At 34.4% G+C, this 57,671-nt stretch carries 35 protein-coding genes (2 of these 35 cut by a window edge); 17 read left to right on the forward strand and 18 right to left on the reverse strand.

Annotation, left to right across the window (positions count from 1 at the left end; genetic code table 11):
- The 3 genes from QL232_RS12815 to QL232_RS12825 form a co-directional block, all read right to left on the reverse strand.
- Positions 1-443, reverse strand: the 5' portion of a protein-coding gene (locus QL232_RS12815) for a DUF748 domain-containing protein (RefSeq protein ID WP_281614410.1). 1,246 nt of this gene lie to the left of the window's left edge; the window shows 443 of its 1,689 coding nt (coding positions 1-443); its start codon is at positions 441-443; its stop codon lies off the left edge, out of view.
- A 163-nt stretch (positions 444-606) separates the two neighbouring features.
- On the reverse strand, positions 607-1,560 hold the full coding sequence (locus QL232_RS12820; protein WP_281614411.1) for a putative sulfate exporter family transporter: 954 nt from the start codon (positions 1,558-1,560) through the stop codon (positions 607-609).
- A gap of 81 nt (positions 1,561-1,641) precedes the next feature.
- Positions 1,642-2,541, reverse strand: coding sequence for a LysR family transcriptional regulator (locus tag QL232_RS12825; protein ID WP_168881841.1), 900 nt, complete (start codon positions 2,539-2,541; stop codon positions 1,642-1,644).
- Positions 2,542-2,765: 224 nt separating this feature from the next.
- Here QL232_RS12825 and QL232_RS12830 point away from each other — a divergent pair, with 224 nt between their 5' ends.
- Positions 2,766-3,155: a hypothetical protein gene (locus QL232_RS12830; RefSeq protein ID WP_168881840.1), complete on the forward strand. Its 390-nt coding sequence runs from the start codon at positions 2,766-2,768 to the stop codon at positions 3,153-3,155.
- Positions 3,156-3,184: 29 nt separating this feature from the next.
- A complete protein-coding gene (locus tag QL232_RS12835) occupies positions 3,185-4,300 on the forward strand; it encodes a DegT/DnrJ/EryC1/StrS family aminotransferase (protein WP_281614412.1) in 1,116 nt (371 codons plus the stop codon).
- Here QL232_RS12835 and QL232_RS12840 read toward each other — a convergent pair.
- From QL232_RS12840 to QL232_RS12850, 3 genes are all read right to left on the reverse strand, one after another.
- Positions 4,281-4,988 (reverse strand): DUF2490 domain-containing protein, encoded by a 708-nt coding sequence (locus tag QL232_RS12840; RefSeq protein WP_281614413.1) that lies wholly within the window; start codon positions 4,986-4,988, stop codon positions 4,281-4,283. The two genes, QL232_RS12835 and QL232_RS12840, sit on opposite strands and share 20 nt — an antisense overlap.
- 90 nt (positions 4,989-5,078) lie before the next feature.
- Positions 5,079-5,702: a hypothetical protein gene (locus QL232_RS12845; RefSeq protein WP_168881837.1), complete on the reverse strand. Its 624-nt coding sequence runs from the start codon at positions 5,700-5,702 to the stop codon at positions 5,079-5,081.
- Positions 5,703-5,869: 167 nt separating this feature from the next.
- On the reverse strand, positions 5,870-7,867 hold the full coding sequence (locus QL232_RS12850; RefSeq protein ID WP_281614414.1) for an alpha-amylase family glycosyl hydrolase: 1,998 nt from the start codon (positions 7,865-7,867) through the stop codon (positions 5,870-5,872).
- 362 nt (positions 7,868-8,229) lie between these two features.
- Here QL232_RS12850 and QL232_RS12855 point away from each other — a divergent pair, with 362 nt between their 5' ends.
- Positions 8,230-10,638: an ATP-binding protein gene (locus tag QL232_RS12855; protein ID WP_281614415.1), complete on the forward strand. Its 2,409-nt coding sequence runs from the start codon at positions 8,230-8,232 to the stop codon at positions 10,636-10,638.
- A gap of 120 nt (positions 10,639-10,758) precedes the next feature.
- Positions 10,759-13,689, forward strand: a complete 2,931-nt coding sequence (locus QL232_RS12860) for a two-component regulator propeller domain-containing protein (protein WP_281614416.1) — start codon at positions 10,759-10,761, stop codon at positions 13,687-13,689.
- Here the strand turns inward: QL232_RS12860 and QL232_RS12865 are convergent.
- Both QL232_RS12865 and QL232_RS12870 read right to left on the reverse strand, forming a co-directional pair.
- Positions 13,682-14,644, reverse strand: a complete 963-nt coding sequence (locus QL232_RS12865; RefSeq protein WP_281614417.1) for a glycosyltransferase family 2 protein — start codon at positions 14,642-14,644, stop codon at positions 13,682-13,684. The two genes, QL232_RS12860 and QL232_RS12865, sit on opposite strands and share 8 nt — an antisense overlap.
- A complete protein-coding gene (locus QL232_RS12870; RefSeq protein WP_281614418.1) occupies positions 14,628-15,731 on the reverse strand; it encodes an AMP-binding protein in 1,104 nt (367 codons plus the stop codon). Before QL232_RS12870 ends, QL232_RS12865 begins: the two co-directional genes overlap by 17 nt.
- A 94-nt stretch (positions 15,732-15,825) precedes the next feature.
- Here QL232_RS12870 and QL232_RS12875 point away from each other — a divergent pair, with 94 nt between their 5' ends.
- The 3 genes from QL232_RS12875 to QL232_RS12885 all read left to right on the forward strand — a co-directional run bounded on the left by QL232_RS12875 (position 15,826) and on the right by QL232_RS12885 (position 18,082).
- A complete protein-coding gene (locus tag QL232_RS12875) occupies positions 15,826-17,397 on the forward strand; it encodes a toxin-antitoxin system YwqK family antitoxin (RefSeq protein ID WP_281614419.1) in 1,572 nt (523 codons plus the stop codon).
- Positions 17,398-17,402: 5 nt separating this feature from the next.
- Complete coding sequence (locus QL232_RS12880) at positions 17,403-17,711, forward strand: S4 domain-containing protein (protein ID WP_281614420.1); 309 nt, start codon at positions 17,403-17,405, stop codon at positions 17,709-17,711.
- A 125-nt stretch (positions 17,712-17,836) separates the two neighbouring features.
- Positions 17,837-18,082, forward strand: coding sequence for a hypothetical protein (locus QL232_RS12885; protein WP_168881829.1), 246 nt, complete (start codon positions 17,837-17,839; stop codon positions 18,080-18,082).
- On the opposite strand, the gene QL232_RS12890 is transcribed toward QL232_RS12885, so the two are convergent.
- Positions 18,079-18,564, reverse strand: a complete 486-nt coding sequence (locus QL232_RS12890; protein WP_168881828.1) for a tetratricopeptide repeat protein — start codon at positions 18,562-18,564, stop codon at positions 18,079-18,081. The two genes, QL232_RS12885 and QL232_RS12890, sit on opposite strands and share 4 nt — an antisense overlap.
- A gap of 159 nt (positions 18,565-18,723) precedes the next feature.
- Between QL232_RS12890 and QL232_RS12895 the strand changes: the two genes are divergently transcribed.
- The 10 genes from QL232_RS12895 (at position 18,724) to QL232_RS12940 (ending at position 39,739) form a co-directional block, all read left to right on the forward strand.
- On the forward strand, positions 18,724-20,043 hold the full coding sequence (locus tag QL232_RS12895; protein WP_281614421.1) for a M20/M25/M40 family metallo-hydrolase: 1,320 nt from the start codon (positions 18,724-18,726) through the stop codon (positions 20,041-20,043).
- 148 nt (positions 20,044-20,191) lie between these two features.
- Positions 20,192-21,319 carry a DUF3179 domain-containing (seleno)protein gene (locus QL232_RS12900; protein ID WP_281614422.1) on the forward strand — a complete coding sequence of 376 codons (1,128 nt, stop codon included), beginning with the start codon at positions 20,192-20,194 and terminating at the stop codon, positions 21,317-21,319.
- A gap of 78 nt (positions 21,320-21,397) precedes the next feature.
- Complete coding sequence (gene hemA / locus QL232_RS12905) at positions 21,398-22,654, forward strand: glutamyl-tRNA reductase (protein WP_281614423.1); 1,257 nt, start codon at positions 21,398-21,400, stop codon at positions 22,652-22,654.
- 255 nt (positions 22,655-22,909) lie between these two features.
- Positions 22,910-25,849 carry an immunoglobulin-like domain-containing protein gene (locus QL232_RS12910; protein ID WP_281614424.1) on the forward strand — a complete coding sequence of 980 codons (2,940 nt, stop codon included), beginning with the start codon at positions 22,910-22,912 and terminating at the stop codon, positions 25,847-25,849.
- A gap of 94 nt (positions 25,850-25,943) precedes the next feature.
- Positions 25,944-29,708, forward strand: a complete 3,765-nt coding sequence (locus tag QL232_RS12915) for a sulfatase-like hydrolase/transferase (RefSeq protein ID WP_281614425.1) — start codon at positions 25,944-25,946, stop codon at positions 29,706-29,708.
- Positions 29,709-29,718: 10 nt separating this feature from the next.
- Entirely contained in the window at positions 29,719-30,357 is a 639-nt protein-coding gene (locus QL232_RS12920) for a hypothetical protein (protein WP_281614426.1), read from the forward strand.
- 79 nt (positions 30,358-30,436) lie between these two features.
- Entirely contained in the window at positions 30,437-31,669 is a 1,233-nt protein-coding gene (locus QL232_RS12925) for a threonine/serine exporter family protein (protein ID WP_281614427.1), read from the forward strand.
- A gap of 677 nt (positions 31,670-32,346) precedes the next feature.
- Positions 32,347-33,747: a sulfatase gene (locus QL232_RS12930; protein WP_281614428.1), complete on the forward strand. Its 1,401-nt coding sequence runs from the start codon at positions 32,347-32,349 to the stop codon at positions 33,745-33,747.
- A 582-nt stretch (positions 33,748-34,329) separates the two neighbouring features.
- Positions 34,330-38,997, forward strand: a complete 4,668-nt coding sequence (locus tag QL232_RS12935; protein ID WP_281614429.1) for a sulfatase-like hydrolase/transferase — start codon at positions 34,330-34,332, stop codon at positions 38,995-38,997.
- Positions 38,998-39,100: 103 nt separating this feature from the next.
- Positions 39,101-39,739: a hypothetical protein gene (locus QL232_RS12940; RefSeq protein ID WP_281614430.1), complete on the forward strand. Its 639-nt coding sequence runs from the start codon at positions 39,101-39,103 to the stop codon at positions 39,737-39,739.
- Between the two features lie 43 nt (positions 39,740-39,782).
- On the opposite strand, the gene QL232_RS12945 is transcribed toward QL232_RS12940, so the two are convergent.
- From QL232_RS12945 to QL232_RS12985, 9 genes are all read right to left on the reverse strand, one after another.
- Positions 39,783-41,171 carry an endo-1,4-beta-xylanase gene (locus QL232_RS12945; protein WP_281614431.1) on the reverse strand — a complete coding sequence of 463 codons (1,389 nt, stop codon included), beginning with the start codon at positions 41,169-41,171 and terminating at the stop codon, positions 39,783-39,785.
- Between the two features lie 62 nt (positions 41,172-41,233).
- Entirely contained in the window at positions 41,234-42,697 is a 1,464-nt protein-coding gene (locus QL232_RS12950) for a sulfatase (protein ID WP_281614432.1), read from the reverse strand.
- A 124-nt stretch (positions 42,698-42,821) separates the two neighbouring features.
- Positions 42,822-44,462 carry a sulfatase gene (locus tag QL232_RS12955; protein WP_281614433.1) on the reverse strand — a complete coding sequence of 547 codons (1,641 nt, stop codon included), beginning with the start codon at positions 44,460-44,462 and terminating at the stop codon, positions 42,822-42,824.
- Positions 44,463-44,959: 497 nt separating this feature from the next.
- Positions 44,960-46,594, reverse strand: coding sequence for a sulfatase-like hydrolase/transferase (locus QL232_RS12960; RefSeq protein ID WP_281614434.1), 1,635 nt, complete (start codon positions 46,592-46,594; stop codon positions 44,960-44,962).
- 141 nt (positions 46,595-46,735) lie between these two features.
- Positions 46,736-50,629, reverse strand: coding sequence for a hybrid sensor histidine kinase/response regulator transcription factor (locus QL232_RS12965; protein ID WP_281614435.1), 3,894 nt, complete (start codon positions 50,627-50,629; stop codon positions 46,736-46,738).
- A gap of 106 nt (positions 50,630-50,735) precedes the next feature.
- Entirely contained in the window at positions 50,736-52,559 is a 1,824-nt protein-coding gene (locus tag QL232_RS12970; RefSeq protein WP_281614436.1) for a hypothetical protein, read from the reverse strand.
- Positions 52,560-52,571: 12 nt separating this feature from the next.
- Complete coding sequence (locus QL232_RS12975) at positions 52,572-55,340, reverse strand: sulfatase-like hydrolase/transferase (RefSeq protein ID WP_281614437.1); 2,769 nt, start codon at positions 55,338-55,340, stop codon at positions 52,572-52,574.
- 15 nt (positions 55,341-55,355) lie between these two features.
- Positions 55,356-56,894 (reverse strand): RagB/SusD family nutrient uptake outer membrane protein, encoded by a 1,539-nt coding sequence (locus QL232_RS12980; protein WP_281614438.1) that lies wholly within the window; start codon positions 56,892-56,894, stop codon positions 55,356-55,358.
- Between the two features lie 10 nt (positions 56,895-56,904).
- Positions 56,905-57,671 carry the final stretch of a TonB-dependent receptor gene (locus tag QL232_RS12985; RefSeq protein ID WP_281614439.1) on the reverse strand. The gene runs 2,401 nt beyond the window's last position, so only the last 767 of its 3,168 coding nucleotides appear in the window; its start codon lies off the right edge, out of view — the gene reads right to left on this strand; its stop codon occupies positions 56,905-56,907.

A 57,671-nucleotide genomic window follows, 5' to 3' on the forward strand; every position in this document is an offset into this window, starting at 1 on the left:
GAAGTTGCACCAATTTGTTTTAACCTTTGTCCTAAAACACTAAAACGTATTAAAGGAGACTTACGGTCTGCAATCTTTTTACTTGGCTGCTTTTCTTTTGGTTGTGCTTTTTCTTTTTGAACTAGGCTATCTTTCCAGAAAAATTGAAAATTGGGTTTAGTAAGTGTCACCTCTTTTACCGTAAGGTTTCTAGAGAAAATGATTTTATGAAGTTGTGGTAACTTTATTTTAACGGTATCTACCGTACCATTTATCCAACTAATTTTTTCTTTTTCCTTATTGGGGATAATAACAATACCGGTGGCTCTTAGTTTTCCTTTAAACCAGTTGATATTGAAATTATTAAAAGTGACAAAATAACCATCTCCATTTTTACCAAGAGCAATTTCCTTGACAGTATTGGCAGCAAAGTCTTCTAATTTTTTCTGAGTATAATCTGACAAAAAGAAAATTAGTAATGGTATTAATATCAGAAGAGTAACTTTTATATTTTTAGATTGCTTTTTTGTAGGAAACATCAATATGAAATGATAATAATGAGATAAAAAATTAACCCCTTATAATCAGATATAAGAGGTTATATAATTTACAAATTTTTATCGAAAACTAGAAGATATTCATCACAGCAATTAGTGAAATACTTGAAATAATTACCCATAATGAAATACCTTGGTACATAGGTTTTGTACCTACATGTTTTACACTTTCAACATCTAAAGTACAACCTACAGTGAATAATGCTAATGATAATCCTTTATGAGCAATAAAATTGAAGACATGAGAATACTGTTGGAAGAAAGGAACGTAAGTGTTCAATAACATAGCAATCACAAAACCAATAATAAAAGTAGGCATTGTCTTTAAACTAATTTTACCTGACTGAGTAAGTGAAGCAATTAATGAAACGGGAACAATCCATAATGCTCTTGTTAACTTGACTGTTGTTGCAATTCTTAGTGCTTCTTCACCATACGCCTGTCCTGCTCCAACAACAGCACTTGTATCATGGATTGCTAAAGCAGCCCACCAACCGAACTGTTCTTGTGTTAGATGTAAGTATTTACCAACTACAGGGAAAGTAACCAATGCAACAGCATTTAGCACAAAGACAGTAGCCATAGCGACTGAAATCTGTCTTTCATTAGCTCTTAATGCAGGTGCCATAGCTGCAATAGCACTACCTCCACAAATCGCAGTACCTGATGCAATTAATCGATAGATGGTCTTATCTAAACCTAATTTTTTACCTAAAAATGCTCCAAATAATAACGTAAAGGCAATACTTGAAAAAGTGATTAATGAGCCTTCAGATCCTGTTTCTAAAGCATCGACTGCATTTAAGCCGAAGCCAAGGAAAACAACTGACCATTTTAATAAACTTGAACTAATTTTTTTATTTAATGTTGGGTTAGGGATTTTAAACAACAAAGCGAAAAATATTCCTGAGAATAAGGCAGTTGCTGTAGATACCCAAGGAGTTAAAGTGGATAAAGCTAAAAGGAAGTAAATAATTTTTGCTATAGTAGGATTTGATTGAAATGTCGTTAAGGTCTTTTTCATTTTCTTAATTGTTATACTTTTTGAACATTACAAATGTCCACACTTTGTATATGAAAATGAATTCCTAAACTGAATCAGTTATTACTTTTTGTTATAATGAAGCATGGCGTAATCCATAAAACGTTGCCCTAGGCCTATTGATCCCCCTTCCTTTATTACAAAATGTAAATCTCTATTGATTTCTAGGTGATCGATATCGATAATCTGAAGTTTATCTCTGTTGAGCTCATCCAAGATGGAATAGATAGACAGAATAGCATAATTAGGAGAGGCAGCGATATACCTTTTTATACTTTCTGTAGTATCTAAATACATAATGATATTTAGATCATCTTCATTGATCCCCCGTTTCTCTAATTCATTCTCGATAATCTTTCTTGTACCAGATCCCTGTTCTCTCATCACAAGAGGCTTCTTTAGGAATTGAGGAATAGTGATATTATTATCCTTTGCATCATCAAATTTTGTTGAGGCTACTAATACCAATTCATCATTTAGAAAAGGAATGTATTTTAATCCACCTCTATGAGGATCTCCTTCAATCATTCCTATATCAATAATATCTTCTAACAGCCATTTTTCAATAGCTTCTGTATTTCCACTTTTTATTTCAATATTAACGTCCTTGATCTTTTGTTGGAAGTTGGCAATGACATCGGGGATGATATATTGAGCAATTGTTGTACTTGCTCCAATTCGTATTGTACCTCCTTGGTTATCTTTTATCGCATCAACATCAAATTTCAATTGTCTTTCAAGGCTAAAGATTTTCTCACAATAAGTTTTCAGCACTTCTCCAGCAGCAGTGAGATGAATAATCATCCCTTTTCTTTCTAATAAAGGAATACCGTATTCTTCTTCCAATGCTCTTACATGTTTTGTTACAGCAGGTTGAGAGATATGCAATGACTCTGCAGCTTTTGTAAAACTTTGTCTTTGTACCACTTCGTAAAAAACATGTAGTCTGAAATGTGATTTCATAAATTGATTATGATTTAAAAAATGTGTATTTTGTATTGATGAAGATAATAAACACTTTCTTTATTTGTTTTTTGTAGCCCAGTATATTTTCTATTCATTTTAACTTTAGTGACTTATATCAATTTTTGTAGATGACCAAAATGCCTGAAAACAATTTGATTAATCATTAATTTTAAATAAAAGTAAATAACACCACATAATTCACAGTCCAACAGATTATTTCTATGTCACTATCATTCACTAGCCCGAACAAAACTATCTTTATTTATGATAGCACTAAAACCTCTGAAGTTGCCTTATTGCAACATGTAAAAGACCAGACGTCAAAACTTACAGAAGTCCCTATTAATATTACTTCTGTAACACCTCAATTGCTCAATAGTATATTAACTAGAATGGAGCCGGGTACTTCTAGTCTATTGATCAATAAGACCTCGCCATGGTACAGATGTTTTTGTGAAGATTTTAGCGAGATGAACGATTTCATCTTGAAAAAGACGTTTGTAAAATTTCCTTCATTGATTCAAACGCCAATCGTGATTCATCAGGATGAGGTATATGTAAATCCTTCAATGAAGCATATTTTTGATATTTATGAGGAAATCTACGTCTAAAATTGTATCTATGAGAAAATAATTTTTCCATGGAGATACCATTTCTATCATTACATCACATTCATCAAAAAATTAGAACAGAAGCTTTGGCTGAAATCACTTCGGTATATGATTCTATGCATTATATACTTGGGGAGAAAGTCAAAGCTTTTGAGCATTTATATGCTTCGTTTTCTAATACAAAATATTGTATTGGCGTAGGGAATGGCAACGATGCGATAAAGATTTCATTAATGGCATTGGAAGTAAAAGAAGGAGATGAGGTAATTATTCCTGCTTCAACTTTTTATGCTACATTACAAGCGATCTTAGAAATAAAAGCAAAGCCAATCCTAGTAGATGTAGATCCTTTTTCGGGGTTAATGGATTTAGAAAAGACAAAAGAGGCGATCACATCAAAAACGAAAGTGATTCTACCGGTACATTTGTATGGGTATCCAGTAGATATGTCTACTTTGAGTGAGATAGCACAGCAAAACGATATTTATCTATTAGAAGATAACGCCCAAGCTCATGGAGCAAAATGGAACCATCATCCCACAGGCGGTATTGGAGATATTAATGCTACAAGCTTCTATCCAGGCAAAAATTTAGGTGCAATAGGAGATGGAGGAGCAATCACTACAAACAATAAAGATTTATACGAACGTTGCCTTAAAATTCGAAACTATGGTTCTTCAGAGAAATATAGACATGAACTTTTAGGAGTGAATTCGAGATTAGATGAATTGCAAGCTGCTTTTTTAAGTGTGAAGTTGAAGTACATCACCGAATGGAACAAAGAAAGAAATAGTCTTGCACAATTTTATCTAAAGTATTTAGAAGATATAGAGCAAATTGAAATTTTAAAACCAACCTCTAATAGCTATGCAGTATACCATCTCTTTACAATCCTGTGTGATGAACGAGATCGCTTACAAAACTATTTGAAGGAAAATGGAGTAGCTACCCAAATACATTACCCCATACCTATTCATTTACAAGAAGCTGCAAAAGATTTAGGGTACAAAAAAGGCGATTTCCCCATTTCAGAGAAAATCGCCCAGAAAACGTTAAGTCTTCCGATGTATATAAGTTTATCGAATATTCAGATTGAATATATTTGTTTGAAAATCAAGGAGTTTTTTATTTCTCAAAATCAATAGAGTGTCTTACTGCCAATCGTAAGATATTTGAATATCTTACAGACCCTTGTTGATATTTAAAACTATCTTCTCGAATATATTGAGCCTCCAAAGACACTTTTTCACTAACCTGACGGTTGATCAACATGATAAAACGGTTTTTGTTAGTAAAGGGATCATTCGACTTATCTCTTAGAACAAAGAAGAGTTCAGTACCAATACCTGCCATCCATTTTTCTGCAAACTTTTTACGGAAAATGATAGAGTATCTAAGTCTATTGAGGTAATCTTTTTCATTTTGGCCTTCATAAAATATATCCATGATCTGTTGTTCCAGTCTGAATCTATATTTTACAAAGAAGGATTTATCTTTAGTAAGATTATGTTTACCAATAAAATCTTGCATTGGTCGGATTTCAGAAATGTTCTCACCTTCTGGATCAAAAACATAGAAATAACCTAGACCAGCACGAACAGAAAAGTTGTTATTGATCTTGTACGTTAAACCAGAACGAACTTGCAGCCTGTTGGCTGTTAGATCAAACATGTGTAAGTAGGCACCGTCAGTTGATAGGCTCCATTTGTCATTAAACTTAGCTTTGTTGAAATAGTGTAACCACAAACGAGGATCTCCCTGAGATTGAGCATGTACTAACTGATGCTGCCACACAAACAATAAAGTCAGAAGTACAATCTTGATAAATTTCAAAATATTGATAGTTAAATGTTAATTTATTTAACTACAAATATATTGTACTCTTCTTTATAATCAGAAAGGTTTAACAATTAAGTGCTTTGATTAGAAGCATTTGCCAAAAGAAACACCTAAACTCCATGCATCATACACATTTCCTTTAATATCATATTGGAAAGAGGGAGATAATGCCCAATGTCCAGGAAGTTCAAATTCTTTCTCAATAATGACTTTACCCACAAAGAAATTCTTATTTTTTTCTAGTTCGACACCTGGGCCAATACCGATATTCCAGCCTTCTAAAGGTGAATAGTAAAGTATTACAGCACCAACATATGCAAATTCACGTTCTAGCTCTTCAGTTGCTCCTCCATGTTCGCCATGGCTACCGCCTTCAGCAGGAATTTCGACCATATATTGTGCGATTTCAATATCATTGACTACCCCAATTGAAAACTTTTTGGAAAGTTTGTAAGTGTAGTCGATACCAAAAGTAGGTACTAAAAGAAGGTCATGTGAAGGAACAGCTTGGGGTACCATTGTATATCCCATATAGAAAGACACTTTATGTTTTTTATGTCCTTCATGCTCATTTTCATGTGATGCAAAATGATGCTCTGTTACTTGATGGTGTTCTTCAGATTTAGTATGATTTTCTTCAGTTTGTGCTTGTAAGTGATAGGACAATGTTGTGAGAATTGCCACTACTGATAGTATAATCTTATTCATATCAATTGCTCGGTTATTAATAGAACAAACTTAAAAGTTTGATTTTAAACTAAATATTATTTTAACCTAACAAAGTTCAATGATCATTAAAGAGTGTAAAGTAAAAAATAAAGCCCTTTTCTCTAAGATTGAGAAAAGGGCTTACTATTTATACTGAGGAATTAAACTCAGACAATCTTCTTGATTTCAATGATTAAACATTGACCAGCTTCTAATGTTGCAGACATCCAATTATCTACAAAACTATATTCTTTTTGACCTACAAAGTCCCAATAAGTACCATTATTAGTACCTGGAATATTTAGGTAGAAGTCTTGAGAGTTGTTCCAGTCTGTATTAGCGACAACCAATATAGAATGATCAGGATGCCAAGGGTCGAAACGTTCAAAAGCGATAACACTTTCGTATTCTGTATCTGGATAATGAATAGTCATTGAGCTATCATTACCTCTCAAATGTTCATTATTTAACATCCATCCAAAGTGATTATAGATGTTATTAATGTACTTGATATACCCAATTAAGTTGTGGTCATTATTCCAACGAAGTCCAGACTTGAAGAATAATGGTAACCTTTGTTGGCTATAATAATCAGTTTCAGATTGTAAGAAATTAAGACCAGTATTTACAGGCCATTCTTCTAACAATTCAAAACCTTGATGTATAAATGGAATTGAGTTCGGTAAGAACTTATTCAATACATAGGAAACTTTACAGTGAGGTTCTCCACCTCTCATCATTGCTCTTGGCGTATTGTGAGTTTCAGGAGTACCATAATATGGTAAAGCAAGGTATTCATTAGAATCTTGTACAATTCTTTGAAGACCATCTCTTTTCTCTCTAGCTGTTACTCTCCATTCATGACCTAATACTGCATTGAAACCTTTGTCTCTACTTTGTTGAGTAACATCAAAGTTTTCTTCACAGAAAGCAAAATCAGGATCGTTATTACGCGCCTTGTTGATGATTTCTTCCATCAATTGTTGAGGAAGTGCATGTCCCATATCAATCATTACACCGTCGATACCAAATTTTTGGTAATGAGGAATAACACCATTAATCTTATCCCAAAGTGGTCTATTGATATGTGGTGGTTGTGCCAACTCCGGATTATAATATCTAATCGTATCATAAGCGATATAATTATAATCATTTGGAGTATGGTCGTAAGGGAAGTTGTACATTCTAAGGTACGTAACATCCGACCAAGCTGGCTGAATATCATCTGGCGGCCAGTCCGCAAAAGCACCAGGAATAATTAATTCACCTTCGTCTGTATAAGCAACGAATTTTCCATCCTCTACCTTAATTTGTTCAGGTGTTGGTGGTTTTTTGAATAGTGAACGGTATTCTTGACTTGGTGCGAAGTGGAAGCCTCCACCATCAGGAATTTTTTTGATTTCTGCTAACTCATGAGCAGGGAACTCTGGAGAATGGTATTCATGAGCTCTTTTTCTATCGATCCAGTAGAACCATTCAGGGTTAGAAGTTACCCAGTCTCCACCAAGAGAAGAAGTACGCAATACAAATTCCATAATTACTCTCATTCCCATCATATGGGCAGCTTCAACAAATGCCTCGAACTGTTCTTCAACAGTAAAAGGAACGAGTGGATCTGCCAAATTTGGGTCGATTTGATACTGGTCTTTAATTGCATAAGGAGAACCTAGGTCGCCACGGTTACCATCTTCACCAATACTAGTGATAGGTAACATATAAACTGTATTACAACCTAAATCTCTGATATATTTTAGCATAGCGATACATTTTAAAAGCGTACCGGTTTCACGGAAGCCATTATCGCTACTAGTAATGTCCATTCTATGTCCAGACCCAACATGACCATCATTATCATGATCATATGCAGCCGTTAGACGAGGGAATAAATTGTAGAAACTTGAGAAATATGTCCAATCTCCACCATTGCCATGTACATCATTTCTAAGCTTCGACAAAGAATGATTATAGTTGACATTTTTATCAGTTGGTGCTGTAATTTCTTTGATTGCGTTCTTAAAGAACGTCATTGGGTTGGTTTTAACAGGATGAGAAGGCCCCTGTTCTTGTCCGAGCCAAAGTGAAGGCACATAGTATTCTCTAGTTTCTTTTGCCTCATTTGCCTCTAAGTACTCAAGAATTTTGAGCAATTTAGATTCTTTTTTCATACTTACTTGTTCAAAAGAATTGAAGGTAAATCTTAGTAATTTTAATTACGTTGTAGTCTAATTTACAATCTTTTTATTGATAAGCTGAAGATAAAAATCATAGTTTTTGTTAACATTTGATTGCAACCCGTTTCGATACAGCTTTTTATTATAAAATTTATGTAAAAGATATTTAATAGCTGTTTTTTGGTCTACTTTCCTAGCATTAGTGAAGGTAGAACTACTTATGTGAAACTTTTTATTTAAACTTTATTAAAAAGGTCCTAAATATCTAGAGATTACCTTAAATGATTGATAACTTTGTGAGTTTGAATGTGAAAATAGATTTTACATCAGAATAACTATCAATAATTGAAGAACAATTGAATTCACAGTCGAGATCTATATGGGGGGTTATCGCTCTTACCACATTTAGTTTTCTGATCATAGGTTACAAAGTATACGAAAACGGTGGAAGTCAATCTAAGAAGCTTGCTTTTGAAGTTACAAAAGAAAGAGCTGTTAGATATGGTGAGACGATTGAATCCAGACTACAAACCCTTCTTTCCGAAATGCGATTGATAGGTAATACCATGCGACTTATCGGTGCCAATAAGCAGGAAACTGATAATGTAATGACAGGTTTACTTAACAATACTGTGGTTCATTATTCTAACATTGAGTACTTATGGATGGTCTTAATGGACAGTTCAGACAGTAACCAATTAGTGTACAATCCAATTTTCTATGATCAAGAAACCGAAAAATTGGATGGTAAGATTCTTCATGAAATCCATCAAGGGGAGTTGGATTGGGATAATTTCTTCCTAAAAAAGAGGATTCTAGCTTCAAAAGAGTCTTTTGTTACCTTACCCAAACACATCAAGAAAAGTACGGAGAAAAATGCCTTCGCTGTCCATGTTGTTTTACCTTTTTTCAATGAAAACGAAACTTTTATTGGGGCAGTAGGAACGGCTATTCGATTATCATTTTTCCAAAACTTCATCCATGAAAGTGATCATATTGATCATCGTTATGTGTGTATTGCGGCACCCAATGGTCAGATTGTGGGTTCCGTTAATCCTGATGATATCGGAAAAAATGACGGTATACCAGCGTATTTGTTCGCATCCTTAAGAAATGATCAGAAAGTATCTAGGATTGTTGAAAATGCAGAAACAGAAGAAAGCTATTACGAAATGTTGTTCCCTATTAAAATACAAGGAATGACAGAACCATGGGTAATTACCACAAGAGTTCCGCTTAAATCTGTATTGAAAAGCTCTATACAATCCAGAAACTTTACAATGGCTCTAGTTTTCTTATTATGGATTGTCATTACTTCTTCACTGACATTTATGGTTAGTAAATGGAAGAATGAGCTAAAACAAAGAAAAATTGTAGCAGAAGAGTACAAGAAAACAAACGAACTATTACGTAATATTCTTGATAACTCGGACCATATTATGATGTATACTCTTGATCGAGATAAACGATTGTTGAGCTGTAACAATAAGTTTATGAAAATTACAGAGATGCTAACAGGTAAACGCTTGGAAAAAGGAGATTACCTTTTGGACATTTATAATGAGATCAAGGAAAACAATAAACACATTTTACAAGGGGAGTATTTTGATCGATGTATTAAAGGAGAAGACCTTGTAGTTGTAGATAAATTTAAAGGGTATTATTTCGAACAGTTCTTTAACCCTTTTAGAAATACTCAAGGGAACATTATTGGTGTAACAAGTTTCTTAGTAGATGTAACAGAGTTGAAAGATGCACAAAAGCAGTTAGAAGTGCATAAAAATCACTTAGAGTTATTGGTTGAGAAACGTACCAAGCACATCGAAAGACAAAATGATGCCCTAAGAACACAGTCTGATAAGTTAAGAATTGCCCATGATGAAATCAGGGTACAAAACGAAGAAATCCAGACGAAAAATGTGGCATTGCAAGACTCGTTAAAGCAGACGGAGAAAACACTATTGCAATTAAAAGAAATGCAGGATCAATTGGTAAGTTCAGAGAAGCTTGCTTCAATTGGTCAATTAACAGCGGGTATTGCTCACGAAATTAATAATCCAATTAATTTTGTGGCAAACAACGTTCTTCCATTAAAAGATGATATTGAAGACTTGACCATTGCTTTCAATTTGTTGAAGAAACATGTGGAATCTGAAGTAGTTCAAGGGATAGAAGACGAGTTCGAAGTTTCTTTTGTCATTGATGAGATTAAAGACTTGCTTAATGGCATTGAGGAAGGTGCGAAAAGAACGACTCAAATTGTCATGGATCTGAAAACATTTGCAAGAATGGATTCAGCTTTATTCAAAGAAGCAAACCTTGAAGAAGGTATCGATACCTCATTGACTCTACTAAATAACAAACTGAAAAATAGAGTCGAAGTTCATAAAGATTATGGTAATATTCCATTGGTTTCTTGCAATGAAAGTAAGGTAAACCAAGTGTTTATGAATATACTAAATAACGCAGAACAAGCCATTACCGATGAGGGTAACCTTTACATCAAAACTTGGAATGATGATGAGTTTGTATATGTACAAATACAAGATGACGGTAAAGGAATGGATAAAGAAACGGTAAGTAAAATATTTGATCCTTTCTTTACCACTAAACCTGTCGGATTAGGTACTGGCCTTGGGATGTCAATCTCATTTGGTATTATTCAAGACCATCATGGAGACATAAAAGTAGACTCAGCAATAGGTAAAGGAACAACATTTACAATTAAGCTACCTATAAAAGGTATTTCAAATACTGAAGCTTAATCTTAGAATGTTGATAACTTTTTGAAAACGATGAATGGAAATCAAAAAGTTATCAACATTTTTTCTTTTCTGTGAGATATTATTGTGAGTATGTGAATAAGTTTAAAGTAAGAACATTTCATGAATCGATTTTTACAACAAATAATAAATATTTTTCTCTTTGCTTTAAGTATTTCCTTTACTTATTCACAGTCCTTGGATTTTATCTACTATCCTGTTGATGCAGGATTGATTTCAGGGCAGTTAAAATCGATTACACATACTTCAGACGGTATTATTTGGGGAGCAACAGATAATGGTATATTAAGGTTCGATGGTAAAAAAGTAGACCTTATTAACCATACTCTTCCCAGTCATTATATCAAATCATTTACTCACCTCAAGGATGGAAGAGTGCTTATCGTTCATGATTTAGGTATTGGTATTCTTTCTTCAAATTATGATGAGTATTCTATTGAATCATTTATTGATGGATCTACAAATAGAAGTGACCAAACGAAAATACATTACCCCAAAAGTATTTATGTTCAAAATGATTCTACCTTTTGGATAGGTGAGGATTCTTCGATTGTTTATTATCAATTGGGACAGCCTATCAAGCGATATACTCTTCATTTTAAATCGCAATCACCACATTATGTAAGAACGGTACTCTTTGAGATTGATGGCTTCAATAATCCATGGGTTTTTAGTTATAACGTTGGTATTTTCAAGTACGACAATCAAAAAGATATTTTTACCAAAGTGTCTCTTCCTCAGAAACTATCTAATATTTCATGGGTTGAGAAAGTGAGTTTTAAAACCTTTTGGGTAGGAGGTGAAGAAGGGGTCTTTGAAATGGAAGTAGATAGACAAGGAAATATCGTTAATTGGACTCAGGTAACTACCATTGAAGGAGTGTCATCTGGTAAGAAGATTGGAGACTATCAAATGATTATTGGTACTTGGTCTGATGGAGCTTATTTCATTGATTTTTCTAACTCAACACGCATCCAACATCCTATCGATTTACAAGGAGTGAAAGATATTCTTTCATTGGATTATCAAAAAGAACTTGGTTGGTGGATTGGTGGTACAGAAAGTATCGGATTGTTAAAGAAAGTACCTTTCCAATGGGTTGACTTAGTATCTAATCATGTATTGATTGAGGCGGCAAAAGAGACCCGAAAAGGGAATGTGATAATTTCTGAGGGAGATAGTCTTCGTCAGTTGGAGTGGTTAGAAAATCGATGGAAACAAACGTTCGTCTATCATTTTAAAGAAAGGGTACGAAGCTTCATTGAATATAACGGAAAGGTCTACATAGGAACATATGAAGGACAGTTGTTCTCTACATCATATAATCAAAACTTATTTACAAAAGTAGAAGGCATTAAGATGAAAGGAGCAGTAGTTTCTTTCTTTATTGATGAAGAGAATCACTTGTGGTGTTCAGGGGAGTATCAGAATGGTGTTTTTAAGGTTGATCAAAATGATAATGCTCAACATATCCAAGGTGACGCACTTAATGGAGTCCAAGTAATTAAAGGAATTAATAATGGTACTTTCTATTTAGGGGGAGATAAAAGACACTGCTTGTTACAGAAATACAATTATACCAACCAGAAATTTGAAAAGGTCAATGCAGTTTTCCCAAGGGAAGTGGAGGAGAATATTGTCGTTTGGGACTTGTTGATTAAGAAGGATGTTATTTATCTGGCAACATCAGATGGTTGCTTTTATTTTTCTTCAAAGTCTACACAAGAAAAAATTTTACTCAGCGAGCTTTTACCTGTTGGGCTTGATGCTAATACATCATTTAAAGCAATAGAAATGACGGATGATGGAGCTCTTTGGCTGGCATCATTTAAAGGGTTGTATCGAGTGAAAAATGATGAAGCTCAATTGTTTGATAAGACCAATGGTTTACCTTCGAATGCAATAAAAATCCAAGGATTATCCAAGGATTCAGATGGTAGATTATGGATAGCTACTGAAAAAGGGTTAGTGGTAGCCACAGAAAGTAGGGACCTAGATAAAAAAACGAAAGCGCCAGAAATATCGATGGTTATATTGAATGCTGATGGTTCTGAAACGTTAGTAAGTGATTCTACTGAAAAAATACCATATCAGAGTGATGTGGAATTAAAGTTTAATACTCAAAAGTTTCCCACATCAAATATCTCTTATCAATACCGAATGCTTTCTTCAGACACAGTGTGGGTGAATTTAGATAAGGTAGATCAATTGAGTTTTCTGAATTTGATGAATGGAAGCTATACGCTAGAAGTTAGAGCTACTTTAAAAGGGTATCAATCCAGCGATATTTCAACCATGAAATTTGAGGTAAAAACACCTTTTTATAAAGCACCTGCATTTTATGTTATTCTAGTCTTATTATTGGCAGTACTGATCTTTTTTATTTTTAGACAACACAATAAGAACCTAATTGAAAAGGGTAAAAGGCTAGAACATCTTGTAGAGATTAGAGCTAAGGAAATTACTTCTCAGAAAACTAAGATAATGGAGCAGCAACAAGAGATCTATCAAAAGAAACAGAAGATCATTGAAGCTGAAAAATCAATTGCTGAAGCTGATTTAAAAAATGCACAATTGAGAGAAGAGAAACTACAAGAAATGTTGGAGCAAAAGAACAAACATTTAACTGTGGTAACGCTTAATATTGTGGAGAAAAATAACTTCATGCATACTTTAAAAAAGCAATTGAAAGATATAGAAGGGCAATACCCAGATGTGGCAAGTCCTATGAAGCACCTTTACAGAACTATAGAAAAGAGCGATAAAACAGATAAAGATTGGGAAGAATTTCAACACTACTTTGAAGGAGTACATCAGAACTTTAATCAACATCTTAAAGAAAAGCATCCGTCGTTAACTGCTCATGATTTAAGACATTGTGCTTTGATCCGATTAAACTTAAGTTTAATTGAATGTGCGAATCTTTTAGGAATCTCTCAAGACAGTATTAAGACCTCAAGATACCGATTGAAAAAGAAGTTGACGTTGAGTGCAGAAGAGAATTTGCAGGATTATATTCTTGCTTTTAAATAATTCTGAAAAGCAGCTTTAAGATCATCTTAGGAACAAGTCTAAACGTAAGGAACACTTTTTCTTTTTGAGTAAAAGTGATGTATTGAATAAGTTTTTTAAAGTTGATGGAAGAAAGACATACTTCACTCATTTGAAATATCGTTTGATACTCTTCAACAGAAAACTTCTTTCTATTATTTTCAAGTTTATGTTGTGTACCATAGGCAATCATCAAACTACTTTTATCATTGATACTTTTGATGCGTTCTGGTAATCCTACTTCTTTGATAAATCGGTCAAGTTCTATTTGTAACGTTAATAAATCTGTGATATTTCCGTTAATGATACTAGTTATTGATGAAGGATGTTGTCTGTAAAAATAGGTCCCTTTATTGATACCAATTCTATTGGAATAATACAGTAATAGCCTGGCTTCAAACTCGTCAGCATGTATTCCAACAATCTGATTTTTTATCCTTTTTAAAAGTGTAGTTTTATAGATTCCAAAACTTGAAAGTTTCCAATTATCTAAGCTAAGAGATAATGCTTCTAGGTTTCCAAATATGGGAGTTGATGTATTTGTTACAAGATCAATATCACCTGTTGGGTAATGGTAAGTAAGTTGATATAAAGAGCAGTCTAAATTCTTAGTGAGTATATCATTCATCCCCAATGCTAAAGCATCTTCAGAGATAAAATCGTCACTATCAATCGAGGTGAAATAAGGTGTGTTTACTTTAGATTGGGCATAACTTTTAGTAGCAATATTACCCGAATGTTCTTTTTGATATGCTCGTATTCTTTCGTCTTTTTGAGCAAACTCTTTAATAATATTCCAGCTATTATCCGATGAAGCATCATCCACAATAATCAATTCGAAGTCTTTATAGGTTTGGTTGAGCAAACTATAAAAGTATTGATGTAAAAACCTTTCAGAATTGTATACTGCAGTAATAACACTAAGCACCGGTTTCATCTAAGTATTGTTTGATGGTTTGTTTACGCTGAATTTTTAGGGTATTGGTTTTAACAAAACTACCTACTGATACCACTTTCTTTGGTAATTCATATCGGCCTAACTCATTCTTTAATTTCAGTAATAACTGATGTTCATCTTCTGCAGATAAAGAAACACCCTCAATAAATAGAGTGACTTCTTCCCCAAGTAGATCATTCGGAACACCTCCAACAAATAGGTTGATATTATGATATCCCAGATCAAAAAGGTGGTGTAAAGTAGCTTTTTCTACTTTTTCTGCCTGAACTTTTACCCCTCCACTGTTGATGATATTATCAGCTCTACCAATCCATTGAAATGATGTTGAAGAAATAATCTTGACAATATCATTGGTTTGAATTTTCTTATTGTCAGTCATTGGTGCTGTAATATTTAAACAATTACGATGATCAAGGCCAATTAGAACATTATTTAAGGTATGATACAGTTGGTCAGAAGTAGCTGAAACTTCTCTTAGTGCAATATGAGAAACCGTTTCTGTCATACCATATGTCATATATACTTTAGTATTTACCATCTGAAGTATGATTTCATCTTCTTGACTTTCTGCCATTGGAGCACCGCCAATAATCAACTTCTTGGTATTTAGAAAACGATCTTTGGATCCCACATCTTCTAAACTAAGTTGTACTTGAATAGGAGCCATCGCTGTAAAATCAAAATCAACAGGAAATTGATGTTCTTTAAAAGGAGTAGAAGTAGGAGGTACGATCCAAGTATCTAATTTTAATTCTAACATACGGACCAACATCATTTTACCTGCAATATAATCAGTATTCATACAGATTAGAGCCGTATCGTTTCTCTGAAGTTTTAGTATAGCACCAGTTGCTTTGGCGCTTTCATACATCTGTTGGCGTTTAACTGTTATAGTCTTAGGAGTACCGGTAGACCCAGAAGATTGCATGCTGAATGCTTCTTTACCATTGAGCCACTCAAAGCAAAAAATAAGAACATTATCAATGAATTCATCCCCTTCAAGTGAGAAGTTTCCATTTTTTAAATCATTGATAGTGAATTCTTTATTGAGTATGTGTAAAAGCATGTTATCTACTAAAATTTGTTTTCTCTATCGAATAAGTTGTCATTATAGGAATGATAATTGATCTTTGTCTTCTTAGAATAATCATAATTGCCTTATGGACACCATTAGAATCAACAAATATACCTTACTTATTTGTCTAATTACAATTTTTAAATTAACTGCAATTGCTCAGTCGAATCAAAAAACATTGATTAAAACGTATTACGACGATTGGGCAGGGATTGTAGCAGAAGAATTTTATGTGATTGATGGAGACTCGAATCGCATAGATGGAGAGTATAAGCGATATTTCCCAGGAAGTGATAACCTAATTGTAAAATCGACTTATAAAGATGGTGTATTGAATGGTCCATTCTTCGAATATTTCGAAAATGGGAGAGTGCATTTTAAAGCCAATTATAAAAACGGTTTAAAACAAGGAGCGTACACTTCATACTATGTAGAAGGTATGAAAAAGACAGAGGCTCAGTTTAAGGCGGATAAAATGGTAGGAACAATGAAGAAGTATTTTCCTACAGGTGTCGTTCAGATTGAACATAATATCAAAGCGAATATCTGGAAAGAGTTTTATCCTTCGGGCAAAATTATGTCTACTTCCGAGATGGAAGGTGAACTAAGAAACGGTTCAACTACTGTATACGATGAAGAAGGTAACATCAAACAAAAAGGCAATTATGTAGAGGGCAAAATTGATGGTATCTATTATACATATTTCCCTAAGTCAGAATCATTACAAAAAGAAAGTGCCTTCGTTTTGGGTGAACTTCAAGGGGAATCCAAAGAATATTATATTTCTGGACAGGTGAAACTTCTAATACCTTTTGATCATAACCTTGAACACGGTTTAAGAATAGAATATTATGAATCGGGGCAGGAAATGTCTGAAAATAAAATGGTCGAAGGGAAAAGTACTGGCAATTATAAAAACTACTATGAAAATGGTCAGTTAAAGTCAGAGATGATTACAGCTTTAGGAAAAGAACAGAAAGGTGTTTTTAGAGAATATGCTGAAGATGGTACTTTATTGAAAGAGGGACATATGCAACAAGGAAAAATGCATGGTGTTACCAAAGTTTTTTATGCTACAGGTAATTTAAAACAAGAGTTTAATTATCAGAAAGGTATCAAGAAAGGTAACCAACAACTGTTTTATGAAGATGGTAAAAATCTGAAACAATTAGAAGTTTATGCTAAAAATGCAACAGAGGTAGCTTATAAAGCATATTTTGAAAATGGAAAAATTTCAGAAGAAGGACAGTTCACCAAGAAACAAAAAAGTGGTCCTTGGAAAACATATTACAATGATGGTCAGTTAAAAATGACAAAGACTTTTGTAAATGGCTTTGAGGAAGGTGATGCGATGATTTATAATCATAAAGGCGCACTATTAACCAAAGAAAAATACCGTAAAGGTAGATTAGTGGGTATTCGCATCGAATATTTTGATGATGGGAAAACTGTATTAATGGAAACGCCTTACGATAAAGGATATATTTACGGAGTAGTAAAGAAGTACTATCGAAATGGGCAAATCAGAGAAATCGGGAAAAAATACAAAGAAAAGAAACTCGATACTTGGAAATATTTCGACGAAAATGGACTTCTAGAGAAAGAAGAAATTTATAATAAAGGTACTTTGCTAGAAGTGAAATACCCTAATGAGTAAAAAACATGAGAGTTGATAAATACTTGTGGTGTGTTCGAATTTTTAAAACTAGAACAATAGCTACAGATGCTTGTAAAAAGGAAGAAGTGATATTAAATGGAAGTATTCCCAAACCTTCTCAGAAAATAAGTGCTGGTGATATCGTTGAGGTGAAAAAAGCTCCTATTTGGCGTAAATTTAAGGTTTTACAAGTCATTGATAAAAGAGTTGGAGCCAGTTTGGTTGCGGAGAATGTAGAAGAAATTACTTCTAAGGAAGAACTCGATAAGTTGAAGGAGTATATCGATGAAAAGAGATTCTACCTCAATAAATAAGACAAATTATTAAATACAAAAAGGCAGTTTTTTACACTGCCTTTTTGTATTTATTTACATTTATTAATATATTCAAATTATAAATTACGATACCTACTGATGTAAACTTACAACCTAAAGAAATCATGGAATATTTACATATTATGTTGCTACTCATGTACTTCGCTATCGGTCTTGCTATTTGGTCTTTTTATCATACTTATCTTGAAAGAAAAGATTTTGACGATTCCTCATTTAATAGCAATGACGATGATGATAACAATGGCGGATGGCCAGTTTCTCCTAATGAGCCAGATCTAGATTTACCTCCAGGCATATTTATCTTACCTCCAGGTGCTCCAGATCCAAGTAAGCGAGAAGTAGTAATCTAATTCTTTCGCAAATTTTTTCTGATATTCTTCGCCTGTAAGCTTAAGCCTTCCTTATTAGGAACAATACGCAATAACTTCTCGATAGTCATTAATGTATGTAGGTCCAATTTTAATTCTCTATAAATCGTACATAACCCAGATAGGGCACCGAAGTGTCTAGGCTCCAGAGATAATACTTTCTTAAGATCATCAATTGCTTTTTTAAATTCCCCTCTCATATAATAACAGATTGCTCGTTTATTATAGATTTCTGCATGATTCTTCGAAAAGATTAATGCATGAGAAAAAGTAGCAATGGCGTCTTTATATCTTTCTTTAGAAATTTGTTCTAAACCTAAAGCGATAACATCGTTAATAAATGGATCATCGGTTTTCTGCCAAATCTCTAAGATTGAGTTTTCAATATCTGATATTTTATTTTTATCTGTAGCAAGTTTCAATTTCGAGAACAGTACGTCTACTTCCGTTGTATATTCTTTCATGATCGTTGATGCTTAATATTAAGTAAATTTCCTTTACTTTTATACTTTGAATCGTGTTTTATACGATGTGCCTGTCACATTATTAAATACACTTCCTAAAGTAAAAAGTTTCTAACAATTAAATTCATTAGGGAAAAACTTAACATATCTTCAAAGTTCATGAGAATAGTACAAACTTTTAGCCTTGTTTTTGCATTTTTCTTAGTCATACAAAAATCAGCTAACGCCCAAATTTCAGTTGCAAGAACCCAAGAAATCATTGATACGTTAGCTAGTGACCATCTCAAAGGAAGATATGCTGGTACTGAAGGGGAATATATTACTACGGAATACATCAAAGATCAGTTCGAAAAAGTCGGATTGAAACCTGCTGGTGAAAACGGAACATATTTCCAAACCATCACAAAATACTATAAGTCAGTTCAGGTCGAAGAACTGTTTCTTAATAAAATCTTGATCTCAAAAAGTGATTACTTTATAGACACGAATGAAAAGCTAGTCATCCTTAAGAAAGCCAAAGGCGTTAAGGTAGTTGATTTGCCTGAAGATCAGTCATTCTTGAATTTTAGAGAAGAGTTGATCAAATCTAATGAGCTTACTCTAGTTTGGGTAAAAGGCGATCAACACATTCAGGCCATGAGAAACTCAAAAGATAAAAACACAACGGGAAGGTACACAGATAAACTGGAAGCTGACCATACTATTATCTGGGTGAAAGAAAATGAAAAGGTTAAAGAGAAATTCAAGAAAATGCTTTTGCATTACTCACAAAACGTTGAAGAAGTGAAGATGCGTAATGTAATGGCTAAAATTGAAGGAGGAGCTAAACCTAATGAAGTAGTCATGATTTCTGCACATCATGATCATATCGGTATTTTAAAACCTATTCAAGGGGATTCTATTGCCAATGGTGCCGACGATAACGCCTCTGGTGTATCTGCAGTGATTCAGTTAGCTGAACATTATGCTAGAAGAAAGATGAAATACCCTAGAACCATATTGTTTACAACATTTACAGCAGAAGAGATGGGCTTGGTAGGATCATCTTACATGGCTGACCATATGTCTGAAGAAGAGCTTAAGAGTATTGTAGCGATGGTAAATATCGAAATGATTGGTAAAACATCAGCTAACGGTAAGCGTAAAGCATATATCACAGGCTATGATAAAACCAATTTAGGTAAAATCATGGCTCAAACGGTACTGAAGAATAAAATGAACTTTAAGTTCTTCCCGGATCCATACGATGAGCTTCATTTATTTATGCGTTCGGATAATGCTCCGTTTGCAGCAAAAGGAGTTCCTGCTCAAACCGTTTCTTCAACAGATATAGACTTTGATACCTATTATCATACGGTAAACGATGAAATAAAAACATTAAACTACCAAAATATCGTAGATGTGATCCAAGGGATCGCTATTGGTATTGAACCTGTTATTAAGGGAAGAAGTACACCGACTAGAGTGAAACAAAAGTAGATTACACTTCAAAAAATATAGGATTACGGACATTTTCTATTTGACATTATCTTTTTAAAATTGATGTTAATTAACGAGAAGATGTCCGTAAATTTTTACCTTTGTATTTTTAGAATTTAGAAGTAAAAAACCTAATTGTTTTAGAACAATGAGAAAATTCGGTCTCCTTATATGTGTGATGATAAGTTACCTGAGTGTGAGTGCTCAAGTAAATCGAGTTGGCGTAAACAGTGAGTGGAGTACTGATATTAATAAAGCAAACTTCAAACTTTGGGAATATGAGTCTTTAGTCCCCAAAGATGCTTTTAAGGCCATAGATTATCCTCGTTTTTATAACGAAGAAAGAGCACAGGAAAAATACAACCTTAATGAAAATGTAGTGGTTGTTAGTAAAGGACGTGAACACAAGGCATATCCTATGGAAATATTGATGTTCCATCAGGTGATTAATGATAGAATTGGTGGAATGCCTATTGCTATCACATATTGTCCTCTGTCGGATGCTGTAAAAGTCTTTGAAAGAAGATTTGAGCATAAAGGTGTTCAAAGAGAGTTAGAGTTTAGTCCATCGGGAATGATAAGAATGAGTAACATTATTCTTTATGACAGACAGACGGAATCTTGGTGGCAACAATACAATGGCAAAAGTGATACAGGCTTTTTCAAAAATAAAGTTCTTACAGAAAGAATGGCGGTGCGTATGACCATGCAACAGTTTTATGATAACTGTAAATACGGATTGGTCTTAAGAGACGATGAAAAAGATGCATTACTACCTTATGGTGTTAACCCTTATTACAAGTACGATAATGTATTGGTAGAAAAGCCTTTGTACCTGAATCATATGCCAAGTGAGCGTTTAATGCCTATGGAGCGTATTCTAACAGTAAACCTTAGAGGCAAACATATGGTTTACCCTATGGAAGAGGTGAAGAAGCATAAAGTGATTAACGATACACCATTAGATATGTATGTAGCTATTTTCTACATGGAAGGTAGTACTTCTATGTTGGGAGATAGAGATATTAAGTCTGCAAAAGATATTGGGTCAGCTGTGGCTTATTCAGCTTTTTACGATGGACAATGGCTAACTTTTTCAAAAGAAGGAGATCTTTTTGTAGACGATAGAACGAGTTCAAAATGGAATTTTATGGGGAAATGTGTGGAAGGAAGTTACGAAGGAGGACAACTTGAAACCATATTATCTACCGAAAGTTTTGCATTTCCGGAATTAGAGTTTTATACTAATAGCCTTATTTACAGTATCAATTGGTAATCAAATTAAATAAAAAGAACAACTGACGATTCTAAGTATTAAATTTACAAACTAGAAAACACTTCTTTTTTAAACGGTATGAAAGATTTCAAAGCAATTAGATTATCTTATAAAAATACACCTTTGGAAGTAAGAGGTAAATTATCACTGTCTCAGGATGATTGTGAAACTTTATTGTCTAATTTTCAAAAAGACTCTCGTATTAATGAGCTTTTATTTGTTTCGACATGTAATAGAACGGAAGCTTATTATATCGCAGAAGAGGATTTATCAGATGACTTAATTTCACAAATCAGTACACTCAAAGAAGTTGATACTCAAGAATCCAATCAATATTTTGAATCATTATGTCAACCTAAGGATGTTCAAAACCATCTTTTTAGAGTGGCAATGGGATTAGAGTCTCAAGTTGTTGGAGACATTCAAATTTCCAATCAAGTAAAAAGAGCGTATCAATGGACTGCCGATCACAATATGGCAGGACCATACCTTCACCGTTTGATGCATACCATTTTTAACGCCAATAAAAGAGTTCAGATAGAAACGGAATTTAGAGATGGAGCTGCTTCTGTGTCTTATGCCGCAGTAGAAATGATTGATGAAATCACTACTGATATCAACGATCCAAAAATCTTAGTTGTTGGATTGGGTGAGATTGGAACTGATGCCGTTAGAAATCTTCAAAATACGGAGATCTCTGATGTAACTATCATGAACCGTACTTTCTCAGTAGCTGAAGAATTGGCAACAGAAACGGGTTATAAGACCAGACCTTTTGAAGAACTTTGGACAGCTGCAAAAGAAGCGGATGTGATTATCTCTTCTTTACCAATCGCCGATTACTTCCATAAAGAGAATGTTGCTGATTTAGATATTTTGGCGTTCAAGTGTTTCTTGGACTTGTCGGTACCTAGATCTGTTGCTGTAGACGTAGAAACAATCCCTGGAGTATTGGTATATACTGTAGACGATATCAATGCTAGAGCAACTAAAGCATTAGAAAGAAGATTAAATTCGATTCCTCAAGTAGAAACGATTATTGAAGCCTCTCTAACGGAGTTCAATAAGCGTACACAGGAAATGGAGTTTTCTCCAATTATTAAAGGGTTGAAAAACACACTTGAAGAAATAAGAGAAAAGGAAATTGAAAAGTACTCTTCAGACCTTTCTAACAAAGAGAAGAAGCAAGTGGATAAAATCACAAAGAACTTACTAAATAAAATCATGAAGGTTCCTGTTCTTCAGTTGAAAGCGACAGCTTCAGCGAATAAAAAAGAAGGACAAAAAATGGGTAAAATAATTACTGACCTTTTTGATCTAAATATCAATAGTTAATTGATAAAAAATAAATGAAAAGGCCTCTAATTCAGCAAACTGAGTTAGAGGCCTTTTTTTATTGAAAATTTCATTGAAACGTCTCAAATCATATCAAAATCAATGATTTAGCGATAATTAGAACCATTTTCAACCCTGTGAGAACGAAAAATACACCTGCTAAAAACGTTAATTCTCGACATTTGAGTCATCGATTATTACTTATAAACACAACAAAAACTTTAATCTCTCTAAGCATTTAAAACTAGTATGAATATGAAGAATATTATATCTACAGTCTTTTTTTTATTGACCTTGATTTGTACTCAAGGTTTCTCACAAAATAATTTAATAGATAATGGGAATTTCGAATCAACAGACGCTCCTTGGATTGTTACTAATAAGAGCGGTATTGCTAACCCACCTGTAGGTTCATTAATTACTCATAAAGACAATGCATCGGGTGCTTATCAAATCGCTATTCCGGTGAACGAGGAAAACGAAAAATTAAACCTCTCAAATATTCAGTTGAAGTCTGGAGGTTTTGTAAACTTTACAGAGGCATTGGCTGAAGAAACAGTTTTCCAATTATCTGCAGATGTGTACGGCTCACAAGAAGGAAGATTGAAATATATGATTCAGTGGGAGTCTGGGTCAAATAAAATCCAGTCAGAAGAATTTACAATAACAACAGACAATCAGACATTCACTTCTCAGTTAGCGGTGCCTGCAGGGGCAACAAAATGGATTGTTTTACTTCAGTTAGGAGGTACAGTTGGTGATGTAGTTGTTGATAATATTGTACTAGAAGTTGCTCCAGAAAAAACGGATGAAGAATTAGTACAAGAAGCTATTGAAGATCTGAAAATTACTTTTGATAACAATGATCCAAAAGATGGTTTAGGAATTATGTATGATGTATCGCTACCAACTGTAGGATTAAATAATACAACAGTGACTTGGGAGTCATCTCATTCTGATGTGATTAGTGCTAACGGAAATGTTGTGAGAGGAGATCAAACAACAGAAGTGACATTAACTGCTTCAGTAACACTAAATACGACTACATTAGATAAAGATTTTACAGTAAGCGTATTACCTTATACAGATGAAAGTGGTAATGCAATAATAGTAAATGCAGACCTTGAGTTAGGGGAGACTGTAGGTTGGGAAACAAGCTTTAATGCTGGACAAGTAAGCGAATCTGATTTTACGTACAGTAGTACTGTTCATGCAGAAAACGCTTCGAATGCTGGAAAGTTAGAAATCACAAATGGAGGAGTATCGTTACCTAACTTAGTGATAAGGACTCAATGGTACCCATTTAATGAGGCGACTTTAGAAAAAAAATATTTCGAAGTAACTTCAAATGTATATACAGCCATCGATGAAACGATCACTTTAAGATATCAGGTGTCAGGAAGAGATGCAGAAAGCAACTACATCAACAGTAACAGTAGAAACATGGACGTTACGCCAACAGCCGCTGATGTTACTTCAGTAGTTGAAACACCTGCTGGTTTAACATCTTGGAGATTGTTATTACAAGTAGGTGGAAATACAGGAACATTTGTTTTTGACAATGCTGTTTTAAAAGAAGTAAGTGCAAATGAAGGGCAAGCAAAATTAGTAGCAGAGAGTTTATCACTCACTTTTGCAGATGGAGAAACAGCCACAACCATCGAAAGTGATTTTGAAGTGGTTACTACGGATGCATTAGGTTATGGTACTTCTTTAACTTGGGTATCTAGTAACACAGATATTATTACAATTACAGATGGTTCTGCTGTGGTTACAGAAATTGTTGAAGACACAGAGGTCACATTAACAGCTCAAATTTCTCAAGGAGATTATTCAATCAATAAAGAATTTAATTTAACTGTATTAGCCTCAGACAATGCAAAATTAGCGGCAGCTAAAGAAGATGTTGCTATTGAGTTTGCTGAAGGTGATGCTGCTGATCAAGTATCTGAGGACATAGTATTGCTAACGACATCTTTATATGAGACAACAGTTACTTGGGAGAGTACTCATACAAACATCACTGCTGAAGGAGTAGTAACATTAGGTGATGAAACAGTAACAGGAAAGTTAACAGCAACAATTTCATTAGGAGATTTATCTACAACAAAAGAATTTGATCTGACTACAGTAAGAAGCAATTCTTCTTTGCTAAATGAAGCAGTAGAAGCAGTAGAAATTACATATGCTAATGAAGAAGATGCTCAATCAGTCGAGTCTGATGTTACGCTACCTAGCACAGGTTTAAATGAAACAACAATTTCTTGGGTTTCTGATAATGAAGAAGTAGTTACTTCTGCAGGTGTGGTGACTCCACAGACGACTAATCAAACTGTAAAGTTAACAGCTACAGTGGCTTTAGGAGAGTTGTCAGATTCAAAAGAATTTACATTAATAGTATTGAATAATGCTTCAAAAGTAATCAGTGATAGCAAAGAACATTTACAAGTAGGATTTGCAGATGGTGAAGAAGCAAGTCAAGTAACTTCTGACCTTGAGTTGATCACTTCTGATGGTGATGTAACGATTACATGGGCTTCGTCAAATACAGATGTTGTTACAGCAGATGGAAAAGTAACACAGCAGTTATATGATGAAACTGTAGAGTTAACCGCAACTTTAGTTTTAGGTGATGAGCAAGAAACGAAGACATTTACTGTAGTTGTCGCTAATAATGCAGAAGAGGTAGTGAACGATGCGTTAGCTAACGTTCAAATCACTTATGCTAACGGGGAAGATAATACTTCTGTAATCAGTGATATTACTTTATCAGGCGATGTAAATGAGGTGACAGTGTCTTGGTCTTCATCAGATGAAGAAGTGATCACAAACGCTGGAGCTGTAACGAGAGCAGAAGAAGATAAGAATGTAACAATGACAGCTACATTATCTGCAGGTGATGCAACTGCGACAAAAACCTTTGATCTAACAGTATTAATGGAAGAACAAATACCAACAAGCGTAGAGGACGAATTACTAGAATTAGTAGTTTTCCCTAACCCTTCATCGGATTTGATTACCATTAGATCAGAAGTACAAATTAATACTTTGGAAGTATTCGATATGTTAGGAAGACAGATTGAACTTTCAAAAGAAGGAACTGAATTCTTGAAGAAAATTAATATATCAGGTTTACCAAAAGGAAATTATATCCTTAAAGTAAATCAACAATCAAGAGTATTTATTAAACAATAATAGAAACTCTAGAAATAACGACACCGACACAAATCAGCTGTTGAGGCGTAAGCCTCAACAGTTTATTACAGACAAGAAATCAATTATTATTTGTATGAAAGAATTACTACTAACGTTATTATTATTATCATTTTTTACTAAAGACTACGCACAAACACCAGCACATGAAATGGCTACTCGACTAGGAACTGGCTACAATTTTGGTAATGTGATGAGTGCTAACAATGAAGGAGATTGGGCTGCCCCAATCGAAGAATTCATGATGGATGATGTGGCTGAAGCGGGCTTTGATCATATTCGCCTTCCTGTACGTTGGGGAAGTCATACTTCAGAAAATGCTCCATATACAGTAGACCCAGCTTGGTTGGAAAGAGTAGAAGAAGTGGTCGACTGGGCATTGGAGAGAAACCTTATTGTGGTATTAAATGCCCACGGTGAACATTGGTTTATTGAGGAAGTGACGAAAGATGTAGATGTGTACCCTTATCCTGAAAAGTGGGATAGAATGTTAGAAATCTGGCGTCAAATCAGTACACATTTCAAAGGAAAAAGTCATGATATTGTTTTTGAGTTGATCAATGAGCCCTACTTCAGTATGAACAAAAAGTTAGTGGATCAGCTAAATGTAGAGTTGTTGGAGATTGTTAGAAAAGATCACCCAGATAGAATTGTCATGCTAACTGGAGGTGGTGATAACGCTATTTATGCACCACAACAAATGGATCCTGCTATTTTTGAAAATGACGATAAATTAATTCCTTGGTTTCATTTTTACTGGCCAAATACCTTTACAAAATATCCTGAAATTGAAGGGAGTAAACCTACTTGGGGATCAAAAGAAGAATATGAAAGTTTAAGAAGTGATTTTGAAAATGTAAAAAGTTGGGCAGACCAACTGAATGTCCCTTTATACCTAGGGGAATTTGGTTCTAATAATGTTTGTGATCCGGTAAGTAGAGCAAAATACCATAGTGCTATTGTAGAACTTTCTCAGGAGTTGGATTTTCCTAGAGCTATTTGGTGTGCAGGGCCAAAGGCCAATAAAATGATCTACAAAAGAGTAGAAGGTGAGTGGGATAAGGGACAATTAGCTCCATTATTCCCTAAAGAAAATAAAAAGAATGTCGTATTAATCATGATTGATGATTTAAATACCGATTTATTCGCATTTGGTAATGAAGAGGTGATTACTCCTAACATTGATGCATTATCAGAACAAGGCATTCAATATACAAATACACAATGTTCATATCCTGTTTGTGGTCCTTCGAGAGCAAGTTTGCTTACAGGTACCTATCCGGAAAGAAATGGTGTAACGAATCTAACTTTACAACTAAATGAAACAGCTCCAGAATTAACAACCTTACCAGAGTTATTATCACAAAACGGATATAAAACAGCGGCAGTAGGAAAAATATTTGATCCAAGAAATGTAGACAATGGACATCATGAACAGGCTTGGACAAGTGATTATACAGACCCATCGCATTATACATATCCCGATGAATATGGAGACTTTGTCTCAGGGAATAAATACAGAGTTGAAGATGGAATGTCGTATGAAATTGGTCCTGAAAATGTAGGAGATGATGGGTACCAAGATGGTCAGTTTACTGAGCATGCATTAGAATTACTAGATGAGTTTTCTGCTTCATCACAACCGTTCTTTTTGGCAGTAGGGTATAAAAAACCTCACTTACCTTTCGTCGCTCCAAAAAAATATTTCGATTTATATGAAGGGAAGAACATTTCTTTAGCACCCTACCAAAAGATGCCTGAAGGAGCTGATGAGATTTCATATAAAGAACCAACCGAATTAACGGGTTATAAAGATATTCCAGAAGTATGGGAAGATACGTATCTAGAGTTTGAAAATGTATTGAATCCGGATAAGCAAAAGGAATTGGTTTTAGCATACTATGCTTGTGCTTCTTATATCGATGCACAGATTGGACAAATTGTAAACCGCTTAGAGCAACTAGGGGAAAAAGATAACACTTTGCTTATAATAACTAGCGATCATGGTTTTAACCTGGGTGACCATAATATGTGGGGAAAGCATAATTTATTAAGAAATTCTGCTCAAGTTCCTATGATAATTATTGATCCATCAGAGTTACTTCCTACACCTACAACAGATAGGGCTACTCAGTTAATAGACCTCTATCCCACGGTGTGTGACTTTACTTATACTCCAAAACCCTCATTTCTTCAAGGCAGTTCGTTGTTCTTGGGAAATGAGGTAACTACCCAGTACCCATTAGATTTATCTGTAACATATTACAAGAAAAATAGTAAGAATGGTTACACCTTTAAAAGAGGAAATTATAAGTATACTTTATGGACCTCTGATAAAGGGATGACTCCAATGTTGGTGCCTTATCAAAATGTAACGGCTTATCATGAAGAATTCTATGTATACAATGGTATTCAGGATTTAGAAAGAGAGAATCAGATCAATAATAGTGCTTACGCATCAGAAATTGCAGCAATAAAAGATGATGTGGCTAAGTGGTGGTCTGTATACTTCTCGCATGTAAATGCAGAGAGTTCATCTAATATTATTAGAATAAATAATGATTTTGAGCAAGGAGTAGAAACAGGTTGGGCGGCAACTTATAAGAAAGATTTTGGTATCGATTTTAGTTTGGTAGCAGAAGAACATCCTGTAAATAAAACTACCGCAGCAACATTTCATATTACACAAAATGGAGGTAATTTTTCTAACCTTGCTTTAAGGTCTGAAGAATACTCAATAGGTTATACAACGGAAGAGGAAAAGACTGTAAAAGTCACTTTCGATGTCTATTCTACTACCGATACTGAAATCCGTTACCAGTTACAGTGTAATGAAAGTACGGTTAAACTAAACAGTGAAAATATTACTGTAGCTAAAAATCAACCTGTGGCTGTTGAAAGTGAGATTGTGATAGGAGAAGGTATTTCCACAATGCAGATTGCCATTCAAATAGGAAAAGTAACCGGTACATTCTATATCGATAATGTAGTCTTAAAAATTGATGGTGATGAAGATAAATCACAGAAGTTAAAGGAAGCTGTAGATGCAGTAGAAGTGACTTATCAAGGAGGAGATTCCAAAAATGCTGTAACCAATAATCTTATTTTATCAGAAAGCAGTTTGCATTCATCAACAGTAACATGGAAAAGTAGTAACTCCGATGTAATAAAAATCAATAATGAAGAAGGGGTAGTCACCAGACAAGATACGGATCAAACAGTGGTTTTAGATGCTGAAGTAACTTATGAAAACCTTGTTGAGACAAAGACTTTTGTAGTTAAAGTTCTGGCGAAACCTACTGATAAGTTACAGGAAGCTTTGGATGAGATAAACATTACCTACCAAGGAGAGGATAACGAAAGTGCCGTAACACAAGATATTACTTTGGTGAATAGCAGTAATGATGATGCTAAAGTGACTTGGACTTCCAGCAATAAGAATGTGATCGAAATTCTTGAAAACCAAGGTGTGGTGACTAGAGATGAAGAAGATCAAGAAGTAAAAATTCTAGCAAAGGTAGAACTTAATGGTGAGTCCGAACATAAAGAGTTTACACTTCATGTGGTAGGGACAAAAGATGAAGAAGAGCCTCCAACACCACCGACTTCATTGGATCCTGAATTATTACAAATAAAAGTCTATCCGAATCCTGCACATCAGGTGGTAAATATTATTACTGATCAACAGGCAGGGGAAGAGCTGAGACTATATAACATTAGAGGAGCATTAATCTTAAATCAAAAACATCAGTCCAAAACTCAACTGGATATCAGTGGTTTACCGAAAGGTGTTTACATATTAAAAATAGGTTATCATATAAATAAATTAATAGTAGAATAAGTATAAACACATGAAAAAGTTATTATTTCTGATCTGTTTCATCTCATCTTTCAATGCTTGGTCACAAAATAAAACAGTAGAAACTGAAGCAAAGTATTTTACAAATTGGATGGATAAAATTATTCACCTATCTGTAGATCAAAAAAATGAGATGATAGCATTAAGAACCAATTATATTTTGGAGAAAAATGCTTTGAAAAAGAGTAAAGTGGCAACGACTTTTGATCGTCAGCAATTGGATAGAGATTATTGGAAAAAAAGAGATCGTATCCTAACAAGAGATCAAAGTATTCTTTTGGCAACTCACTTGGTTACAAGTAGAGAGGTGGAAGAACTCAATCACATTGTAGCTTTACATAAAGATCAGAAACAATCTTTTTATGATACTTATAAGATCGTTAATTATACCTTAATGAAAGACAAGAAAGATTATGGTAGATATAGCGATAAATATATTAAAACGGATCAATCAGCTATTTCTAGAAAAAAGGAGATCATTAATGATTTATTGTTAGCTGAACAAAAAGAGACGTATGATACCTACTTCGAGGATTTAAAGAAAAGAAAGAACAATGCTACTTTTCATGCTACCGAAGAGGAAGATGTAGAAATCGATGGTTATAATATCTTAGAACCTATTGGGTTTTAATTCTCTGAAATCTATTTTTTCTTCCAGATTATCTTATTATCATTGCTGAATATTAGCCAAATAATATTCTGATTACTGGATGAAAAATTTTGAAGAAAAATATAAATTGATAGTAAAAATAGGTAATGCATTACATAAATTTGGTTGTTCTTCATTAAGAGTGGAGACTTATATCCAAGATGTGGCCAAACACATTGGGGTAGAAGTTTCTTGTCAGGTAACGACCAATACCTTGAACTATCAGATAGAAGATCCGGAAACCAATGAACGACAGGTGATCTTACAATATATTCCTTTAGGAAGTAATGATCTCGGGAAATTGGCAGATCTTCATAAAAGATTAAGACAGGCTTTTAAAGATGACCATGACTATGAAACCATCACCAAGAACATTGATGAAGTAATGGTCTCTAAAAAGTTGTATGGGGAATTGTTACTTGCCTTTGCTTACACTGTAATTCCACCTTCATTTTTGGCCTTGATTGGTGGAAGTACAATTACATTACTCTTCAGTTTCTTAATGGGATTTCTAGGGTATGTCATAACGAAAGCAGTGGGCAAGTTCAATACCTCAAAGTATACCTTGGAGTTTTATACTGCCTTTATTTGTTCTATGATGGGATGTTTATGTAAATGTTTCATCCCAGAATTAGATGTAATAGAACTCAGTTTAGCTTCAGTAATTCTATATGTACCCGGACTTACAATATCCATAGCATTAGAGGAGATATCATTTAATCAATTTAATTCAGGAACAGGATTCCTATTTAATGCAGTGATGATTTTCTTAAAGCTATTCATTGGAGTGTACTTAGGAATGTCAGTCGGCAATTACTTATTTGATCTTCCTGAAGATATATATGTGAATGAAATTCCAAAATGGGGCCACTATATCGCATTACCTTTCTTGTCAATAGGATTGGGGATTGTCTTTAACACTAAGTTCAAAGACATGATGATAGGTTTGGTATTAGCTGCAATTGCTTTTTGGGGTCCGATGGTTTTTACAAATAATTTGGGATGGATATTCGGAACATTTATTAGTGCTTTCCTTATCACATTTTTAAGTATTGTCGTAAGTAGATGGAGAGATGTACCTCCTTCAGTTTATTTGTTACAAGGTATTGTTATTTTGGTACCTGGTAGTAGATTATTTATGGGGTTATCAAATCAGTTTAATGATGATCCTATTATTGATAATCCAAGTATTGGTACTTCAGGACTGCTAATGTTCTGTGCAATTGTAGTAGGTATGCTGGTAGCATATAGTACGTACTATCCAAATCTAGATAATAGAAATGAAGTAGTATAGATGGACTTCATCAAATATATAAATCCCACCTTACAAAAGTGATTGTAAGGTGGGATTTTTTGGTTAGGCCACTTCACCTTTTTTGAAGCTTAATTTTGCACTTTTTTAAGTATAGCTCACTTCTTATAGCGAAAAAAGTGGACTTTAATTAAAGACAAAAAGGTCTATTAATGCTTATTTTATCCCTAAAACATCATTATTTTTTTATAACAAAATACACATCAACTTATTTACTGAATATCAATAAATTAAGTGTTTTTGTGTTTGGAATATTAATACTAAAATCCTAAATTAAACTTATAATCAATTACAAAATGTAGATACTTATTGATTAATAAACTGTGATTACTTACAATTAAATTTTCTCTTCACCTTTAAAATGATTATTACTTTCGATAACCATTTAATAATATGGTTGTCATTAAATTCATTCTTAATAACTTTCAAGTAGTTGACATCTGGATATATATATTAGTTTCAATTTTTATCAATAGGTCCGTTATATTTTAGATAAAATTGACTGATTAAATAACCTTTTCTATTAGATGTTATTTTAGATGCACATATAAAAATATGTATGAAATCTTATATCCCATTGTTTTTGAAATGAGTGTATTATAAAACGAGGAGCACCATTTTAATTACTTCAACTACTTATGACCAAAAAATTCTATTGTATGAAAAAGCTATCATTATTTTTAGCTCTTTTGTGTACGAACTTTGTTTTTGCACAACAGAAAAATGTTGTCTTATTTTTAGTAGACGACTTAGGATACTATGATTTATCCCTTCATAATTCATCTTTATACGAGACTCCTAACATTGATCAGTTGGCTCGTGATGGTATCGATTTTAGGAATGCATATGTTGCTCATCCAAGGTGTTTACCTTCTAGGTACGGCTTACAAACAGGTAGGCATCCTGCAAGAGCAGGTATTCCAGCGAAGAACTCTAATACTATAAAAGGAAAGAAGTTTTATGATAACGAAAAGACCATCGGTCAGGCCTTTAAAGAGCAAGGCTATAAAACTTTTTTTGCAGGAAAGTGGCATTTGGGAGAAACTGAAGATGAATGGCCTGAGAATAAAGGTTACCATAAAAGTATCGGAAGTGGAGCAGCAGGTGCCCCACAGACCTACTTTTTCCCATATAACGAACCTGAAGATCCTAATAAATTAAATGACAAAGCGTTAATTCCAGGATTAGATGAGGGAGAGGTAGGTGAATATCTAACTGATCGTCTGACAGATGAAACGGTGAAGTTTATTAAAAATAATAGAAATGAACAGCCATTTTTCGTCATGTTATCTCATTATGGAGTCCATACTCCATTTGAAGGTAAACCTGATTATGTCAAAAAATATAAGGAAAAAGTAAAAGGAATGACCTTTGAAGGACCAGAGTATTTGGATATAGATGGGGCTACAAAGACGCATCAAAATAATGCAGCTTATGCAGCTATGGTTCAATCTATTGATGAAAGTTTAGGTAAAATTGTCGAGACCTTAAAAGCCAAAGGGGTGTATGAAAATACGATCATTGTTTTTACATCAGATCATGGTGGGTTATCGAATAGAGCTAAGAAAAATACAAGAACTTTAGCGACTTCTAACTTACCGTTAAGAGGAGGAAAAGGGCATTGTTTAGAAGGGGGTATTAAAGTTCCATTAGTATTTGGAGGAGCAAGAATATCCTCTCACTCTGAAAATTATCAGGTAACAACCAATACAGATTTATATCCAACTTTATTATCACTTTGTAATTTAAATCTATACCCTGATGAACATTTGGATGGAATAGATATCAAAGAGAATATAGTTACTGGAGAAACACAGAAAAGAAGGTTATTCTGGCATTCTTCAAGAGCAAGGCCCAATTCAACAGGAGATTTGAACTGTTCTGTAATAAGAGACGGGAACTACAAAATGTATCATTATTTCGATGCAGGGATTTATGAGGTGTATAACCTTAAAAAGGATCCTGAAGAAGCAATAAACATCTTTGATCCTCAGAAAGAAAGATATATAAAAATGATGCGTCTTTTAAATGAATGGAAAGAAGAAGTTGATGCAAGTTAAAATAGTAAATTATAGTTATTTTAAACTGAAATAATATCACAATATATTTAAATAAATATTTATTAATTTAATTCAAAATAGTGTTGATTTATTTGAATATTTATTTTAAATTAAATTAGTTATTCACGTAAATTTAGTTGTCTTAATATTGATTATTTTATCTGTTATATCAATGAAATAATATTTAAATATTTGATCTTTATTCTATTCTACTTATTAAATTTTAATTACCAGTTATAAATGATGTGTGACTCTCTTTTCAATGGAATTAGCGCTGCCATTGATTCACTTCAGTTAGATCACTTTAAATCATTATTTCAGTTATAGCACATAAATAATAGTATCACAGTTTATCTATCTACACAACCATTAGAAATGCTCTCACATAATCACTTAAAATGATTTATGCACTACTTGTCATGGCTTGATGAAATGAATGAAATAGTTACAATTCGCATACACTTCTTAAAACTATTGATAGCCAATGATAAGGTCATGTTATCTGAAAAGATAATTAATCACGACTACTTTCAACATCCTGAAATGGGATGTATAGAACACATCTTAGAAAATTAAATCGTTATGAAAGAATTATTATTCATACTATCATTGATCTTAATAGTAGATCACACTAACGCCCAAACTCCAGCACAAAGAATGGCTGATCGATTGGGAACAGGATATAATTTTGGAAATGTAATGAGTGCACCAGAAGAAGGACGGTGGGCTGCAGCAATCCAAGAAGGCAATGTCGAAGATATTGCAAATGCAGGGTTTAAGCATATACGTTTGCCCGTTAGGTGGGATGGTTATACAGGTGCAAATGCTCCCTATACTATCGACCAAGATTGGTTAAATAGAGTCGAAGAAGTGATCGATTGGGCTACAGAAAGAGATCTGATTGTGATCTTAAATGCTCATGGAGAACATTGGTTTCTCGATGAGGTGACTAGGGATGATACTGTTTACCCTGACCAAAATAAATGGAATAGAATGTTGGCGATGTGGGAACAAATCGGCCATCATTTTAGAAACAAAAGTAATGATCATTTGATCTTTGAACTGATTAATGAACCCTATTTTAAAATGGGACAATCTTTAGTAGATGAATTGAATGTTCAACTATTGGATATTGTGAGGACAGAGAACCCGAATAGAATAGTGATGCTTACAGGAGGAGGCGATAATGCTATCCATTCTCCACAGCAAATGAATCCATCTACTTTTCAGAATGATGATAAGTTGATCGCTTGGTTTCATTATTACTGGCCCAACAAGTTTACAAAGTATCCTGAAATTACTGGAAGTGTTGATACTTGGGGTTCAGATGCCGATTATGAGTTTATGGAGAATAATTTCCTAGAAGTAAAAACATGGGCTGATAATAATAATATCCCATTGTATTTAGGTGAGTTTGGTACTAACAATGAATGTGAGGAAGCTTCTAGAATTAAATACCATAGAGCAGTGGTTCAGACATCTGAAAATTTAGGTATACCAAGAACCATCTGGTGCGCAGGGTCTAAGGCAAACAAAATGATCTACAATAGAGTAGAAAGAGAGTTTGTACCAGGGCATGTAGAGGCGTTAACTGAATATACAAGAAGGTCTACGATGCCTGCTGGAAACAGAAATGTCTTATTCATTGTTGTTGATGATCTAAATACAGATTTATTTTCTTTTGGAAATACTGAAGTGATTACTCCAAACTTTGATAGATTGGCACAAGAAGGAATTCAATATCAAAATGCACAGTGTTCTTATCCGGTATGTGGCCCGTCGAGGGCATCGATGTTAACGGGAACCTATCCCGAAAGAAATGGGGTCACAAATTTGTCAACCCTATTGGATGATGAATCTCCTGAGCTGACAACTTTACCAGAGTTATTAAAAGATAATGGATATAATACGGCTGCAATAGGAAAGGTATTTGATCCTAGGAATGTAGATAATGCACATAATGGAGATTCTTGGACAGAGGCATATAAGGATCCTAATTCTTATGATTACCCTCAGGAATATGGGGATTTTGTACAAGGATCAAAGTACAGAGTCCAAAGCGGTACTTCCTTTGAAGTAGGTCCAGATAATGTAGGTGATGATGGCTATCAAGACGGGCAATTTGCAAACCATGCTATGAATTACATTGAGCATATGGGAAATCAAGATCAACCATTCTTCTTAGCTGTTGGTTTCAAAAAGCCACATTTACCATTTATTGCTCCCAAAGAGTACTTTGACCTTTATGAAAACGCTGAATTGTCATTGGCTTCAATTCAAGGGTTGCCAGAAGGTACAGCAGACTTTGTGCAAAAAGTGCCTACAGAAATTAAAGGCTATTCAGATATCCCACAAGAGTGGAGTGAAACTTACAATGGGTATTCTCAGGTGCTAGACCTTCAAAAGCAAAGAGATTTAATCAAAGCTTACTATGCATGTGCATCTTATATTGATGCTCAAATAGGCAAGGTGATCGATAAATTAGAAGAAACAGGACAGAAAGAGAATACACTGATCATTATTACTTCTGATCATGGTTTTAATTTGGGTGACCATAATATGTGGGGAAAGCATAACTTATTACAAAATGCTGCTCAGGTACCTATGATAGTAATTGATCCTTCAAATAACCTAAGATCATCTAATCGATCAGTGCAATTGATAGATTTATATCCTACTATTTGTGATTATACATCGATTGATAAACCAGAGTTTTTACAAGGTAACTCATTGTTCCATGACGATACTGATGCTACTTATTACCCGATGGATTTAGCGGTAACGTTTTATAAAACGGATGGTTCTAATGGATATTCTTTTAAAAGAGGTAATGAGCGATATACTTTATGGACTGATAGAAAAACCATGACGCCAGCAGGAGTAGAGTTTGAAGATATCACTATTCGCCATGAAGAATATTATAGATATTCGAATGCACAAGAGTTAGAATCAAGTAATGCTATTAATAATTCAGCCTATCAGAATAATATACAAGAATTAAGAGATCTTGCTGCTGTGTGGTGGAATAAATATTATAACCATGCACAAGGAATTCATACTGTAGAACAGCAAAAGATTGATCTCGGTGGTGAGATACCTGAAATTGTAACAGAGGTATTGGACCCGAATAATTTCATTCGTTTAAATCCAGGTTTTGAGATTGGTATTCAAAATGGTTGGACTTACTCAGCGAAAGAAAATATCGGAATTGTAGCATCAGCAAGTGCTGGGTATTTTCCGGGTACAGAGAGTAAAGCAGCTGCTTTTGAAATAGAAAATAATGGTGGATCTTTTTCGAATATGACATTAAAGTCGAACCAGCATAATTTAGAAAACTCAGATGCACATGAGTTATTTATTGCTTTTGATGTTCACTCTACTTCAAGTTTTGAAATGCGCGTACAGATTCAAGGGGATAATGGAGATAATGTAAATACAGAGCCTATTATTATCAATGCGAATACGACACAGAGAGTGAATACTTCTATTATGACAACAAACGGGATGAATGCTTTTAAGTTCTACTTCCAATTGGGTAAAGCTGAAGGAAATGTTTATTTAGATAACGTCTATGTATCAGATGTAGAAGAACAGACGGAGGTCGAGGAAGAGGTAAACCATGAAGAAGTACTTCTTGCCGAATTAAATGAGTTAAGCGATCAGTTAAGGATCACTTTTAATGCTCAAGATCCACAAGATGGAAATGGTATTCAGTATAACATTGAAACGTTACCAGAAAGTATCGGAGATGCTACAGTCATTTGGACTTCTTCAAATAATGAAGTGATTACTTCAAATGGGGTAGTAACACAATCTTCTCAAGAGGAGAGTGTGATACTCACAGCAAATATCGCAAAAGAAGGTTATTCTGTGAATAAGGAGTTTCCGATTACCGTACTTCCTAGAGAGGTTGTTGAAGAAACTGAACCAATCAATAATCTAATATTGACCAATGCGTCTTTTGAAGATGGTATTGATATTGGATGGGAAACTTCGGTAAAATCAGGGGTTGGAATAGAGTATAATGCTGCCTCAAGTACTTTCCCAAATACATCAAATTTAAGCATGAAATATACCATTACGAGTAATGGTGGTAGTTTTTCTAGTTTCAATCTAAAATCTGATGTCTATCCACTACCTTCTTCATCGGTTTCTAAAACACTGTATATTTCTTTGGAGGTATATACGAATAGTGCTACTCAAATTAAGTTGCAATTGAAAGGTGACAATGGAGAAAAGGTAGAAACTGAAGGAATTGATATTCCAGCTTCAGCAGTCACAAAAATAAACCGTTCTTTAGTGGTTTCCTCGGCTATGAATCAGTTCCAGTTATTTATTCAGTTGGGAAAAACTACAGGAACAATCTACTTTGATAATGCAATCGTATCTACAGCACCAATCGACGAAAACAATAATGTTTCTGATGGAGCTGTAGAGGAAGAGGAGGTTGTTGAAGAAGAAGTGGCTGATAATTCAACGGTGCCTGATAATGGTAACTTAATTCTTTATAATTCGGATTTTACAGATGGAACAAATAATTGGTACATTAATTATAATTCTAGCTTTATTGAAGAAAGTGATTTTGTATTCAAGAATGTAGAACATAAAGTTTCTGGCGATGCTGCTTTAAGAATTAATGTAGAGAATGGCGGACAATCAAAGTCAAATCTGATGGTGAAATCAGAGATATATCGCTTAGACCAAGTGAAACCTGTAACTAGACGATTTAAAGTAGTTGCCAACGCATATTCTTCAAAACAATCTGAAATAAGATTCCAATTAGAGTCTACTGATGAGAATGGAACAACCAATATGATCAAAGGAGAGAACATTACTTTAACGTCTACTCCTATAGATATTGAAACATATGTGGAATTATCTCCTAATGCAGAGTACTTCCAATTGTTTGTTCAGATTGGTCAGAATATTTCCTATTTCACTTTCGATTATATTGAATTATATGAAGTGACAGAGAGTTCATCTAGCCGAACGACTGGGTTAGAGCATCAGATAGAGGATATATCAGAAGATATTTTCCAGGTTTATCCAAATCCTGCTTCTCATACTATACATGTTAAAACTTCAGAAGTCATTACAGTACTGAAGATATATGATTTACTAGGAAGGGAGGTGATGTCATTGGAAGATGAATTAGGTACCAATTTATGGAGAGTAGATATCTCGAACTTAAAAAGAGGCAACTATATTATTAAAGCTGTAAATAATTCATCCCTCTTCATAAAAAAATAAATAGTTAGTAAACTAAATACCAAGGGCTACACTACAGCTTAATTAATGTGTAGCCCACTTTTCAAAACAATTCAATTATCAGTCATATAAAAAACCTTTACTTATGAAAAAGCTATTATTCTTAATCTGTTTTATAGCATCGATCAATGCATGGTCACAAAAGAAAACAGTGGAAAACGAGGCGAAGTATTTTACAAATTGGATGGATAAGATAGTCCATTTATCAGAGGAGCAAAAAAAGGAAATGATTACACTGAGAACCAATTTTATTGTAGATAAACAGGCATTAAAAAATAGTAAAGTATCCACAACTTTGGACCGTAAGCAATTGAACAAGGAGTATTGGAAAGAACGAGATAAAATTCTAACAAAAGATCAGAGAATATTACTTTCCACTCACTTAGTAACTAGCCGAGAAATAAAAGAAATCAATGAAATTGTAAGTTTGGATAAAGACCAACAACAGTCTTTTTATGATACATATCAGATTGTAAATTTTAAATTAATGAAGGATAAGAAAGAATATGGTAGATATAGTGATAAGTATATTGAAACGGCTCAGGTAGCTGCAATCAAGAAGAAAGAAATTATCAATGATTTACTATTAACAGGCCAGAAGAGTAAATATGATTCCTATTTCGATGATCTAAAACAGAGAAAGAAGCATGCAACTTTTGCTACTGCTGAGGAAGAAATTGAAATTGATGGATACAATATTTTAGAACCGATTGGTTTTAAATAAAAGATCCCTCATGATAAATGATATATCATGAGGGATTTTTATTTTATCCTTCATTTGGAAGGACTGGAGGGTTTTCTAATAATTTTTGAACTTCATAGTAGGATTGAGTAGGTTCCAATTGTCTATTCCATAACCCAATTTTTACCTTTGGAATTCTTGCTCTAGTATGATCTGTATTTTGTATACTCCAAATATTCCAAGTCACAACTCCAGTATGTCGATGTTCCAATAAAGTTTTGACGATACCACTAAAAATAGGTGCTTGTTCTTCTACTTTATTTTCATTCTCTGGTTTTACATGGATATTATTTTCTGTGACATGAAATTCTAAGTCATTCTGATGTGCCCATGAAATAAGCTCTGATAACTCTTTAGTATTGACCGAATTGGTTTCCCATTGGCTAGGATCATCTTTGATCAATTTAATATGAGCTTGCCAGCCAATACCGTCTACTCTTAGACCAATAGAGCGTAAATAAAGCACCATGTCTTTTACTTTATTCCAAGCAGCTTCTTCCATCCCTAAATGTTGGTTCAGCACCAACTTGATATCGGGAGCCTCTTTATTAGCAATTTGAAACGCTTGAACAATATATTTTGGAATACTATCTCCTAGGTGTTTAAATGTTGAAGGCGTTTTTATGTATCCCATTTTTTCCCAAGGAACCTCCCATGTTATACCAGGCATGGCTTGTTTCCATGTACCATCTGGATTAACAGTTTCGTTGACTACATCCATCCAAACTACATTTTTCTTACCGTTATAACGTCTACATAAAGCAGTCATAAACTCTTGTAAGTTTTGTTCTAGTTCTTCAGGTTTTCTCTCATCATTCATTGCCCATTTAGAGCATTGAGGAGAGATTGGTCCATGTATTCTTACCAACTGATTGTTTTTTTCTGCAAATTCAATCCACTCATCAGGGAAATCCCAATTCCAAACTCCAGGCTCTGGGTGAATATGTGTTTGCTTGAATTCGTTGGCAGGGGTAATATATCTAAACTCTGAACTGAGTAGTTGACTAATAGGCCCTGTAGCCTCAAGAAATCCACTTGTTGCACCAACAAACACATTGTTGTTAGGGTATTTATCTTCAATAATTTCTTTGTAGCGTCTACCTTTAGGAGATGTAAAGGACTTGTTTAAATTCTCCCATTCTAATATAAATTGTTTATCCTCCTTAGAGAATTCCGATAGCTCTTTATTTATGATTTTCAAGTCAACTTTTCGCAGTGCTACGATTTTAGTTTTCTTATTGTAAGAAAAAATCTGAGCTCTAATCTTCCTTCCATTTTTTAATGAAAATGGTCTTACCACCAATTTACTTTCGACTGTATTTATTGAAGTGGTTTTTGAAACGATCTCTTTTTCTTGTGCTTCAATTTGAATAAAAGAGACAAAGAATAATAAGTATAGGATAGTTCTTTTCATTGGTATTCAATTTATTTCATCAAAGTTTGTAATCACACCTTCTCTTAAGAGAAGTAGTTCTATTATAGCCCTAAAATGTTTCGACCATAGCTACTATGTAACTGACGATGTAGCTGCCTTACAATGTCTGAGTGCTCAGGTAGTTCAGCTATATTTTCATTTTCATCAGGATCTTGATAATGATCGTATAACATACGGGCAAATGTTTTATTATTTTCTGGATCGATATATTCTGTATAACTATATCTAGGTGTTTTTATCGTATACCCATTAGAGTTAATGATAAATACATGAGGCTTTCCTTTAGAGGTGAGATCATTTAATATTGGTACTAAACTCTCACCTTCTAATTGATGATTAGGTAGATCTAATTGTGAAAGAGAAGCTAGGGTTGGAAAGATGTCTACCAACTCTACTAAAGCATCTGTAGTACCGGTATTATTAATAAAGGGCGAGGAAATAATTAGAGGGACTTGCATCGAAGTACGGTGGCTTGTCCATTTTGCCCATTGGGCATGCTCTTGTAGGTTGTACCCATGGTCAGAAACTAAGACGACGATTGTATTTTTATCTAATCCTGTTTCTTCCAACTTTTTAAGAATTTTTCCCACTAAAGTATCTACATAGCTTACTGTTGCATAATAACCATGTATCAGTTTGATAGCAGTAGTATCATTCACCCTTTCCCCTTTGGGAGGGATGCCCGTATATTGTCGTAACTCATTAGAAGCACTAATGGATATTTTGGGAGCGTTAGTAGCTACGAAGTTATTATAAGGTTGTTTAATGCTACTTTCCTCATACTTTTCCCAATGATGAGCTGGAGCATTAAATGGTAAGTGTGGACTGATAAACCCGGCAGTTAAGAAGAAAGGGGAATCATTTTCCTGAAGACGCTCTAAATCTTGAATTACTTTTTCTGTTAGGACGCCATCAATATATGCCGTATCATCCACATTGGCTTTTTCATAGGCTGGCCCTCTGTTCGTTGCCATATAGTGCTTTTTGTTCTCTGGCAATTGATAATCTCTCCATAAGCTTTGCCACCAATCTGTAGGGGCAAGTCCCTTAGGGTTTTTATCAAAAGCATATGGACGCCACACTTCATTCCAATCTTCCATTCTGTCATCGAGGTGATGAAATACCTTTCCGTTGGAGATAGTTAAGTAGCCATTTTCTTTAAAAAATTGAGGAATGGTGATAGCATGTGGAGTATCATCTTGTACAAATACTTTGTAGTCTCTAAAAATATTTTTTGTTGGACGCATCCCTGTAAGCATGCTTGCTCTTGAAGCACCACAAACAGCTACATTACAATATGCATTGTTAAATAGAACACCCTCTTTCGCTAGTTTGTCAATGTTAGGTGATTGTATTTGGGAATAACCATAGCATCCTAATTGAGGGCGGAGGTCATCCATGTACAATAGTAATATGTTTGGTCTTGAAGTTTGAGTAGTCTCACATCCTACCAATAGCCATCCAAATAAAGTGCCTATCGATATTCTTAATAATAATGTTTTCATAAGATTATAATTCTAGTATATCCATTTCTATAGAGTTAGTGATGTTGTAGTAAGTAGTTTTATAAAAAAGCCACTTGCTATAAGCAGTGGCTTTTGTTTCAATGAAATGTAAACTATTATTGCTCTATTTCGAATATTTATTATGTTCATACACTCTGCCGATTTTTACATCAGTTTTGTGCATCATCTCTTCTTTTGAATCTTCTTGATACTCTTTCTGTAACTCTACTAGTTTAGCTTTTAGCTGAGCTGTAATTTCTTTGTATTCAGGGCGTCCATAAAGGTTATTCAACTCATTTGGATCTTTTTCTAAATCAAATAATTCCCAATCATTTTCTCTCCACTGATCCTTTGCAATTTCAGGATTATAGTAGTAGTGAATTAATTTATATTTTTCAGTTCTTACTCCGTAGTGAGGTAAAACATGGTGCCACCAAGGGAACTCATAGTAGTGGTAGTATACTGCATCTCTCCACTCATCTTCTCCATCTCCACCTTCTAAGATGTTACGGAATGACTTACCTTGCATATCTTCCGGTACTTCAACACCAGCGAAGTCTAATAGAGTTGGAGCAAAGTCCACGTTCATAGCTAATTTTGTAGACTTAGATTTTGGTTGAATATGATTTGGATACTTGATGACGAAAGGCATTTTGAAAGACTCTTCATACATCATACGTTTATCAAACCAACCATGCTCACCTAAATAGAAACCTTGGTCAGAAGTGTAGATCACAATAGTATTTTCAGCTAAACCACTTTCTTCTAAATAATCTAACATCTCACCGATGTAGTGGTCAACACCTTTTACACAACCTAAATATTCTTTCATGTACTTTTGGTACTTCCACTTTTTCAAAGCCTGACCTTTTAACTCATCATTTGGAGACCAAGGCTCTTCATTGTTGTTACCGTATTTGTACCAAGCGTTAATTTCTTGCTTAGTCATTTTTTCAGGATGCTCTGGATGAACTTTAAGGTCTTTTCTGTTTAAGTTTCTTTCAATAGTCATCCAAGTGTTACCTGCAGCAATTTTATTTTCGTAAGTATCATTGAATGTTTCTGGCTCAACAATTTCCACATCATCAAAAACATGTTGGAATTGCTCGTCAGGAGTCCAAGGTCTGTGAGGTGCTTTAAATTGGTACATCAACATAAAAGGTTTTTTTTCGTCTCTACCTTTTGTTAACCATTTCTTCGCATCTTCCCAAACTTGTCTAGATGAATGGAAACGTGTTTCCTTAATTGTATCTTGTCCATTCTCTAAGAATACTGTATTATGATAAGTTCCTTGTCCACCGTGGTTGATCATCACTTTCGAGTAATCAAAACCAGTAGGAACTGTACCTAAGTGCCACTTACCAATCACTGCAGTTTGGTATCCTGCTTTTTGAAGAAGCTTAGGGAATGTTTGCTGAGAACCGTCAAAATCACCACCACTTTCATTCTTAAAAAATCCATTTTGGTGAGAGAATTTACCTGTAAGGATAGCCGCTCTTGATGGTCCACAGATGGCATTTGTACAGAAAGTATTTTGCATGATCATACCTTCATTTGCGATACGATCAATATTAGGAGTTAGGTCTGGGAATTGTTCCGCTAATCTTCCACCATAAGCACTAATTGCGTTAGTCGCATGGTCATCACTCATAATGAAAATAATATTTGGCTGCTTGTGCTCTGTTGTTTTTTGTTGAGTCGACGAACACCCAATGATAGACAATAATGATGTCCATCCAATAAGGTTGATAATGATTCGTTTCATTTGCATAATTTTAATATTCTCTTTTGATATTATCGATGTAAATAGTTCTCCAATTGATTCTGGAGCTTTACGTTTTGTTTGCGTTTAACTAATGAATCAATGAAATTCTCTTATGCAATATTAATAGATAGGTAGGTGTATAGTAGTTGAGAAATCGTTCTCCTATGTTAGTAAATAGTTCTCGATTGAATGGTTTGTTTTTGATAAAATGTTGATTTTGTGGTCAAAATACACCTTTTGAGAGGTTGATTGATTTTCTTACCTATATGAACAATAACTAACCATGTATATGTAAACACTTGTGTATATTTGAATATCAATAAAGCAGTTAGACTATAAAAGACACTGTAAGAATATATTTGTTGTGTGACGCTTAAAGGTGTGACTTGTAATAGGAGGAATATAATTTTTTCTATACAGTCACATTTTTTTTTACACAAAAAATCCCTCACTCAGAAAGCGAAGGATTTATATCGTATTCAATAACTATATGCTTGCTATATATGAGCTTTTCTTGGAAACTCGATTGCTAATTGATTCACTGTAGATTCTTTGTATCCTATTCGAATTGCCTTTGTTTCCAAAACACAATTCTTAGTTATTTTGATGGGCTCGTGGTATAGTAACCATTCCCCATTATTGATTCTGTATCCTATAGATGCACCACCTGTTTTACATGATAGCGTAATTGTTTGATCATGTTGATCGATGGTTACTTCCTCTGTAGAAGGTTGCTTACCATTCGGCCACATCCGTTCAATCATTTTGGCTTCTGGTTCAATACACATATCAGGAGTATTTTTCCTCCATTTCGAAAGCTGTTTGCTTAATTTTTTTTGTATTGAAGCGTACTTAGGATCATCAATTAAGTTGATGGTCTCATAAGGATCCTTTTCTAAATCGAATAACTGTTCCTCTCCTGATAAAGGTGTAAACCAAACAGATTGTATCTCATTGAGTGTACCGTTATCATAAGCCTCTTTTAATACTTTCATGGTAGGTACTTGCATTCGGTATTCAATATCTTGATAAGGAGATGGAATAGGGAAAAGGTATTTCACATATAAGTATTTACCATCTGTAATACTTCTTCTTGCCGAAGTAAATTCATCCATTCTATCTCTTGCTGCAAAAGAATATTTCCTTTCTTTTGAGAAAATACTATTACCCTGTAAATGCTTGGGAGGTTTGACTCCTGCGATTTCTAACATGGTAGGAGCAAGATCAACAAAGCTGACAATTTGATTGGAGAAACCCTTAGTATTACTTTCAGGGTACTTGATATAAAAAGGGACATGTAATCCAGAGGCTATGACTTCTCTTTTTTGTCTTGGCATCGGTCCTCCATGATCACTAAATAAGAAAATATAGGTGTTCTCATATAGCCCATCCTCTTTAAGTTGCTGAATGATTTTTTCCACTCGTTGATCAAATAACTCAATATTAGAATACATTCTTGCTAGATCTTTCCTCGTAACATCATTATCGAGGTAATATGGAGGAACATCAACTTGATCTTTATCAACAGTTAGAGGCAATTTATTATGTTTCCAAATTTTAGATTCATGTGTTTCATTGAAGTTGAAAACCGCAAAGAACGGTTGATGATCAGGTCGGTTTCTCCAATGTGCTTTTGGGTCATTCTGATCCCACGCCGTAAAAGGGGCCGCAAATTGATAATCTGTTTTAGCATTATTGCTACAGTAATAACCTGCTGCTCGTAAATACTCCGTAAAGCATTTCACTTTTTCAGGAACTACAGCACTATATTCTCTAACATTATTTCCTTCTCTATCGCTTACATTTTTATTCTCTCTGTAAGTTTTCTGTCCTTGTCCCATGATATCTCTACCTGTACGCATATGATTGGTACCAATACTCATTGGGTACATTCCAGTAATGATAGCACTTCTACTTGGTGCACAAACACCAGCATTAGAAAAAGCTTGAGAATACACGACACTCTCTCGAGCTAATGCATCTATATTTGGTGTTTTGGCGGTACTATCACCATAGCTACTAAGGTAAGTTCCTGTATCCTCAAAAGTGATCCAGAGGATATTCGGTTTATCTTGTGCGGTACCTAAAGACCACACTAAGAATAGAAGTAAAGTTGTTTGTAATATTTTCATACGTTTCGACCAAGTAATAATTATTCAAAACAAATAAATAATTGTCGCTTGGTTGTAGAAAAAGCGTTCTAATAGGTTGGGAAATCGTATTCCCAAGAGCTACTAAAACGCTTTTCAAAATATTGATACTAGAATATGAAATTACTCTGTAGTTGTATTTTCTTTAGGTAGTTTTAAAAAGTCACTAGGGCTCATACCAAACTGTTTTTTAAATACCGTAGAGAAATATTTAGGATCAGAATATCCACTTTCATAAGCTATTGTACTAATGCTTTCGTTGGTTTCTATTAGTAGTTTCTTCGCATGGGTAAGACGTTTGGCTTGAATGTATTCTTTCGGAGAAAGCTTCGTTAATGCCTTGAGTTTTCTATATAACACAGGTCTACTCATACCAATATCTTTGCAAATCTCAGAAACATTATAGTTGGCGTTCATCAAGTTTTTCTCAATTAACCCATCTAACTCGTCTAAGAATTTTGAATCCAACGAATCTGCTTTTGCATGTATTTTTGTAATAACAATCCCATCCTGAATCTTATTCTGATAGAAAGTACTAAGTGCTTTTCTGTTTTCAATCAGACTAATGATCCTGTACTTCAACATACGGATATCAAACGGCTTGATGACGTAATGATCGGCACCATGCATATACCCTTCAGCTTTATACATTGATGCATTGAGTGCAGTCAATAGAATAATGGGTAAGTGAGAGGTTTCAATATTGTCTTTGATTTTATCACACAGTTCATAACCATTCATTTCAGGCATCATTACATCTGAAAGGACTAGATCATAATCGTTTTCTAACAAAGCATCATAACACACTTTACCATTTTCGAAGGTGTCTATTTGGAAACTATCAGATAATGACGATTGAATAAAGTTTCTTAGTTCTTCATTATCTTCAGCTACAGCTATGCGGTAATCGTATTTCTGTTTTTCTTTCTCTGAGAACTCTTCTCCATAATGGGAAATAGCACTAGGAACCGTATCGCTCATCAGTCCTTCTACTTTTATAGGAAGTTCTAGGAAGAAAGTTGTTTGTTTGTTCTCTTCACTTTCAAAATACAATTTGCCATTCATCATAGCGGTGTATTTGTAAGAAAGTACCAAGCCTATACCAGAACCAATTTTTTGGTTTTTCATTACATTTTCAGCTCTATAGAACCTTTTGAAAATGTGTTTTTGATTCCCTTTAGGAATACCAATACCATGATCCTCAATACTAAAGTTTAGGTGTTCTCCAGTATGTGTAAGACTGATTTTAATATTATCACCTTCCTTAGAGTATTTGATAGCATTGGAAATCAAGTTATAAATGATTTTCTCTACCTTATCAAAATCAAGCTTTACAGGAAGCTCTTTTAGTGAGGTAGTGATACCAATATGAATCTTTTTCTTTTGAAGCATTGGTTCATAATCTCGTATGAGCGTTTGTACCATCTTCAAGAAATCAAACTCTTTGACATAGAGTTCTTCATTTACTTGGTTTATTCTTTCGTAATCCAGCAACTGTGTGATTCGTTTGTTCAAACGGTCTAGGTTACTACGAATCATATTTAATAGCCTAGAGGCTGCATCATCCAAATTAGTTTCTTGCTCTAACTTCTGTAATGGTCCCTGCATCAATGTTAGAGGAGTTCTCAATTCATGAGCGATTTCAGCAAAAACGGCATTTCTCGCTTTTAGATTCTTTTGCTGTAAGTAGTCATAGTACGATTTATACATCATCCATAAAAGGAAAGCTACAAAGATGAAGTACACTACTTTTGCCCAGGTGGTATTCCAGAACGGGGGTTTTACTTCTACTTGCAATGTTCTGGTCGCGAGCTTTTTCATCTTTCGAGAAGAAAACATCTGTACTTCCAGAGTATACGTACCATACGGTAAATTCTGATAACTAATTTTTTGTGATGAAGTTTTTGAAATAAAGTTTTCTTCTAAACCCACAAGCCTCCAATTGTATAAAAGTGCATCGTTTCCGTATTCAGGCGATACCACATTCAGTGAAAACCCTTTATGAGGAGGAGATAAAACAATACTTTCAGTGCGATTGATGTTATCTTTTAAGATAGCATCATCTTCATCTGAAGGAACCATTATTTTATCATCTACGATCAGGTAGTCGAAAATGATTTGTGAGTTTCTAGAATAAGCATCTTTAAAGTTCAATGGGAACTGATAGAAACCATCATATGATCCTAAAATAATGGAATTGTTATTTAGACATGAAGCGCGTTGATGTGCTTCGAATTTGACGAGAATCTCTTGAATATCTTCAGCTTTTCCGTTGTTATAGTTGAAGGTGAAAAGTCCATTATCACCAATTACAATGTACTCATTAAAGCCATTTTTGATAATCTGTTTCACATGTGATGGAAGTACATTGTTCTCTCCTTGATCTAGCGGAACTACTGTCTTTTTATTAAAATCGAAGATCAATAAACTTTGTGATTCTGAACCAAGGAGGAAGGTATTTTCATCTATAGCTACCATGTCTGTTTCTGAGACATTGTTCATTCTCACTAATGCTGTAATCTTGTCATTTTTTAGCATTACAATGCCATCATGGTTACTGATCAGCAAACAGCTGTGCTTTTCGTCGTATTGAATATAGGATACACTTCTGATTGGAATCTGTTTTAAAGAGTTCTCTTTTGTATCCATTTCAAATACCAACCCTTTAATCAGCTTAAACCAGAGTTTATCACCATACAATTCTATTTGAACAATAAATTTACTACTGAACTCTTTTCCGTCAATATTAAACTTTTTGATACTTTTTAAAACCTTAAAGTTTTTGCCATCCAAGTAGAAGAGACCAAAACCATAACTAGAGACCCAAAAATTATGATGCCTATCTTCTATAATATTGTTTATAACAAAGCTTTCGTTTTTGCTTAATTTCTTAATGAAATGTTGTGGCCTTAAAAATCTTTTTTTACCATTTTTGTCTTTAATGACTAACCCTTTATTGGTTCCTAATAGAAGTCTTTTTCGACTATCTCTATACGAGCTGTAACCATGGTTAGCAGCGGTATACGCATCTGGGTGAATATTGATTTTTCGTAGATAGGGTTTATGCGGATTGTGTAAAAACAAACCTCTACCGTAGCTACCTACCCAAAACCTTTGATGTTGGTCTATATTGATCTTATTGATAGGCATTCCCAACAGAGTTTTTAGGGACGAATTACTGTCCTCATGGCCATCCATATCAAACACGATAATTCCATAGCCATCGGTTCCTGCTAGTATCTTATTTTTATAACTGGTAAAGCTTGAGATTTTATAATCAATATCTGGTTTTATGTGCTGGATCTTATTGTTCTTAATTAAGAAAATACCTTTGTTATATGTACCGATCCAAATACTATTGTCTGTGCCTTTATAAAGTGTGGTGATACCTGCTCCTTTAAGGTTGATTCCATACAAATGGAAATCTTTTACTTCATTATCTTTAATAAGTTGTAAACCATCAGGACTAGCGATTAGTAGGCCTTGAGCACCATAATCACAGGCATCAGCAATACGTTTTTTTAAGAATATCTTTTTGAAATTATTGGTTTTAGGGTTCCATCTAACAAGCATTTGCCATGATATAAAATAGTAGTACCCATCATGTTCTTTTATAGAGATAAAGGCTTTTTCATTAAGTAATCCTTTAATCTTAAATTCAATGAATTGATCAATTTTGGGATCATATTTAAAGACTCCGAATTGGTTGTGAGTCCATAAAGTATTTTGCTTGTCTAAATAAAGACCAGAATTGTTTTTATAATAATGAATTGACTTCCCTGAAGCTTTGGTGATAGTATAGTTTTTAAATTGTGCACCATCAAAACGTTGCACACTGTTTGGAGTAATAATCCATGTAAAATCATTACTGTCGTTGACCATGGAATAAACAATGTGACTGCTTAGACCATTTTCAACATTGAAATTGTCGAATTGTAAATTTTCTTCCCACTGAGCAAAACTTAGCTGGTATATCAGTAAAAGAAGGGTGGTTAGTAGTATTCTTTTCAATTTCATTTCTATTTAAGCATTGTCCTGAAATATGGCAAAATGCATTTTTGGCGAAAAAAGGGAAGAATAAAGGTAAACTTATTCTTCCCCAAATATAAAATTTAATTATCTATTATTCGATAATTGCTGAATACTTATCATAAACGGTAATTACAACGTTGGTAAATGCTAATGTATGTCCTGTCTTGTACTCATCAGGAGTGTTTTTCATGTCTTTATGTACAAGCCATGAGATATTTAATTTACCGCCTGTGTAGTACTGAGAAGGAATTTCTAAAAGACCTGAACTTGTCATTGGTCCTGCATCCATTTCATTACCAATACCTGTTGTAGAGAAGATAGCGTTCTCATCTTTATTCCAAGTAAAGCTATGAACATCACTGCCTCCGTCATAATCTGTAGAGTAATTAACACTAAAGAAATCTTCTTTGTAGGTACCATAATCGTTAAGATCTTTATTGACACCATTATCAAAAATTAGTGTAGCTCTCTTAATGTCACCTACTGAGAGGCTAAGAGCTAAATACGTCCATCTTTGGTAATCACCACTCCAAACATTGGCTTGTGCTCTAGCAAATTCTCTATCAGCATTTGTATTAAGGTTGGCACCACTTCTTTCGTTGTCGTCAATCACATATTGATGACTTACATATTCTGCTCTTAGTTTACTGTCAGTGAAATCATCTTCGAATAGCACAGAACCTTTAGACTCAATGACAATTTGAACAAGGTTTTCTAAACGAGTTGTTCCTAAAGGAGTAGTAGCTACCATTGTGATATCATATGTAGCATCAGTGAAATTTTGATCCTCATCAATAGTTATCACACCTGTTGCAGCATCAAATGACATGCCTTCTGGTAGTACTGTTTCTAATGTTACAGTAGTATTTCTAGGTAATGAGAATAACTCTGGAGTTAAAGTATATGGAGTCCAAGGTGATAATGTCACTTTATTCTCTGCAAATGAAACTTCAGGTTGAATTTCGGCAACAATTTCAATTGTCAATGCGTTTTCAAAAGTAAATTCTTGACCATCTAAAGTCGCTACAACATTAATTACATAAGTGTCGATAGCATTGTTGTGGTTCTCAGGTAATGAAATAACACCTTGAGCATCGATACTTAAATTATTTAATGTTTTACCATCTTGAATAACTAATTCGTAGGTTGCACCTTCTAGGAAATCCTGAGAAGCAGGTGTAGCTACTAAATCATATTCAGGTTGAATCTTATATAAAGAAGGTTGGTAAACTAACTCAGGGTTCCCATATAATGAAAGTACTGCAGCTTCATCAATTACTGTAATACCACCTTCAGTAATTACTTGTACAGCAATGGTGTAGTCGCCAGCTTCCATAAATTCAGTTTTACTGATGTTACCTGTTTCACTGTCAATAGCTAAACCTTTAATAGGTGTGGCAAAACTGTAAGTTACTGCATTGTTGCCTTCTCCAAAGTAAGCACTATCTAGTTGGAATACTTCGCCTTCATAATAACGCTCATATTGTGTTTCAGAAGAAGAATAAAATAACTCACCAGATACTTCAGTAACTGACATTGTCCAAGCTTTTGAGTGGATACGTTTACCACTTACTGTGAAAGAAGAAATATCAGCATAATATTGTTTGTCTACTTCTAAAAGCGTTGGATCAAGAATTAAAATGACACCTGTTGTTTTATCAACGATAGCGTTTTCCCAGATCGAACTATCTGCAGGATCATCACTGTAGAATCTTTCTAGTAAGAAGTTAACTCCATAGGTGTTTTCATACTCTGGTAAGGCTGATTCCATTGTATCTAATGGAAAGAACAATCCTGGAGCATAGTATAATGAATCTAAGTATTCTGTACTGATTTGATTCAATGGATCTTGTTTCTGACATCCTACAGCGGATAACAGAAGTCCTATAATTGTAGCGTAAAATAACTGTTTCATTTCAATGTCTTTTTAGTTGGCAAGTTCAGTGAGTTTTACTGTAATAGTATTTTCAGGCTGGTCAACTTTAAATACTTTTGTATATGTTTTCCCTTTTTTAGTGATGCTAACTTTATACGTGCCTTTATAACCTCTAAAATTTGCAGCACCAGATTTATCTGTAGATAAGGTTTCTTTTGTAGACCATTCGGCTAATTGAGATTTCCATACTTCTGCTTCTGCTCTTGGATTACCATCCAAATCATAAAAGGCTTTTCTGTCTGTACCAAATGGAGTCCAAACATATAGTCCTTCTACCATAGGGTGAGAGAAGTAAACAGTCATCACTTCTCTTGTGATGTTCTTTCTATCTTCTTCAGTAAACTTTTGATAGTTGGAATCGACAATCTCAAATTCAGTCCCTAGCATTGGTAAACCGAATTCAGCGAAGATATTTAGCCTGTCATAGATATCGGCAGGGTGGATGTGTTGTTTCATTCTAGATTGGAAGCCTAGCGCCTCCAATGGAGCACCTTCTGCAAGAATATCTTTTATGACTTTATAATGAAAAGAGATGTTTTTCTCGGCAGTTTTATATGGAGAAGAAATCACTTTGTTCTCATTTAAGTAGAACTTTACGTTTTCATTCGTTCTGATTTGTTCTGCATATTTAAACCAGTGAGCCCAAGAATTTCTTTTTGTTAAGTCTTGTACATCATGGCACTCTCTAGGTTCATTCAAAACATCCCATTCAATGACATTATAGTTTTCAAGACCAAACTTTACATACTCTTCTAAAGAAGCGATCAGTTGTGTTGTGTCTTTATCAGAAACAAACTTTTGAACTTCCTTCGGCATGTTCTTTTGTTTTTCCCAAACTAAAGCATGACCTCTTAGCGAGATATTGTTTTTCTTTAGAAAAGGATCAATTTGATCATGACGTTTTTCGAAAGCTTTCTTATGCTTAATCTTTAGAGCATTTTCATATCCTGCATGTTCAAAGACAGAGGCAAATGTTTCTTCGTAAATCTCTTTTTTATCACTAGTAAATAATTGAGAGTTGACAATGCCACCAAAACGGAATTGGTGGCCTATCTGTTCAACTTTTACTTCACCAGAAAATGGCTTTCCTTTCTTGTCCAAGACAGTTAAGGATACATCTCCTTTTCTATGTTTCTCGATACGAGCTTCAGCATCTTTTAACCAATCATCTTTAGAAGATTGAGTTTGACCTACACTAAATTCTTTGTACTCTCTTTCGTTCATAAAGAAGTCTAAGAATAATGTACGCATTGCTTCTAACTTCTTTTTATAGGCTTTATGATTAGCTAGATTCTTTGTTTCCAAAGGATCTGCAGCGTAATCGTATAACTCTTCTGCAACTCTTTTAGAACCTTCTAAAGACTTTTTAGTACGAGGGTTTTTATCGTACCAAACTGTATACCTTAAGTCTCCAGATTTTAAAGAATAACCAGTAATTTGTCCTCTGGCAATCTGAGTTACCGCATAATCTTTAACTACTTTTTCTGAACCATTTAATAATGGCTTTAAGCTGGTTCCTGATAAATGAGTTGGAACAGGAATATTTGCTAAATCAGAAAGGGTAGGGTAGATATCTACAAATTCAGTAACACTATTTACTTGTTTTACTGTTTTCTGAGTAGGATCTACAATCAACATTGGCGAACGAGTTGCCTGCTCAAAGTTGGAGTGCTTGTTCCATAGTCTATGGTCACCTAAATGCCAACCATGATCACCCCAAAGAATAATGATGGTATTTTTATCTAAACCGCTTTCTTTAAGTTGACCGATCAGTTTTCCAACTAAAGCATCTACATAAGATGTAGCCGCGTAGTATCCGTGGATTAATTTTCTTTGGCCATCTTCTGAAATAACAGCTAAACCGTCTTCTTGTCCAACTTCTAAACCTTCAGTTTTGTATCCTCTTAGTTCGTTGGAAGTATGGTAGGCTTTATCGTAACCACCTTCTACTTTATGTTGGAACTTGGCTATAGGTACTTCATTCTCTTGGTATAAATCCCAATACTTTGTTGGAGCAGAAAAAGGTAAGTGAGGTCGCTTATAACCTACAGCTAAAAAGAAAGGTTCTTTTTTGTTTGAAAGTTCTTTTATGTACTCAATACCTTGGTTAGTAATTGCTCCGTCAATGTATGCATCATCTGGAACGTCAGCCTTTTCGTAGGCAGGTTTATAGCGGCTTTGTACCCACTTATTTATTTTCTTTTTCTCTATTCCCTTTGCTTCAGCTTCTTTACGTAAAGCTCTAATCTTCTTAATATTTTCAGGGTTTTGGTAGTAAGAGAATACAGGCTCTTTAAACCCTTCAGGGTATTTTAAATTTTGAGGAAGTGTATACTCTGTCCAAGAGGCAGCGTCTTGTTGTTTATCAACACTTCTAGGATCGTAAATTTTACCTACACCATAAACCAAGTAACCATTATTCTTAAAATGTTGAGGTAGTGTTACAACATCAGGTCGCTTGTTACGAATCTTTGTTTTTAGATCCCATACTTTTACAATATCTGGACGTAATCCAGTTAATAAACTGGCTCTCGATGGACCACAAACAGCTTGCTGACAGTGGTTGTTCAAGAAGACAGTCCCTTCATCCGCTAATTTATCGATGTTTGGTGTGATGGCGTAATCATCACCAAAGCTACCTAAGGTAGGCTTAAGGTCATCGACAGCGATGAATAAGATGTTCTTTTTTTCCTGCTGCTGAGCATGGCCCAAAGACCATGCTGCAGTTAGTAGGAAAAAACTTAAAATATATTTTTTCATGATAATAAGTATCGATTAATAACCTGGATTTTGATCATCACTACCAATTTGTAAGTTGGTATTGATTTCAGTCAGAGGAATTGGAAGAAGCATCGCTTTTTCAGCATCATCATAAGTTACATCAAATCCTTGGTTGCCATCTAGAGCTACACGATCATTATGAACGTTTACTACTTGTGTCGTAAAATATTCTAGTCCTCTACGGCGGTTTCTAAACCATTCGCCACCTTCACCTAGAAGTTCATATTGATATTCTCTCATAATTCTCATTCTGAACTCATCTTGTGATAAACCAGTGATATTTTCTGGTTGAACACCGTCTCCTCCTTCAGAATTCCTAGCTCTTGTCAGTACTTCGTTAATGTAAGGCTCTGCAGCTGCAGGACCGTCTATCTCGTTAGTAATTTCAGCTAACATGATCAATAACTCAGAGTATCTCATGACTGTTAGGTTGGCATCAGAATAAGGTGTAGGTGTTTTAGGATCCCAGATCCAGAATTTACCTACAAATGGGAATGCTTTTGATTTACTTGTTCTTGCGACCATTGGGTAAATCTTTTGCTCGCCATTCTCTGTTCCATCAGAATTGTACTTGATGTAGTTGTACATTACAGTAGCTTCAAAACGAGGATCGTTAGGGTATTGTCCCATGTGCTGATCAATTACTTCTGGGTTAAGTAAAACTCGTCCCCATGATTGGCCTACAAAAGCATTACTAGGAGTATGTAAACGAATTACATTACCACTATTCGCTTGGTTGTATTGGATTTCGAAGATTGATTCCGCGTTATTGTTTCTTGTGCCTTCCTGCCAAAGTGTGTTGTAATCACTTACTAGCTGATATTGACCGTAAACTTTTAATGCTTCTTCTTTGGCCATTGCCCAATATTCTGAACCACTTTCGTTACCTGCTAAAGTAACATACACCTTAGCTAATAACATATTGGCAGCCTGTTTACCCGGACGACCGATATTTTGAACTGATTTATCAAAAAGGTTCGTTTCAGCAAGTTTTAAATCACTGATGATTAATTGATAAACACTGTCTTTTTCAACTCTTGGAGCATCTAAGTTTTCAATGTTTAATTTATCTGTTCTTAAAGGTACATCGCCATATAAACGAACTAAATTAAAGTAAACCAATGCTCTGATAAAGTGTGCTTGCCCCAATTCATTTAATGCAGTTTCCGAAGGGTCTTCCTGGAACTTAGCAATACCCATGATCGTTTCATTTGATCTGTTGATCGCTTGGTACGATGCTTTCCAAACATTCTCTACAAATGTATCATTAGGAAGTGGGTTTAAGGCTGCAATAGCGTTTTGATCTTGTGCTCTTGTAGATTGTAGCATCCCTGAGTGGAAGTCTACCAATTGCATTAAATCAGAACTATAGTAATTAAATCCAGCAATAGAAGAGTAAATACCGTTTACTGCTGTTTTTATTCCTTCATCAGTAGTGAATAAGTTTTCATCACTTAAAAATGGAGGATCTTCTTTTAAACAACTTGTGGATAAAAGTACAAACGATAAAAATATAATGATTTTATTTTTCATGCCTGTATGTTTAGAAAGTGACGTTTAGACCTAATGAGTATGTTTTTGCATTCGGGAATGAGTTCCAGTCAACTCCCATAATACTACCATCGCTCATAAATGAAGTGACCTCAGGGTCATAACCAGAATAGTTGGTTAATGTAAACAGGTTTCTTCCCGCAAAGAATACATTCATTCTTGAGATACTGTTTGATTTGATCGGTAGGTCATATCCAATTGTTAAGTTGGATAATCTTAAGTAGTTACCGCTTTCAACTATTCTATCAGTGAATAATGTGGCATCCGGATGATCTAATCTTGGAGCAGAAGCATCACCTACACCTGGTCTCCATGCATTGTAATATGCTTCAGGTCTTACGTTCTTATTATTTTGGTAAGCATCTGATTCGATCAATAAGTTACCGTTAACAATGTCGTTGCCGAATGAACCAGTGAACAATGCACTAATTGTAAGGTTTTTATACGTGATTTTAGTATTGAAACCGAAGATGAAATCAGGGTTAGGATCACCAATGATTGTCATGTCTGAAGCATCAATATTACCATCACCATTTTGGTCTACAAAAGCGATATCACCTGCAGAAGGAGCATTACCATTTACACTTGGACCATTGGCTGCATCTTCAGATGTTTGGTAAATACCGTTGGTTTGATACCCCCAGAATACACCTACAGGTTGTCCTACCATAAAGATGTTAGCAGGTTGCTTAAAGTAAGTACCCGTTGAGATGTTGTTGCCTAAGTAATAAGAGGCCATTTGCTCTTGACCGTTGATAT

It is taken from the genome of Flammeovirga sp. SubArs3 (genome assembly GCF_947387565.1).
GTDB lineage: Bacteria > Bacteroidota > Bacteroidia > Cytophagales > Flammeovirgaceae > Flammeovirga > Flammeovirga agarivorans.

What these genes read in the sequence shown, in the direction of transcription:
- QL232_RS12820 (WP_281614411.1), bottom strand. Translation starts at nt 1,560, where the DNA reads ATGAAAAAGACCTTAACGACATTTCAATCAAATCCTACTATAGCAAAA.
- QL232_RS12825 (WP_168881841.1), bottom strand. Translation starts at nt 2,541, where the DNA reads ATGAAATCACATTTCAGACTACATGTTTTTTACGAAGTGGTACAAAGA.
- QL232_RS12830 (WP_168881840.1), top strand. Translation starts at nt 2,766, where the DNA reads ATGTCACTATCATTCACTAGCCCGAACAAAACTATCTTTATTTATGAT.
- QL232_RS12835 (WP_281614412.1), top strand. Translation starts at nt 3,185, where the DNA reads ATGGAGATACCATTTCTATCATTACATCACATTCATCAAAAAATTAGA.
- QL232_RS12845 (WP_168881837.1), bottom strand. Translation starts at nt 5,702, where the DNA reads ATGAATAAGATTATACTATCAGTAGTGGCAATTCTCACAACATTGTCC.
- QL232_RS12850 (WP_281614414.1), bottom strand. Translation starts at nt 7,867, where the DNA reads ATGAAAAAAGAATCTAAATTGCTCAAAATTCTTGAGTACTTAGAGGCA.
- QL232_RS12860 (WP_281614416.1), top strand. Translation starts at nt 10,759, where the DNA reads ATGAATCGATTTTTACAACAAATAATAAATATTTTTCTCTTTGCTTTA.
- QL232_RS12865 (WP_281614417.1), bottom strand. Translation starts at nt 14,644, where the DNA reads ATGAAACCGGTGCTTAGTGTTATTACTGCAGTATACAATTCTGAAAGG.
- QL232_RS12870 (WP_281614418.1), bottom strand. Translation starts at nt 15,731, where the DNA reads ATGCTTTTACACATACTCAATAAAGAATTCACTATCAATGATTTAAAA.
- QL232_RS12875 (WP_281614419.1), top strand. Translation starts at nt 15,826, where the DNA reads ATGGACACCATTAGAATCAACAAATATACCTTACTTATTTGTCTAATT.
- QL232_RS12880 (WP_281614420.1), top strand. Translation starts at nt 17,403, where the DNA reads ATGAGAGTTGATAAATACTTGTGGTGTGTTCGAATTTTTAAAACTAGA.
- QL232_RS12885 (WP_168881829.1), top strand. Translation starts at nt 17,837, where the DNA reads ATGGAATATTTACATATTATGTTGCTACTCATGTACTTCGCTATCGGT.
- QL232_RS12890 (WP_168881828.1), bottom strand. Translation starts at nt 18,564, where the DNA reads ATGAAAGAATATACAACGGAAGTAGACGTACTGTTCTCGAAATTGAAA.
- QL232_RS12895 (WP_281614421.1), top strand. Translation starts at nt 18,724, where the DNA reads ATGAGAATAGTACAAACTTTTAGCCTTGTTTTTGCATTTTTCTTAGTC.
- QL232_RS12900 (WP_281614422.1), top strand. Translation starts at nt 20,192, where the DNA reads ATGAGAAAATTCGGTCTCCTTATATGTGTGATGATAAGTTACCTGAGT.
- hemA (WP_281614423.1), top strand. Translation starts at nt 21,398, where the DNA reads ATGAAAGATTTCAAAGCAATTAGATTATCTTATAAAAATACACCTTTG.
- QL232_RS12910 (WP_281614424.1), top strand. Translation starts at nt 22,910, where the DNA reads ATGAAGAATATTATATCTACAGTCTTTTTTTTATTGACCTTGATTTGT.
- QL232_RS12915 (WP_281614425.1), top strand. Translation starts at nt 25,944, where the DNA reads ATGAAAGAATTACTACTAACGTTATTATTATTATCATTTTTTACTAAA.
- QL232_RS12920 (WP_281614426.1), top strand. Translation starts at nt 29,719, where the DNA reads ATGAAAAAGTTATTATTTCTGATCTGTTTCATCTCATCTTTCAATGCT.
- QL232_RS12925 (WP_281614427.1), top strand. Translation starts at nt 30,437, where the DNA reads ATGAAAAATTTTGAAGAAAAATATAAATTGATAGTAAAAATAGGTAAT.
- QL232_RS12930 (WP_281614428.1), top strand. Translation starts at nt 32,347, where the DNA reads ATGAAAAAGCTATCATTATTTTTAGCTCTTTTGTGTACGAACTTTGTT.
- QL232_RS12935 (WP_281614429.1), top strand. Translation starts at nt 34,330, where the DNA reads ATGAAAGAATTATTATTCATACTATCATTGATCTTAATAGTAGATCAC.
- QL232_RS12940 (WP_281614430.1), top strand. Translation starts at nt 39,101, where the DNA reads ATGAAAAAGCTATTATTCTTAATCTGTTTTATAGCATCGATCAATGCA.
- QL232_RS12945 (WP_281614431.1), bottom strand. Translation starts at nt 41,171, where the DNA reads ATGAAAAGAACTATCCTATACTTATTATTCTTTGTCTCTTTTATTCAA.
- QL232_RS12950 (WP_281614432.1), bottom strand. Translation starts at nt 42,697, where the DNA reads ATGAAAACATTATTATTAAGAATATCGATAGGCACTTTATTTGGATGG.
- QL232_RS12955 (WP_281614433.1), bottom strand. Translation starts at nt 44,462, where the DNA reads ATGAAACGAATCATTATCAACCTTATTGGATGGACATCATTATTGTCT.
- QL232_RS12960 (WP_281614434.1), bottom strand. Translation starts at nt 46,594, where the DNA reads ATGAAAATATTACAAACAACTTTACTTCTATTCTTAGTGTGGTCTTTA.
- QL232_RS12965 (WP_281614435.1), bottom strand. Translation starts at nt 50,629, where the DNA reads ATGAAATTGAAAAGAATACTACTAACCACCCTTCTTTTACTGATATAC.
- QL232_RS12970 (WP_281614436.1), bottom strand. Translation starts at nt 52,559, where the DNA reads ATGAAACAGTTATTTTACGCTACAATTATAGGACTTCTGTTATCCGCT.
- QL232_RS12975 (WP_281614437.1), bottom strand. Translation starts at nt 55,340, where the DNA reads ATGAAAAAATATATTTTAAGTTTTTTCCTACTAACTGCAGCATGGTCT.
- QL232_RS12980 (WP_281614438.1), bottom strand. Translation starts at nt 56,894, where the DNA reads ATGAAAAATAAAATCATTATATTTTTATCGTTTGTACTTTTATCCACA.